We start from the raw sequence: 48654 nt of genomic DNA on the forward strand, positions 1-48654 counted from the left end.
CGGAGGGTGCTGCGGGTGGCTGCTTGCCGACCCGTTCGAAGACCTCCTGGTACTCCTCAAGATCGGCGGAGAGGTTGCTCAGCGTGTTGGCGGCGCGGCCGAAGGCCAGCCACGTCTCCGCCGGGAACGTTCCGTCCGCGGCGTGATCCTGGGACGCTTGGCTGCCAGCGCTGACAAGGCCAAGGAAGTTCGCGATAACGCCGTGCTCCGTGGACACGACCCGCGCCAGGATCTGCGCGGTCCGCCGTGCGTCGGCCCATTGGAGGCGGTCGGCGAGCTCGTCGAGGTACTGGACGACGCCGTCGAGCAGAGCGTCGTCGGTGACGGACAGGTTCATGGCGTTCCAAGGGATCGGCCCGCGAGCTGGTCAGCGGGTTCGGCGGGAGGTGGGAGCAGCCGGACCGGTGGGTGGTGCCGGACGCGCAGGAAGGTGGCTGGCCCCGCCCGCCTTGACCACCGCCGTGCGCAGGTAGCGACGAAGGACGAAGACGGCAAGGCGAGGCCGGCGGACCGGATCGAGCGGAGGGACGGACGGGCGTGGGGTACGGGCCTGCGTCACCGGTTGCGGGCGGCCGCTCGGCCACCGGGCTGGGATGCCGGAAGGGCGATATCAGCCGTGGGGCGGGGGGTCGTTCGCAGTGCGGTACCGATGCCGAGGCGGGCGAGGCGGGCGCCGGCGGCCTGGACCGCGTGGCCCTGGGCGCGGGTGTCGTCGCCGGCCAGTACGTATGCGTTCGAGGCGGTCTCCCACACGAAGCCCTCGGCGAGCAGTACCTCGGACGCGGGCCGGGCGGTGGTCGTCGCCGCGAGGGAGCCGTCCTCCCGCCAGGTCATCACGACCGTCGTGTCGGGGCGGGCTGCGGGCTGCGGGGGGTTCATGGCGGCGTGGCGTACCTGGGCGAGTGCGATTTCGTAGCGGGGCAGGAGGTCGGCGGTGACGGCGTGGGAGGCCCGCTCGGGGTCGGCCGGCACGGCGATTCCGTCGGGCTCGCGAACTCCTTCGAATGCTGCGGCGGCGATCGATCCGGTCGGGGCGATGGCCGCTACCAGGAACTCGTCGTCGTGCAGCGGGCGGATCGTGACGTACAGGCGGGTGCCGTCCTGCCGGATCAGGTGGGCGTCCTCGCGCAGGACGAACTCGGCGATGGCGCCGCTGACCAGGTTGAGGTCCCAGACGTCTTCGGCGTGCTGGAGCTGCTCCTCGTAGTGCTGGTGCGGGTGGTACTCGACCGTCCAGGTGCCGGGCAGGTTCTCGGCGAGGACGGTGGCGAACGATTCCAGGTCGCGGTCGTCGCCGGGGAGGGTGCGGGGGAGGGACATGGGCTCCTCGATGAGGGGGCAGGGGGGAAGGTCATCGGGTCCGTCCGAAGGCGGTAGACGTTGGTGGGGCCGGCGGGGGGTGAGGCCCGCGACGGTCCGGCGGCGCGCTGCGGTCCGCGAGGGTGGCGCGTACGCTCCGCAACTCCGTGGCAAGGAGGCGAAGTTCGTGGTCTGCCTCGCTGCGCAGGCGGGTGCCCCAGCGTGTATCTTCCGGTCTGCTGAACCGGTCGTAGGCGTCGGCGAGCGCGTGCAGGACCAGACCGAGCGAGGCGACGATGCCGTCGTGCGTCGCGGTGAGTTCCGCGAGCTCGAAGGTGAGGTCGTCCGCGGAGGCGGCCTCGCGGATCCGGCCGGCGAGGTTCTCGATCTCCCGGCCCGTCGTCACGTAGCGTGCCTCGGTGCCCTCCCAGGCGAACTCCGGAGAGGCGAGGACCCGGTACCCGGCGGCCTGGAGGCGTGCCACGGCCCTACGGGCGACGGCCTGCTCTTCCTCCGGCGTGACCGTGGGGGACATCCGGTGCCAGGTGACCCCGTGCGTCTCCCTCAGGAAGAAGGAGCGCTCCAGGATGCCGTGGGCCAGACCGTCCCCGCCGCTTGCGGTGATCACGTCGGTCGCCAGATCGCGCACGATGACCACCGTCTGCTCGGCCCTTGTGTCTTCCGCGGTCACCGCTGCGCCGCTGGGGACGGTGCAGCGGTGTGCGGGGGCGTGAGCGCCGGGCCTGGGGCAGGCGGGGTGGGCGTGAGGCGGGCGGCGATCTGGCCGAGTTGATCCTGCACCCCGTGGAGGCGGCGGGCCGCCCAGAACAGGTCACGGCCGGCGGCGGCGGTCTCGTGGCCGGGCAGGGCGGCGGCCTGGCGGCCGACCTGCTCGACGAGCTGCCGCACCGCCGCGATCGGCCCGGCCTGCTCGGCGGCGAGCTGGGTCAGGATGCCCGCGAGCGGACTTGTCGCAGCCGGAGTGCGGGCCGGTGCGGCGGCGGTCGGCCGGGCTGCTGCGGGCGCCGGCCCCTGGACTGACGGGGGTCCGGTGTGAAGAAGCAGGTCGGCTTCGATTCGTCGGGCCTCCACCTCCAGGGCTTCGGCCAGGCGGCGGGGTGTGGTGGCCCAGGTGCCGTCGAGGCGGATGAGGTTGCCGATCAGGTCCATGCGGTTGGCCTTGTCCCGTACGGCGACCCAGCGGCAGGCCCGGTCGTCGCCGGGCGGAGCCAGGCCGGCCGTGCGCGCCAGCCGGTGGCCGATCTCGGACCACTCGGCCGGAGAGAGCTCCCGGTCCAGCGGATGCAGGCGCACGTACAGGTGGAGGATCGCGCGTCGGGAGCCGTCCGGGGCGGCGGCGAAGGGGTGCTCGACCAGCGGATCGGCGAGGTGCTGGGCCCACTCCGGGGTCGTCCAGTACCGGCTTTCGTCGGTGTACCGGTCGAGCTGGTCCCAGTAGGCCACCACGGTGCCGCCGGGCTCGGTCGTGAGCCCTTCGTTTGCGCTGAGGGGGCGACCGAGCGCGTCGGCCAGGGCATCGGCGGCTTCGAAACCGTTCCGGTGCAGGTGAATGATCATGTTCTCGCTCGCTGTCGGACAGACAGGTAGGGGAAGGCGGAGGGGACGCGGTCCTGCTGGCTATCGCCCTGCGTGGCCGGCGTCGGCGACGTGGACCAGCTGGTTCAGCGCGGTCACGGAGTACCAGCGGCAGTCGACCGGCTCTTCGCCGGTTCCGACGCGCGGCACCAGGTACTTGTGCAGGGCCTGCTGGTGCACGAGACATTCGGGGCACCGGGTGGACAGGTGCACCATGTAGCGGGGGTGGGCGGTGACGTAGGAGCGGTGGCCGCCGTTCGGGTCGAGCAGCCGCCACCCGTTCTCGTCGGTTGGCGTGTGCCACGAGTCGGTGACGACCTTCATCGCGTTGCCCCACAGTCGGCCGTCGGCGGCTCCCTTGAAGATCACCACGTGCTCGCCGGGGCGGAAGTGGGCGTGGGTGATGTCCCGCTTCGGGGTGAGCGGGTCGTGCGGCAGGTACACGGGGCGGGTCTCAGGCACGGACGGTCCTTCCACGAGGTCGCGGGGCGGCGGTGGAAGACAAAGGGTCCGGAGAATCCCCGGTTTCGGAAACCGGGGATCCGCCGCTATATTGCGCGCTGCGCGGCTACCGGAAAGGGTTCTCCGTGGGCCGATCCCGGTCGCTCGCCGCGTCGAGCAGTTCCGGCAGATCCGCACCGTCGGCGTCCCGCTGATCGACCCACCAACCGGCTCGGGTCAGCAGCCGGATCTGCTCCTCCAACTGTGCCCAGTCGGCTTCGTCCCAGGTCCCCTCGGTGACGAGCGCCTCGTAGGCGCTGGTCACGAGCTGGTGCCGGCAGCGCTCGCCCCAGCCGAGGATCTTCCCGGGCCCCTCCAGCTCGGGCATGTCGAACTGGGTGGCCCACGCCGCCGCGGCGGCCTGTTCCTCGGCGCGCTTGGCTGCCAGCCACTCCGCGGTGCTCGCGGCATCGGCCCGGTGCTCGGCGCGCCAGCATTCGGTGCACTTCCGTTCCGCGAGCCATCGGGCATATCCGGCTCGCTGGTCGGCCGACCGGGTCGACATGTCGTGGGGGACGGTGTGTCCACAGCTGTGGACGACGGTCCAGACGGTCTTGATTGCCATGGTTGTTCCTGCTTTCTGTCTTCTGTGTCGTCTCAGCGCGTCCTGCGGATGGCGTCTGTGGCCGCCGTGGCGATGGCGGCGGGAGCGCTGGAGGGCCGGGGCAGGTGCAGCAAGGTGGTCCCCGGCAAGTGGAGGGACCTTGCGGTGAGGGTGAGCTGGAGTACGGCGCAGCCGGCGGTCGTGAGCTGCTTGATGCGGGTGACGGCTTGAGCGGTTTCGTCGCTGCCGTACTGGGCGTCGGTGACGATCACGAGGAGGCGGCCGGCGCCGGGACGGCTGAGTTCGAGGCCGTGGTCGAGCGCGTCGATGGCGTCGCCGAGGTTGTGGCTGCCGCCGTTGGCCTCGAACGTCGTCACGCGCTCCGGTGCCCGGTGAGTGGGTCGGGTCAGCGCGGTCAGGTGCTGGTCGTAGGCGATGGTGGCGGTACGGGAGTCGGGGTCGGTGAGGGCTGCTGCGCGTGCCACGATCCAGGCGGCGGACGCGACGGGTGCGCAGGCGGCACGCATGGAGCCGGAGACGTCGACGGCGATACCCACGCGCAGCGGTGGGGTGGGGGAGTTTCGGCGGCGGGTGTGGGTGAACGGTTCCGCCGTGGGTGTCGCCCCGGCCGCGCGCTGGGCGTCGCGGGCGAGGGCCGCGCGCATGTTGAGGCGGCCGGGCGGGGTGGGGCTGGTGGTCCGCTCCTCGGTCCGCTCGCGGTAGGCGGCGGCACGCAGGGCGCGACTCAGACGGGCGGCGGCGCTCTGCTCGGCGGCGGTGGGCCTGCGGGTGCCGGTGACCGGGTTGCTGCGGGGCGCCGGTGTGCCGTCGGGGGCGACGGTGGTGCCACGGCCGTTGAAGACCGACTTGGCGGTGGCAGCGGCTTTGCGTCGCTGTCCGGCCCGCTGGGCGCGGTCCTGAGCCTGCGCCTTGGACTGTGCGGCCTTGGCGTTGGCCGCTGCGTCCTGTGCCGCGCGGTCGGCGTCGTCGGTGGCTGCCGCGCTGTCCATGACCACCCCCACGGCGCCGGACAGCAGATCGGGAAGGCCCTCCGGCACGGCCAGGGCGGGGGCCGCGATGTCCAGAACGTCGCACCATTCCTGAGCGTGCGCGAGCATGGTCGTGGCATCGTGGTCGGCGCACTGGTGGGCTGCGGTCCAGATACGGGTGAGCGTGGCCAGCAGGTCTGCGCCCAGCACCTTTTCGCACAGATCGGCGACGGCCCGGGTCTCACCGGCGTCCAGGATGCCGACGTCACGGCGGCCGAGGATCAGGGCCGCCACGGCGGCGGCGTGCTCGACGCCCTGAAGGGCGGGGCGGGCGATGTCGGGCATGACCAGGGTCCGGGCGCTGGTGCGCAGGTACGTGCGGTCCGTGGGCCGCCTGGTCAGGTGTGCGCCTTCGGCACGGCTCTCCTCCAGCAGGAGCGCGGCCTCGACGACACGGGGGTTCGCTCCGGCAGGCGCCGTCCAGACGGAGTGGGCCGCGTGCGCGGCCTCGTGGACGAACACTCCCCAGGCGGCGGGATACCGCTCCTCGTCGCCCACGATCCGCGGATGGATCTCGTGGGGCTTCAACGGGGCGAACAGGCCGGCGTCGAACTCGACCTCGCCCAGAGCGGGGAAGAACGCGGCCGGTGCGCCACTGCGCGTGCCGGGGCGGCAGGTGACGAGGAGGTCCTGGCGGCCGGAGAGGGCGACCAGCCGGTCGCCGAGTTCGGCTCCCACGCGCAGCCACGCGGCCGGGGAGGAGCGGGGTCGTGCGGGCGGGGCGCCGTCGTCGTCCCATCGCGCGAGGTCGGCGTCGTCGTCCGGCGTGGTTGTGGGGGACTGGACGTGGTGGTGGGCGCTCATCGCGAACGGCCCCGGTGTGCGGAGCCGGTGCTGCCCGGGGGCTGCCGGACGGCCGAGGCGGACAGCTGCTTGCCGAGGGTGAGGGGGCGGACCTCCTTGACGCCGACGGCCTTGATGACGGCGGCGGCGACGGCGTCGCGATCCTCCAGAGGAGCGATGCCGACCAGGTTCGCGAGCGCGGCATTGGTACCGAGGACGGCCTCGGTCTTCTGGTAGCTGAGCAGTTCCCGCAGTTGGGGGGCCCAGCCCAGCTCGCCGAGTTCGACCTGGCGGGAGAGATGTCGGGCTACCCGGACCACCCGGGCGTCGATCCTCAGCGCCAGGGCGAGGTCATAGTCCGTACCGATCTGGATCTGCACGCTGAACCGGGACGACAGCGCCTCCGTCAGCACCGCGCCGTGGACGCCGGGATTGTGGCCGGCCACCACGTAGAAGCCCGGCTCGGCCTTGATGGTCTCGCCCTTGTGGGCCTTGACCTGGATCTGCCTGCGCCCGTCCATCGCGGGATACAGCGCCGCCAGGACCTTCGGCGAGATCAGGGTGGCATCGTCGATCAGCAGGGCGCGGCCCTCGGTCATCGCGGTGACCAGCGGACCGTACTGGAAGACGTAGGCTCCCGCGTCGTCCTGGGTGTACTCACCGATCAGGTCGCCGACCGTGGTATCGCCATCACCGGCGACGGTGAGCAGGTCCGGGAACGCCGCCTCCACCAACGACGTCTTGCCGGTACCCGGAGGGCCGTAGAGCAACACCGGCACGTCGGCGTCGCGCAGGCGATTCAGAGCTTCGACATCGGGCAGATCGGCCAGCTCCCGGGGGTGGTAGAGCTGGCCTCCCGCGCGGCGGATCGGGCCAGCCTGCCTGGGCGTGGCTGCTGCGGTAATGGTCGTGCGGGCCGTGGCCGTTTGGGCACGGGGAGAGTGGGTGCCCGGTGGGCTGATCACAGCGGTCTGCGCGGCTGCGGCGGTCTTCGCGTTCGCACGGAACTCCGGTTGTCCGGTTCCGCTTTGGTCGGCCTCGCCGCGTCGCACCAGGGTGAGCGCCGCGTTGCGGACGGCGCCGTGGGAGTGGCCCAGCTGCCTGGCCATGTCCCCGATGGTGAGCCTGTCCGCCGGCCGGTCCGCCAGCAGACGGGCCACCTTGGCCCGCAGCTCGCCGCCCTTGGTGCGTGTAGGCGTTACGGGTGTGGTCAAAACGAAATTCCTTCAACAGGTGCGGGTGGGGTTGGCGATGCGCTGGAGAGGCCGGCCGGTCTAGGAGCGGATCACGGACTGTGCCGAGAGCGGCGACGGGCCAACCAGGGCGCACCGTCGGCGCTCACCGGCCGACCGAGGACTCGGTCCGGGTGCTCAGGGTGTCCGGCGACGAGCAGTTCGCCGGCTGCCGAGCAGGCCCGTGCGTCCGCTCTGTACCGGGTTCTGTCGCTCGGCAGGCGCATCCTGGCGCCTCTTCGAAGCCGTCCTGCAGCAGGATCCGCCGGGCAGCGGCGTTGTAGCCGGTGGTGGTGATCTCGCCGGTGGTGGTGTGCCGGATCGGCATGAACGGCTCTGCTGGTGCTTCGGGCAAGGCGGGTCTCCTATCGGTGGTGGCGGGAAAACGGTGGGGTGTCAGGCGGGGCGGGCCGAAGCCCTCCGCGAGCGGTGCGCGGGTACCCGGCGGTGCCGACCACGGGGTGCGCGGGAGCCGGGCACGTAGATCCAGCTCCACGCCGCGGCGAGCACGGCGACGGTGAGCGCCGCTCCGGCGGTGGGGAGACCGGCTCCGAGCTGGGGGTGAGCAGCGAGCTGGCCGGCGAAGGCCGTTCCCGCGGCCTGGCCGACGCCGATGGCGGCGATCAGCCACGCGTACGCCTCGGTGACGGTGCCGACCGGGGCGAGCGCGTCCACGGTGAGGAAGGCGCTGGTCACCAGCGCGGGGAGCGCGAGACCCGGCAGGGCGGACACGGCGACGGCCGCTGCCGAACCCGGGCTCAGAAGCAGGGGAAGCCAGCACGCGCCGAAGGCGACGGCAGCGACGACGAGTTGGCCGGTGAGGCTGCCCGGCCACGCCCGTCGGCTGTAGAGCGCGCCGCCGAGGAGGCTGCCGACGGACAGCGCCGCCGGCAGGAGCCCCAGCAGCAGAGCGCTCTCGCTCCGCTCGGCGAGCGCGACGGCCCAGACGGTGTGGGCACCGAGCGCGACGCCGGTCCCGGTCATGGCGACGAGCAGAGCGACCAGCCCGAGCGAATGCAGGGGGCCGAGGAGGCCGGACGACACAGCCGTACTGGGGCGCCAGTTCCGGGACGGGGCGGCGGTCAGGACGACCGTCGCCCCGACCAGGCCGAGCGCGGCTGTCGTGGCCATGGCGGTGGCCGGTCCCGCGAACGTGGTGATGGCGGCGACGAGCGGTGGCCCCACGATGAAGATCAGCCCCTGAGACCCGGTGTCCAGGGCGAGCGCAGCACGCCGCTGCTGAGGATCGGGCAGCACGCTCGGCCACAGGGCTCGCAGGTTGGCCTCGGCCGGCGGGGTGGAGAGGCCGGCGAGGACGACCAGGGTGATGAACAGCGGCGTCTGCGTGGTCGAGTTGATGCGGAGCATGGCCAGCATCGCCAGGCTGGTGACGCCGGTAGCCGTCCAGGTCACGGCCGTCTGCCCGTACCGGTCCACGACCCGGCCGAGTGCCGGCTGCCCGAGCGCGGAGGCCAACCCGTACGCCGCGCACATCAGGGCGGCCATGGACGCGGCCCCGCCCTGGTCGGCGACCAGAAGGAGGAGGACGACCGGCACCATGCCCGTCGGGAGCCGCGCGACCATGGTGCCGGCCAGAAGCCGGGCCACGTACGGCTCCCTCAGAACCGGTCCCGACGTCCGTGCGGTCGTCATCTGCTCATCCCCGGCCGGCGCCCTTGATGTGGCGGCCCGGGCGGGAGGGGGGCAGGTGCCGGCGGTGTGACCGAGGAGGCAGTGAAGTCCGGATCGAGGGACTGCACCAGGTCGACGAGCAGTGTGCCCTGCTGTAGCCAGCGCTCCAGGAGCTGAACAGCTCCTTCCTCGTCCTGCGCGCTGCCTTCGGTCAGGGCTGCATCGGCCCCGCGGAGGAGATCGTCCAGAGCCTTCGGCAGCGGAACGTACACGCCTCGGCGTAGATGATGGTCGAGGCCGTACCAGTGTTGGCAGAGGTCCTCGTTCAACGCCCAGACGCGGGGCAGGGCCCCGTTCACCCGGGCCGACCGGATCTGATCAAGGACGCGTCCTAGGAGCCGGAAGTGTGCCTGCGCCAGGGCATGTTCGTAGGAAGGCAGGAGTATCTCCGTGACCTTCTTCAGGACACCGGCGACATCGGGTGCGGTGACGCTGACCGGTGCCGCCGTCCCCAGCGAGGAGAACTGCGCATCCGGAGCGAGGGCGCCGACGACGATCTGACCGTCCCACGGACGCCGCAGCACCGCCAGTTCGAGGCCGCTTTCTGAGCGGAGGAAGGCCACTGCCGATACCTGCTCCGCGTACGACTGCATGACGTAGGACAGCGATCCCCCCAAGGAGTCCCAGAGGAAGTTCAGGCGGCTACGTGAATCCGAGGGCAAGAGCGCGCAGTTGCCGGCCTCCACCGTCCAGGAGTCATCCAGGCGGGCAGCGATGCTTCGCCCGATGTCGCCGATGAAGGTCTGGTGGGTGGTGCTCACCGTGATCCCGAGCCGGTGTGCGTTGGCGTAGAGCGTGTCGAGAGCCTTCTGCAGACGGTCGAGGTCGGACATCGGCAGGACGTGGATTCCTTCGTCGGCCGACTCGAATCGTGCGAGGTCAAGGGCAATGACGGCCCAGTCGACGCCTCGCCCGCCAGGCAGGGCGACGATGCCGTCATCGGGGCTTGAATACAGAGTGATGTGGGCGGTAGGGGACACGGTGTTCTCCGGAAGGCGGGGCTTCAGCGGCGCCGGGGCGGAGCCGCGCGCAGGGCGGGAGCGCGGGGATGAGGCGGGGCGGGGGAAGGGGGGGAGCTGAGACTGGAGTCGAGGACGACGGGGTACCGCGCGGTGCGGAGCATGTCGGCGGCCCACTGGGCGCGGTCGTTCTCCCAGGTCTCGCCCATGTCGAACGGGAGGCGGATCCAAGGGCCTCTCAGCGTCGGCTGGGCCAGGAAGCCAGCCTTCAGAAGCAGCTCCAGGGCGAACGGATCGACAGGGCCAGTGACTTCCACCTCGCCGCCGCGCTCACGGACGATGCGAATCGACGGGTCGTCCACGGGTTACCGCCCCCGCGAGACAGCAGCACGAGCCGGTCCGGCGACGGGAACGGGTGGCGTTGCCGAGGGCGTGGTCGTGAGGGGGCGCTGAGGGGAACGGCTGGCTGCCGCCGCTGCGATGCGGGCTCGGCGCTCGGCCAGCCCGGTGCCTCGCGCCGGAAGGGGCGGGGCGGACTGGGCGGGATCGAGGCTGTAGTCCGCCTGGACGGCGAAACCGGCTCGGCGGAGATCGTGTACGGCCTGCCGGCCTCGGCGCCACGGATCGTGGTCCTGCCGGGTGAGCCGGTACAGATCCGCGGTGCCGGGCACGAGTTCGAACTGCTCACGGGTCAGGAACCACGCGGCCAGGTGCGGTGTGACCTCTGTTGTCGGTCGGGCTACGACACCGAGGCCAGGGTCGAGGCCGAAGTGGAAATGGGGGACACGGGGCATGGAAGTCCTCGAAGGGAGAGGGAGAGAGAGGGACCCGGGTCAACGGCTGCGGCCCGAAGTGCTCGGGGCGGTGAGGGCCTGCGGCGAAGGGGGAAGCGCCCTGCGGGAGTCGGTCGCGGGCGGGGGCGGCAGGGCGGCCCGGGCGTGCTTCAGGAGTACGGGGGCGTCGGCGATCCATCGGCGCACGTCGTCGGCCGACGCAGAGGGCAGCGGGGCCGGTGCCCTGAATACAGAGGGCCGGTCGCCTCGCCCCGGACGGAGCAGAGCGTGCAGCCGGTCCAGCGCCTCGGCATCCGCCCGGTCCGGGGTGGTGGCCCACCAGATTCGGTCGAGGAGATGCGCCGCGTGGGGGCGAAGCTGGCGGAGCACGGCCTTCGAGCTCTCGGCGTGTCCGTCACCGGCGGAGCGCCGGAGGTCTTCCAGACGTCCGTGCCCGCTCTCGACCGCTGCCAACAAGCGCTTGTGCACCGCGTGCTCATAGCGGGGAAGGAAGCTGGTCGTCACCTGGGCGGCGGCGAGCCTCGGATATTTGGGCAACCCGATGGCCGGCGGAGCGAACGGATTGTCGTAGTTGTCGTCGAAGGTGCTGCTCGCGCACGCGCCGAGCAGGTAGCGATCTGGGGTGCCGGGCTGTTCGATCAGGAGCAGTTCCGCGCCCGCGGAGCTGGTGAGGACAGCGCCGTACGGGACGCGGCAGTGCTCCATTGCCTCGGTGAGCTGACCGCTGTCCCACAGCAGAGGGAGCCAGTCCTCCTGCCACACCGGGTGGGCGTAGACCTCGACCGTCGTCGTCCAGGTGCCGGGCAGACAGCGTGCCAGTTTCTGGGCATAGTCCCCCAGGTACGGGCGGGAGCTTGTGGTCAGGGCGACCCGATAGAGCTTTGCGGCCTGGGCGAGCGAGGGCATCATGTCCCGCATCGTGCTGAGGTCGCGCAGGACGTGGACGCCGGCCTTCTGCTTCTCGAAGGCGCGTGTCGACCGGAGGGCGGTGTGTCCGTAGGAGTACTTCTCGCCCACGGGGATGGCGACGAGGCCCTCGGTGGCGCTGACGCTGAGGATGATCTCGGCGTCCGGCCGTGCCTGTGGCAGCGCGGTGTCGGTCATGCTCACGCTGCCAGGGCGGCGACGAAGGCGTTGCGCAGGGCGTGGCCGTAGGCATGAGCGTGACGCCGGGCGGCGAGCTCCAGCTCGTCGTACCGCTCGCCTTGCGTCATCTGCCCTTCGTGCTTGCGGTACTTGTAGACGGGCAGGGGCAGCAGGACGCCGGGTGCCAGGGCGGTGACACCGACGGCGGCCATGTAGTCCTCGCCCTGGACGAGGCCGCCCATGCCGCCGGCCGCGCGTACGAGACGCGTGCGGGCCAGGATCGTGGTGGGCCCGATCGGGATGGTGTCCTGCGGGAGCGGCCAGTAAGTGACCACGTCGCCGGCGGGGTGGAAGCCGGGCGGCGTGGGGCACTCCCACAGACAGGTCGTGCCGTCCGGCAGCCAGTCTTCGCTGTACCCGGCGACCCACCCGAGGCGGTCGGTGAATGCCTCCAGCCGGACGCCGAGGCTCCAGTCGGGGAAGACGTCATCGTCGTCGGCCCAGTTCACGAACTCGGTGTCCACGAGGTTCAGACCGAGGTTGCGGGCGCAGGCGGCGCCGACCGGACGGGGCAGGGCCAGAACCCGGACGCGCGGGTCGGCGGCGATCGAAACAGGGACGTTCTCGGGCGGGGCGCCGTCGAGGACGAGGACGGCCTTCCACGGCACGGTCTGCCGGGTGAGGCTCGCGTGCATCTCCTCCAGGTAGGGCAGGCGGTCGGAGCGAAGCTGCGTGGCGATGACGACGGTGATCTGCGGGGCGGACAGGAAGGGGCTCCTGGAGTTGGGGGTTCAGCGGGTGACGCGGGACTTGGCCGTGACCGGCAGGGTGCTGACGGGCGGGACGACCTTCAGCGTGGGACGGGACGGCCGGACGGGCACGGGCCGATCGCGGCCCCAGAGGGACGGGGTGCCCTGGAAGCGCGTGAGAGGGGAGGTGTCCCAGCTCACGACGGGGCCTCCGCGGTCGTCCCAGGTCAGGGCTATGACCTCGATGCCGTGATCGTGCAGGACGTATCCCCATTCGAGACCGTCGGCGTTGGCCTGCGTGACGGTGATGGGCTCGACCGGGGCGCCCGAGGGGGTGACGACGTCGTCGAGGGGGCGACTGGGGAAGCGTTCCGCATGGGGGTCAAGGGCGTTGAGTACGTGCTCGGGGGCGCCTTCGAGGAGGTCCATGCCGAGGCCGGACCAGTCGTGCGGGGCGTCGACGATGTGACGGCGAAGTGCTTCGAGGTCGCCGGCGAAGCGATACTGCAGAGCACCGAGCAGCAGCGGGAGCTGGTTCTCGGGATAGCCGTCGAAGTGGCAGTAACGGCCGGCGTACCGGCTTCCCGTCGAGGGGTCGGTGGGGCGTGCGATGAAGGATCTGGTGGACAAATCACGTTCCAGGAGTGTTTTAGCGGCTCGGAGTGGGGCCGGAGGACGGCGGGCTGGGTGGCGGCGGCGGGAGGTCCGGCGACGGCTTCGGCGCCGGTCGAGCGGGAGCCGGGTCGTACGTTTCACGCAGGGCTATTTCGACGCCCTCGGCCGCATCGTTCATACAGGCGAGGAGCCCGGCGGCGGCGGTCCACAGGAACCGTCGAGGCTCGGTGAGAGCCGGGCTGTGGTAGCGGTCCCCGGCCTCCGTCAGGAACGTGTTCAGATCACTGATGATCTGGTCAGCGGCGTTGAGTGCCGCCAGGACGACCACGCTGATTTCGGCGGTCGTCGTGGTCTGGGCGAGCGTCGCCTCGAAGGGGCGCAGGTCCAAGGCGCGCGAGGGGGGAGAAGGGAGGCCGTGACGCTGCAGGAGCGCTGCGGCGTCGCGGCGGGCCCAACGGTGGAGGTCGGCCGTGGTGGCGATGCCAGCATGAGCGGAGTGGATCTGGTCAGAGGTGTGGCCGACGTTGTCGTACAACTCGAAATCAGGGTGCAGGAGAAGCTCCATTCGTCAGCGAGACGGGGCGCGTGGACCTCGTGTGGTCGGCAGGGTGGAAGGCGTACTGCTCGCGGCAGGCGGGCGATTGCCTGGTAGCGCAGCGGCTTCGGGCCGTGGGAGCACGCGCCGCACCTGCGCGGGTGGTGCGCCGGGGGAAGTGGAAGGCCGTGCGCCGGCGATGAGGGAGGGGTGTGCGTCGAGTTCGTCGAGCCAGCTGAGGAGCTTCGGCAGATTCCGGTCGGGCCCGTACGTGAGGTAGGTGCCGTCGGCGCTGTCGCAGCCGAACCACTCGGCGATCTGCAGGCGGGTGCGTGAGTTGACGCGGCCCATGTGCACGCCTTTGCCGCGGGATTTGGCCTCGCGGGCCAGGCGCTCGGCGACGGGGCCCAGTTTCCAGTCGGTCGATCCGGCGAGGAAGAGGACATCGAAGTCGTTCCACGGCAGCAGCCCGGGGGCATCGCATCCGTCCTGGGCGGCGTAGGCCGCAGGGACGCCCAGGGCGCGGATGCGGGCCAGCAGCGGCAGGGACTCGGCGAGGGTGGCGACGGCGTCGAAGGGGCAGTCCGGAGCGAGCGCCCACAGGCAGCGGTCGGGCCCGTACCGTTCGACGGTCCGCTGCAGCCAGGCGAACCACGAAGGGGTGCCGGGCCAGTACCGGCCCTTCCCGTCGCTCCCGAACTTCGAGTTGTCGCAGGCGTAGAGAGCCCCCTCCGGGATTCGGCTGCCCTGCGCGGGGGTGGTCATGCAGCCGAGGAGTCCGGAACTCATCGCAGCGCGTATGTCAGGGCTGGAGGGAGTGCCGAGATAGCGCAGCGTGCACCTCCCCTCCGGGCAGAGCGTCGGTGGTTCGGGCCCTTCGCCGGCAGGAGGATGCGATGGGTGGGGATGGCGGGACCTTTCAGTGCATGCGAGCGTCGGTGTCGAAGAGGTCCAACTCGGCTTTGTGGAGCTGGTGCTGGACGACGAAGCTGCGGCCGGCGACCTTCCAGAGGCCGCGACCCCGGCTGAGGTGGGACAGGGCTCCGGCTTCTACGGAGGTCAGGCCGAGGAGGCTGGAGGCGGCGGCGAGCTGATCGGTCTCCTGCCGGTAGATCACGCGGGTGCTGCAGTCGGCGAGCAGGCCCTCGGCCAGGGCGCGGCTCTGGCTGCCGGCGTCGCCGGCGGAGAGCAGGTCGGACAGGCGGTGGATCACCATCAAGTTCGCGATGCCCAGGCCACGGGAGAGCTTCCACTGGCCCTGCATGCGCATGAGGAGAGCAGGGTGGCGCAGAACGCGCCACGCCTCGTCGTAGACCACCCACCGTCGGCCGCCGGCAGGGTCGGTGAGGGCGGCTTCCATCCACGCGGAGGCGCAGGTCATCGCGAGAACGAGCCCGGTGTCGTCGCTGCCGCCGAGGCGGGAGAGGTCGACGGTGAGCATCGGCCGGTAGGGGTCGAAGACCGTGGTCGACGGGGCGTCGAACATGCCGGCCAGGTCGCCGAAGACCAGGCGGCGCATGGCGTGGGCGAGGTCGCGGGCGGCGTCTCCGAGGCGTCCGGCGAGCAGGCCGCCGGCCAGTTCGAGGCCGGGACCATCGGCCAGGGCGTGGGCGATGTCGCCGAGGAGGGGCTCGCGGCCGGTGGCGGCGGCCCGGGTGACGGTGGTGTCGAGCGCGAGGTCGAGGGCGGTGTGCTCCATGGGCAGCAGGTCACGGCCCAGGACGGTGCGGGCCAGGGAGGCGAGCAGGAGCAGACGGCGGGTGCGGACTTCTCCTGCCCATTCCGCCTCCGGCACCGAGAAGGGCCGGGGCGCGGCGTCGAGGGGGTTGAGGCGGCCGGGCAGCCCGGGGCCGAGCGCGATGGACTCGCCGCCCAGGGCTCTGGCCACGCTCGTCCACTCGCCCTTGGGGTCGCACGGGACGTACACCCGGTAGCCGAAGGCGACGGAGCGCAGGGCCAGGCTCTTGGCGAGGGCGGACTTGCCCTGGCCGATCACTCCGGCAAGCAGCACGTTGGGGTTGGTGAAGCCCTCGACGCGCCCGTACAGGGAGAACGGGTCGAAGGTGAACGACCCTTCGGCGTGCAGGTCCTTGCCGATGTAGATGCCGTCGGCGCCCAGGCCGCCTTCGGCGAGGAAGGGGTAGGCGGCGCTGGCGACGGCGGTGGTCATGCGGTGGGCCGGGAGCTTGAGGCGCCTGCCGCGGGCGGAGGCGGGACCGGGACGTCCGGTGGGCGGGTAGAGCGGCGCGGGGAAGGCCGCTTCGTCGGACTGCTGGTCGGGTCCGGTGCCGGCGGCGGTGCGGGCCCGGGCTTCGGCGCGGGCGGTCTGCTTGCGCAGAGCCCGGCGCTGGGCCCGGTCGATGCCGTGCGGGGTGAACAGGGGGGTGGCGCTGGCGCGGCGGTGGGACACGGATCGCTTCCGGTGGGGAGGAGTTCAGGACGCGAGGTCGGCGGCGGTGGTCTTGCGCCGGATCGCGTGGACGGCGGCGAGGTGCCGCTGGCAGATGGTAAGGAACGGCGGCCCCTCGGGAAGACGGTCGGGCTGGCACTTCTCGTCGTCCGTGGCTGCGGGGACGAGGTGGAAGGCCGCGTGGACGGAGTCGGCGGCCTGCCACAGGCGGGCGTGGGCCGTGGCCAGGTGGCGGCCGGCTGCCGGACGTTCCGGCCGGGTCTGGTCGGCGGCCTGGTCCATGAGGCGGTGCAGGGCGGTGAGGTGAGCGTGAAGCGCGTCGAGGTGAACCCGGTTGCTGGCCGTAGGTTCGTCGATGGCGCTCTGGGCGCGGGTGTGGTGGCGCAGGCCGGCGGTGGCGGCCCGTAGGTAGGGGTACGCGTCACCATCGAAGGCGTCGCGGCGGGCATCAGGGGACATGGGCTTCTCGCGGGGGAGGAGGACGCCGTCGGGCGGCGGGCGGGCTACAGGGTGCTGCGGGCGAGCGGGAGGGCCGCGGTGGTGAAGGCGTCGGCCTGCTGGTAGATCAGGCGCCGCAGGTCGACCTGGGCGTCGGCGGCGGCCGTCTCGATCTGGGTGCAGGCGGCGTCGAGGTCCTGGTCGGTGTCGGCGGAGACGGTGAGGAGCCCGGTGAGGGCGACGTCGGCGTGGCCGGAGATGAGCTGCTTCTCGCGGGTCTTCACGTCGGCGTACTCGACGCTGTCGGCCTCGGAGTCGACCTGTCCGCGGCGCTGGCGCTCGGAGGCGTCCGCGATGATCGCGGCCTTGCGCCGCTGGACGTCCCGCAGGGCGGAGTCGATGCCCTGGGGCGCGTAGATAAGAGAGAGGGTGCGCCTGACGCCGGCGCTGAACATGAGGCTGTGCAGGAAGCCTGCGTTCGTTTCGGTCCTCGGCCAGTTCTCGATCCAGAAGGTGGCGTGCCGGGCGCTGTCGGTGACCAGACGGTCGGTCTCCTCGACCTGGGCGACCGGTCCCGCGGCGGCGGGGTCGGCCTCGGCCTGGCCGGTCTCGGACCACCGCTGCAGGTTCGCAGTGGCCGCCGGGTCGTACGCGGTGCGCAGCACGGCGGCGATCTCCCGGGCCCCCAGCCACCCCGAGACGGTCAGGCCCGCGTTGCGGGCGGCCTGCGCGACCGAGGACGTGGTCTGCTCCATGACGGTGAAGGCACCGGCGAGACCGCCGCCGGCCTGGCTGATCAGGCGCTTGGCGGCCTTCAGGTCCAGGGCGATGGCCAGGTACGCCTCGTGGGGGGCGGCGGCCGGTCCGGCGGAGGCGAGCAGTTCGGTGTAGATCTGGCCGGCGACCGGGGTCTGGGGGTTGCCGTGCTCGGCCCAGTGGCGGGCGAGGCTGTCGCCGGAGTTCGGCACGGTCCGCTCCAGGACCTGCACGGTTGCGACGCGTCCGGTGCGGGCGATGCCGGCGAGCGCCCGGCCCCACGCGGCGACATTGGAGTTCTGGGTGGCCGGGTCGAGCAGGGCGAAGGCGCGGGAGCTGACGCGGGCGACGGCGGTCAGGGTCTGGCCGTGGGGGTCGTGGACGGCGGCGGCTCCCGACTCGGCGGTGGCGACGCGCAGTGCGGCGGCGGTGCCGGGAAGGTGCAGCAGTCCTTCGACCTGGGGCCGGGAGACGGGGCGGGTACGCCACAGGGTCTGGCCGGTGCGCCGTCGGTGGGCGAAGCGGGCGACCAGCGGCGCCCAGTCGATCAGGGAGCGGCCGTCTCGCCGTACCCCGACCAGCACGGCGGTGGTGAGCCACAGCGGCGTCAGAAGGATGGCGCCGAACAGGCCCGCGGTCACCACGGTGGCCAGCAGCACGGCGAGGGTGGAGGAGACCAGGACCAGCTGGGGGAGGGTCAGGCCGAGCAGGATGCCGCGGCGTGACCGGGTAGGGAATTTGACGGTGAGAACGGAGGACACGATCGCTTCCGGGAGGGAGGAGCCGGGGCGGGGAGAGGCAGGACGGGTCCCTGCTCCCGGCGGCGGGTGTACGGGAGGGGCGGCTACAGGCCGGTCGGCGGGCCGGTGGGGGCGGAGTCGCTGCTCGCGGCTCCGTGAGCGGGCGGCACCGCAGCCGAGCTGTTGCCGAGCCCACCGCTCTGCTGCCCCGCGGGGGCCGCCTCGCCGCCGGCCCAGTTCCCGCTCCAGCTCGGAGGGGCGCCCTCCTGCCCGTCGGTCGCGCCGCCGCCCCGGGACTGAGGCGAGATCGTCTGCTGGAGGAGGTCCTGCAGACGGCTCTCGGAGTCGCCCTTGGAGCCTTCACTCTGCATGCCGGTGCTGGTCGCGGGGTTGGCGGCGATGTCACCGGGGAAGCCACCGCCGCCGGCCTGGGCGCCTCCTGCGGCGCCGGCTCCGGCGGCGGCGCCGCCCGTGCCGGCGGTCGCCGCTGCCGCTGCCGCCTTACGGCCGGCGTTCTCGGCGTGCTGGCGGGCCACCGAAGCTCCCGCGCCACCGGCGCGGTGGATGGATTCGCCGTCTGTGCCCTCGGACGCCCAGTGGACGAACTTGAAGACCATGTACGGGCACAGCAGCACGAGCAGCATGATCACCATGCCTGCCGCGACGTCCGCCAGGGCGGCGAGGCCGTCCTTGCTGTCGGCTTCGCCGAGCGCGGAGATGCCGAGGACGAAGATGATCGTCATCAACAGTTTGGAGACGACGAGGGTGGCGGTGGCCTCGATCCAGCCGCGGCGCCACCGGCGGGCGACCTCCCAGCCGCCGCCCGCTCCCGCGAAGACCGCGAGGGTGACCATGATCAGGATGCCGACCTTCCGGACCATCATCACGCACCAGAACAGGAACGCTCCCATGGCCGAGGCGAGCGCGGCGATGACCGCGACCAGCCAGCCCAGTCCCGCGACGGCACCGATCTGCGAGACCTTGACGATCCGGCGTACGGCGGAGGCGATGTCCGTGCCGGCCGCCGCGAACAAGCCGGCGGACAGCGCGTCGACGACTTCGATGGCCACGGTGGTGAAGGTGATCGCGCAGCAGGCGAACAGAACGCCGCTTGCTGTTCCGGTGAGCGCCTGGACGAGGGCTTGGCCGTCTCGCGTGATCGCAGCTTTTACGAGCTGGGCGCAGAACGTGGCGACGAGCAGGACGAGGCCGATGGGCAGGATCGTCGAGTAGTGGTCGCGGAACCAGCTCGCGCCGAGGTCGATGGCGGTGGTGCGGTCGATGGCCTTGGCAGCCAGGTCGGCCGCCGCGGCGGCGAGGTCACCAGCGCTCTGCACCATCCAGTTCCCGATCGCGCCGACGGGGTCGGAGGCAAACTCGATCGCGTCGCCGATGTCGCAGATCGAGCCGGCGACGGGCAGGTCACAGAAGCCCACGTCGGGCGTCCTTTCGGGTCAGGAGAAGCGGGAAGAGGGCTATGGGGCAACGCGCGGGGCGACGGCGACCAGGCGGCAGTCCGCGCCGGGCCGGCACTGGACGGCCAGGGTGATCTGGCGGTCCTCGGCGCCCGACCCGCCTCCGGTCCAGGCCAGCTGGGTCTTGCCGCGCACGGTGACGGCGTAGATGTACGCCTCGGTGATCGCGGCGGGATCGTCGGCGATGGCCTGCTTGAAGGCACTGGGGAAGTGCGCCTCGGAGACGGTGGCGGTGGCGTGCTGGCCGTTGTCCTTCAGCCGCGACCACAGGACCGGGTCGGGGATCTGGGCCTGCACGGAGTCCCAGTCCGCGTACGCGGATTCGGACGTCATCCAGGACTTCATCCCGGCGAGCTGCTCAGCGTGGCTGGTGGTTCGGGCATCGAAGGACCACAGCATCGTCGCCGCCGCCCGGGCGAAGGCGAGCGGGTCGGAGACCGGCAGCGGCCCGGCTACCGGCGCCGCCGATTCGCCGGCCGGGGAAGGAGCCACATCGGTGGCGCCGGCGGTGGGTGAGGCGGTGGCGTGCGGCGCGGCGTCGACCGTCTTGCTGCTGCCGGTCCACCAGGCGACCGCACCGGCCACGAGCAGCAGCGTGATCAGTGCGCCGGCGGCGAGGACGACTCGGCGCGATGGCCGCCAGTCGGCCCTGGGGGAGAGGGAACGTTTCCCCATCACTGGACCTGGGATCCGAGGGCGGAGAAGAACGCCACGATTCCGTTGGCGGCGCCGAGCCCGAGGGCGGCGCCGGCGGCAACCACGGCGCCCTTCTTGCCGTTGGCCTCGGCCTGGTGGCCGCCGGTGTGGTGGCCCCAGGCCCATACGCCGAGGCTGACGGCGAGAGCGCCGACCACGGCCACGATGCCGAACAGATTGATGCTGTTCACGACGGTGCGCAGGACTTCGAGGCCAGGCAGGCCGCCGCCCTTCGGGGAAACGCCGGGATCGAAGGCGAGCAGGAGATGGTCGTACGGGAGGGCGGTGAGGGTGGCGGGGGAGATGGTGGTGCGCTCCTTGTGCGGGCAGGGCTCAGCGGCCCGTGCCGGGGAACGGGAGAAGAGGGGAAGGGGAGGGGAGAAGCGCTCGGCGGCGCGAAGTTGGCCCGGCCCGCCCGGCGCCTCGGAAGGGCGGGCCGGGCGGGGCCGGTGTCAGAGGACCCGGCGCGCGCTGTGGGCGGCGTAGTCGGCGAGCGTGCTGAACCGGATGTTGCGGCCGGTGCGCGGCGCCTCGATGACGAGCCCGTGGCCCGCGTACAGGCCGACGTGCTCAGGGGCGGCCGTGGTCCCCCGGCTGAACACGAGATCTCCCGGGCGGAGTTGGGTGAGGGGGACGGGTCGGCCTTCGTGTGCCTGGGTCTGGGAGACCCGGGTGAGAGTGATGCCGGCTTCCTTGTACGACTGCTGGGTCAGGGAGCTGCAGTCGCAGCGCTTGAGCGGGTCCTGGCCGTGCGGGTCCTTGCAGGACCCGCCCCACTGATAGGGCGTACCGAGCTGGTGCATGGCCCAGTCGAGGGCGGTCTTCGCGCGAGGGTCGGCGTCCGCGGGGATCGTGTATCCCTTCGGGACCGTGCCCTCGGGGATCGGGCCGGTGGCGGGACCGCCGCTCTGCGGCTCGCACGAGTCGGCCGGCTGTTGGGCCGGTGCTTCGTCTGCGGAACCGTCGGGCGCGTGGAGTGCGGTCACCAGGGCCTGCTGCAGGGCGCGGGCGAGGGGTTCCCACTGGGCGTAGGCGTCCGGGAAACCGGAGCGCTGTACTGCCTGCGCGGCCTGGGTGACCGTCATCTGCTGCCAGCCGGAGACCTTCAGCAGGCCCTCGTAGAACTTCCTGCTGGCGTAGGCGGGGTCGCGGATCTGAGCGGGAGTTCCCCAGCCCTGGCTCGGGCGCTGCTGGAACAGGCCGAGCGAATCGCGGTCGCCGTAGGCGAGATTGCGCAGGCGGGACTCCTGGATCGCGGTGGCCAGCGCGACGACCTGGCCGCGTTCGGGGACGCCGAGATCGATGCCGGTGGCGACGATGGTGTGGGCGTGCGGGATCTGCTCGTCGGGCAGTTCGAGGCCCTCGATACGCGAACCCTTGGCGCCGGAACCACCGAGGACGGCGGCGACCTGCTGCTGCACAGCGGCGGCGTCGACCGGGGCGGTAGTGCAGGACGGCACTGTCACGGCCGAGGACCCGCCGGCGGCGGCGACCACGGCCGTTCCGGCGAGGAGAAGAGGCGGGAGGCAGAGCGCGCCGATCGCGGCGGCGATGCCCTTCACTCGCGAGCGGCCTCCGGGCGGCGGGCAGCGAAGCGGTGGCCTGGGGACGGGGAGGGACGGGACTGGGACATGGCGAGTCCTTCGAGGTGGGCTCCGGCCGCACGGTGTCGAGAGGAAGGGCCGTGCGGCCGGAGCGGTGTTGCGAGGGGGCTGGGCGGGGTGCGTGTTGGCTCACGCACCCCGTCAGGCAAGGGGGTTACGGGCGGAACATCAGAGGGACCTCCGTGAAGCGGGGAAGACGAGGAACGTGTGGGCGGCGTCAGCAGGGGCGGTACATCAGTGGCCTCCGTGTCGGGGTCGGTGGTGCTGGGAGGGAAGGGGTTCGGGGCGGCGCGGAGCGCGTGCGGGGTCACGGACGGAACACAAGGACCTCCTGGGCAGGAGTGGGAGGGGTGCCATCGGCGGTGTCCGCCGGGCAATGACAAGACAGTAAACCCGGATCCCCGGTCACCGAAATCGCCGGCCGGAATCGGAACGCTTTTCTTGGCGTTTCGGCGGTGATGCTTCTCAACCGGGGATCGTGCCTTACTGTTTCGGCCTCCCCCCTTTGCGCCCGACGGAGCTTGGCCTCCGTTGCATTGGCGCGCTCTCAGGGGCTCCTCCTGTTTCCTCCTCCGAATTGGGGCATCCTCATGTCTTTTTCCCTGCACCACGGTGACGCGCTGAGCGTCCTGGCGAACCTGCCCGACAGCTGTGCCGACTCCGTCATCACCGACCCCCCGTACAACTCGGGTGGCCGGACCGCGCAGGAACGCACCAGCCGCTCAGCCCGGCAGAAGTACGTCTCCGCCGACGCCAAGCACGCCCTGCCGGACTTCACGGGCGAGAACATGGACCAGAGGAGCTACACGCTCTGGCTGACGCAGATCATGACCGAGGCGCACCGGGCCACGAAGACCGGCGGAACCGCGCTCCTGTTCACCGACTGGCGCCAGCTCCCGGCGACCACCGACGCCCTCCAGGCCGCCGGCTGGCTGTGGCTGGGCATCCTGACCTGGCACAAGCCGCAGGCCAGGCCCCAGAAGGGCAAGTTCCGGCAGGACTGCGAGTTCATCGTCTGGGGAGCGAAGGGCCGGGTCAACGCCTCCGCGAACCCGGTCTACCTGCCCGGCCTGTACAGCGCCTCGCAGCCCTCGGGCAAGGACCGCAAGCACATCACCCAGAAGCCCGTCTCGGTGATGCGCGAGCTCGTCAAGATCTGCCCGCCGGGCGGCACCGTCCTGGACTTCTGCGCCGGATCCGGCTCCACCGGCGTGGCCGCCCTGCTCGAAGGGCGGCAGTTCATCGGCATCGAGAAGACCGAGGAGTACGCGGCCGTCGCCACCGAGCGCCTGTCGCAGACCCTGCGGGAGACCGCGTCCCAGGAGGACTTCGTCCTCGGGGCCTGAGCGGAAGGGCGCAATATAGCGGCCGATCCCCGGTTTCCGAAACCGGGGATTCTCCGGACCATCGGATCCACTGAGTACCGGCTCCGGCTGCAAGGAGATCCTTTTCGTGTCCGAATTCACCGAGACCCCCGACGGCGGGGAATTGGAGCCCGTCCGTGTTCCGGAGCCGGACCTCGAATCGATCGAGGTGTCCGTCCGGAAACTCCTCGACCGCTCGGCCGAGCAGGCGCGGGTCATCGACCGGCTCGCAGCCACCCCGCCGACCGACCCGCGGTCCGCCGGCATGCCGTTCGCCGGCTTCCCCGGCATGCCGGCCTTCACCCCGCCACCGGAGCCCAAGCCCATCCTGGAGCTGGAAGGCAACGAGTTCGAGGACGAACTGGCCTCCCTGACGGACTGGGTCGACGACGTCCTGATGGACGTCTACGGCGCCGAGATCACCACCGCCGCGCCCTGGTGTCCCGAGTGGCAGGAGCATCTCGACGTCGTGGCGTGGCTGCACGCCCTGTGGATGGCCTACCAGCAGCACAAGGAGCCGGACGCCGGCGCATCCGGGATGTTCATCTGGCACCGCGACTTCCTCACCCACGCCATGGCCCACGTCCGCTCGCCCGGCGGCCCGCTCAGCGCCTGCCAGACGGACCCGGAACGCCCCGAGCACCGTCTCCTTCGCGGTCCCGGACCGTCGACCAGGACCCTCGCCCGCGACGCCCGATCGCGGCAGGAGAACGGTGACGCGCCCTCGACCGAAGCCGGTTCCGCGTCATGACGACCGAACCCCGCCCGGCCGCCTACGGGCTGTCGTTCAACCCGGGGGCCCTCAGGGACCTTCATGTCCTGCCGCAAGACATCCGGGACCGGGCACTCGACCTGATCGACGGCGTGGTCCGGGCCCGGATCACCGGCCCTGAACTCGCCTACGAGCTGCGCGAGTACCGCAAGCTCTACCTCGGCGCCGGCTCCGAGTGGCGGATCGTCTACCGCCTGCAGAACGCCCCGCCCGACTCCCAGCACACGGTCGAGGCGCACATCGTCGCCGTCCGGCCCCGCGCCCGGCACGAGGTGTACGACGTCGTCCGCGCCCGCGTGAACCGGCCGCGCCCACCAGCCGGGCCTCGTGTCCACGCGGCCCGCACCATCCCGCCCCAGCTGCAGAGCAACGCTCCTCAGCCCGCGACCAGGTCCGCCGCGACTACTTCGCCGGCGCCGCCGTGGCGGCCGGCGGACCTTTTCACCTCGCCCACGACCCCCACCGATCCCAAAGGACCTCAGCGTTGACCACCCGCAGCCCGATCCTCCGCTTCCTCGACGCGTTCCTGGACGACGAACTCGCCCGCGTTCCCGCACCCGCGCCGAACCCGCACCACCAGGCCCTCCTGGACGCGAAGACCCGCCAGGACCACCTCGAAGACGAGCTGCGCGACATCATCGACGGCCCGAAGACGGTCCCCGACCCTCAGGGCGGCGGGGAGTTTGCGGCCACCGTGGCCGTCCTCACGGACCTGATTGCCGCGAGGCGGGAGGTGAACCGGCTGCTGGGCGACCACTCTTGCTCGGTCCCGGCTGCGCCGGCCGAGGCCGAACGGGACCAGGCTGCTCCTCCGATGGACCCGTGCTGCTTCCCCCGTCGCCCTCTCGGCGGAGAGTGCATCGCGGCTGCCTGCCTGGCCGTCTTCTCCGCGTACGGCTCCCCGGACGCCCTGGCCTCCGCCGACCTCGTCGACGGCCTCCGAACCCTGCCGGGCGTGGCCGAGGGACGCTGGCCGTACGCGTCCCTCACACAGACCAGGCTGGCCGCGCTGCTGCGCCCGTACGAGGTCTCCAGCCGCGACATCACCCTCCCCGACGGCCGACGCCGCAAGTCGTACCGGCGCACGGCCCTCCTCGCTGCCCTCTGCCCGGACTGCGCGGGCTTCTGGGAGGCCCGGTGACCGCTGCGCCCCAGGCGGCGCCGACAGCTCTGGACGGACCGATCGAGCAAGCCGTAGGAGACCTGGCCAGCCTGCATCACGATCACCACGCCGGGCTGCTCTCGGAGGACCGCGCCGCCCTGGCGACCGCGCACCGCGACCTCGGGACTGCCGAGACCGCGGTCGCCTACCACCGCAACGTGCTGATGCAGCTCTCCTCCGGCACGCACCTCGTCGACGCCGCCCTGCTCGACCGGATGAGCCGGACCCTGCGGGATCTCGCCCAGGCCGTTGCCGACCGGGACGAGAAGCAACTGCGCGCCGCCGCTGCCCTGGAGACGGTTCGGGCCTCCGCTCCGCCTACGCCCCCGATCAGCGCCGAACTCGCCGCGCACGACCTGGCCGCCCTGCTCTCGCTCGCCGCCGGCGGAACCATCCGCGAGCACCTGCACACCCACCGGGTCTCCGTACGGACGACCCAGGGTCGCCTCGTGGACTACATGGCCTTCCAGCGCCTCGAACACCACGGCCTTGTCGCGAGGGACACGTCCCGCGACCTGGTCGTCGGCCAGCCCGTCACCCTCACCGACGCCGGCCGCTCCACCCTCATCGGCTCCCGCCACCGCGCACAGCCGAAGCCTGCCGCGCCCGCCCGCCCTGCCGGCGCCTGGCCCGCCCCGGCACACAGCCGCTGAATCACCGTCCGCCGGCCAACGGCGGACGGCCCCGAGGCCCCAGCCTCGCCACAGGCGGACAGCCTGCCCCCGCCCTCCCCATCCCCAGATCCCCCAAGGAGATCCCTCCGTGCGTTTCACCCGCGCCGCCCTCACCGCCGTCGCCCTCGCCGCCGTCGCCGTCCCGGCCGCAGCCTCCGTCGCCACCGCCGCGACCACCGCAGCACCTGCGACCGCCCCCCTCGTACGCGCCTGCGACCTCCCTGGCCCGTGGACCATCGGCACCAGCGCCGTCAAGATCCGCAAGAGCCCCACGACCAGCTCCACCGCCGTGGGCGTCCTCTACAAGGGCCACGGCTTCACCGTCCACTCCTCCCGGAGCGGCTGGCACTACATCACCGACCTCACCACCGGCGTGAAGGGCTGGGTCTCCGGCACCTACGTCTACCGCGACGTCCGCATGTGCCTCGACTAATCCTCAGCCGCGTGCCGCCGGATCTCCCGGCCGCCCGCGTCCGGCATCCGCGTGATCCGTCGCGCCGTGTCGTGTCCCCGCTCCCGCAGTGGGGACACGACGGCGCGGCCCCCCTCCCTGCGATCGAAAGCCCCATCCGTACGTGACCGACGACAACCCCGACTACGACCTCGACGGCTTCGAGCCCGCTGCCCCCTGCCACGAGGACCTCCTCGATGCCGTGGAGAGCTCGTCGTACAAGGTCCTCGGTGAGCACCGCACGTGGACCGATGCCTACTTCGTTCTGTACGACGAGGGCGCTACCTGGGGTATCCCCGGGGCACCTCAGCTCAGAGCGGTACACGTCGCCCGGGACCTGAAAGCCCGTACCTTCACGATCGACAGCACAGAGTTCCCGCTGATCGCGATGGCCGAATCGTGGCTGATCGCGCGAGGCTGCCCGGCTGCCGTGGTCGGCCCCGACCGCTACCGGCCGGCCGACCCCGTCACGCACGCCCTGGAAACCCGCATCCGCCGCGACGGCGACCACTTCGCCCTGCTCGCCAGCTACACCGACGACGAGCGCGACGCACCCGAGACCGCGGTGATGCTGCGCTCTCTCGACCCGGAGGCCGGACCGGAGTTCAGGATCCTGCGGGAGTGCGTCGACATGAGCGCCGGCACACACACCCTGCGCGAGGGCGGCTTCGCCACCTACGACCAGGCCATCCAGTGGTGGGAAGCCTGGAGCGACGGAGACGCCCCACCGCTCAAGCCGCCCGCCCCCACCGTCCTGCGCACCGCGCCGACGGTCGCGCCCGGCCCCCCGGCACCGACAGCGGCCAGGCCACCAGGACGCTGACCCGGCCGGTCCTACGCCACCGAGGCCGCCGCTCTCGGACAGATTCGGCCAGCATCAAAAGTGCGCAATATAGCGGCGGATCCCCGGTTTCCGAAACCGGGGATTCTCCGGACCCTTGCCTACTACAGCGGCCCTCTCGCAGGGCTGCATTTCCCTGTTCCCCCTGGTCCGGAGCCTCCGCCGTGTGCTACTCACCCGCTTCCATCGAAGCCACCGTCCTGCCGAGCCGCCCCCTCGCGTTCCGGTCTCATCCGCCGCGGGCGGCCGGCCGGACGGCCCCGTCCGGCGGAGGACGTCACATCGCAGCCGCAAGTGCCCCCGGCCCGGCCGCCGCCGGACACAACCGCCGCGACGACCGCGCCCGCCCCTGACCTTCCCCGCCCTTCATCCTCTTCTGGAGCACCACCCGTGTCCGAGACCCCCGACTTCCTCGACGGCGAGATCGTCGCCGTGCTGGCCGGTCGCATCGAAGCCCGATTCGGGACGCCGCTCGACGAACTGATCCGGTCCGCGGACCAGCCGTCCGCCACGGCCGGCCTCACCAGCGTCGTCCACGCCTACGGTCTGCTCGCCCAGGCGCAGTCGGCGCTGGAGGAGGCCGAGGACATACTCGTCGCCGCCCTGGAGACGGGCACGGACGAGGTCCTGGACGACCCGGCGATGAACCTGGCCCACCAGGTGAACCGGGCGGTCGAAGCGCGGGACCTGTACGCCCAGTGGGTCCGCGCGCTGGTGGAGGTCCCGGCCGGACCACAGCGCGCGCGAACCAGTCCGGCGCCCCGGCTGACCACCACGCTCCCTGTCGCCGCCCCGGCCCGGCCCGCACAGATCGGAATCGCACGATGAGCGTCGCCAACAAGAAGAGCAGCCGTGACGAGGCACTGGAGCACGCGTTCGGTGCGCCGCTCGCCGACCTGTACGTACAGGCCGCTCGGCCGGGAGCCTCACCAGCTCTCACCCGGGCCCTGGAGGCGCGCGCCATGCTTGCCCTGGCCGAGGAACAGGTCGTCCGCGTCCGCGACCGTGTGCACGAGAACATGGCCCCCACCGGCGACTTGGACCGGCTGTCCGCGGAAATCCTCCAGACCGACGTGTACTGGCTCGACGCCGCGCTCGACGGCCGGCGCGGATACATCCGAACGTTGGATGCCCTCCTGACCACGATGCCGCCGCCCACCACACGCTCCACTCCCCTGACCAGCAGTCTGCCTCCCGCGCAGCCCGCCTCCTCGGCACAGGTCCGGCCGACAGCGCGGGGACGCTGAGTGCCCGATCCGTACGCCGCCTCCCGGGCGGCGGGGGACCGGATCGAATCCCTCTACGGCCGGCCGGTCACCGAACTCGCCGCCGGGGCCGAACCGGGCACCATGCGCTACGCCCTGCTCAACGCCTTCGACGCCCTGCGGCACGCCGACCACGGCGTCGTCTTCTACGCCGAGCAGCTGCATCGCCTGACCGCCGCGGGGCGCACCTTCGAGGCCGCGGACGCCGGGCACATCCTCGACGCCGCCCGCCGCCTGGCCCACGCCGTCACCGCCCGAGACGCACACAACAAGGTCCTCGGCGACGTCCTGCAGAGCCTCCACCGCGTATCCGAACCCGCGCAGGCCACCCCACCGGCCCTCCCCGAGACCGCCGTCGACCTGCCGCCGGCCCTGATCCCCCCTGCCGCCCGCGTGCGGTGACCCGCTTCCCACCCCTGTTCCTCTTCTTCCGCTGGAGTCCGTTGTGGCCGCTGCCCGAGCCCTTTCCCCCGACCTGCGTCGCGTCGCCGAGACGCTGGAGATGATTGCGCCGCGCTGGAGCGTCTGGATGCTCATGACCCTCGCCTCCGAGCCGAAGGGCCTGCGCTACACCGAGATCCAGTCCCGCCTCCCCTGGCTCATTGCCAGTCAGATCACCCCGCGCGTTCGCGCCCTGTGCGAGACCGGGCTGCTGGAGCGCACCGAGGTGACCCACCGGCACGTCACCTACAGCCTCACCGACCGCGGCCGTGCGCTTCTTCCGACGCTTCACGCCCTGGCGGAGTACGGCGATCAGCACCTCGACAAGCAGCTCGTCGACACGACGATCGTCATGGAGGGCAAGCCGCAGGTGATGCAGCTGCCCGAGCGGATCCCGGCCGCCCAGAACGCCGAGGACGCCCTTGCCCTGATCTCCTACCGGCACGCCACCCCCCTTCTGTGGGCTCTCAAGGAACGCGGGCCGTCCAGCATCGTGTCCCTGCGCAAGACGCTGCTCCCCGGCTACAGCCCCAGTGCCGTGTACCCGCCCGTGCACCGGCTCATAGACGACCGCTTGGTCTCTGCCCGCCAGCCCGTCTGGCCCACCGGCGCCGAGGACGAGGGAATGGAGCTGCGCCTCACCGACGCCGCCCACGCCCTGGCCCCCGTCTACCGGGCGGCATCCGCCTGGGCGAGCGGCCGGCCCCACAGGGACGCCGACAGTCACCCGCTGTGGGGCGCCTCCCGCCTTCCGGCCGCCGCGCGCACGGGGCAGTGGGCCGCCCACCAGGCCCGTCAGAGCACACGCCCTGCCCTGCCCGTCGCCCAGCCGCCTGCTCCTGCCCCGGCGAAGACCTGGCGTCCGGCCGACCTGTTCTCCTCCCCGACGACCGGCCCCTGCCGGTGACCCGGACACCTCGGCCGGCGCCCCGGCTCGGCGAAGCAACCGTCCGCTCTCTGCTCGGCGGGATGCCCGCCCGGGATCCCGTCGGCAGTCATGCGGCAGCCCTCCTCGGCCGCCTCATCCGCGAAGAGGCCGACGTGCTCAACGGCATCGCCGAGCAACTCCAGCGGCAGACCGAGTACGCCATCGACCAACTCAGCCGCGTCGCCGACGGCCGCGACCAGTACCGCCACCGTTCCACCGACGGTGTCCTGCAGCTCACCGGCCCGCAGGTCGACATGCTCCTCGCCCGCCGCGGCGACGCCGTACGCCACCTGACCGGCCTGTGCACCGCCTTCAAGGCCCTCTCCCAGGCCACCGCCGCGCCCGCACCGGCCGTGAGCCGCGCCCCGGCTCGCCGCCCCAACGGCCGCTGAACCTACGTACCTTCCACTGGAAACGTTCGATGCCCCGCACGCACTCCACATCCCGGCCACCCGCCGGCCGTCACGCCCGTATTCCGGCCTTCGGCCCCGTGCGCGGTGTCTACGTCCCCCGTACCGCGGACGCCGGCGCGTTCGCGATGAGCACCTACGGCATCCCCCTGCTCGTCCTTGCCGTCACCGACTCCGCCGCCCTCACCGGCCTGGCGTTCGTCCTCGAATGGCTCCCCAGGCTCTCGGCCTTCGCGCTCGCGGGTGCCGCAGTCGACAGGGTCGGCAGCACGCGGGTGCTGCGCACCGCCTCGGTGCTGCGGGCCGTGGTCGTCCTGGCCGTCGCCGGCACCCTGCCTGCGATGGGCGATGGCCTGGGCGCCGTCGTCACCGTCATGGTGCTCGCCGCCGCGACGGGCGTCCTCAGCGAGTTCGCGTACATCGCGGCCGAGACCGCCGGCGGCGCCGCGAGCCGGGACGCGGGCGACCACGCCCACCGGGTCCAGGCCGTCCTGCTCGGCATCGATCAGTGCGCCACGCTCGCCGGTCCGGCCCTGGCCGGCGTCCTGCTGCAGTACGTCGGCGCGACCGGCATGCTCCTCACGATCGCCGCCTGCTCCCTGCTCGGCGCCGCGCTCGCCCCGCGCCAGCGCCCCATCTGGCCGCAGAAGGCACCCGCCCCGGTCGTCCAGGGCATCAAGACCGGCTGGAAGACGCTCCGGTCGCTGCCCGCCCTGGGGTGGCTGTGCGTCGGCCTGCTCCTCTCCAACTGCGCGATCGGCCTGGTCCAGGCCGCCGGCCCCGTCCTGGTCATCCAGCAGCTCGGCGGCACCAGCAGCCAGGTCGGACTGGTCTGGTCCGCCGCCGCCGTCGCCTCCCTGGCCATGGTCGCCCTCGCCCGCCTCGCCATCGACCGCCTCGGCTTGTGGCCGGTCGGCGCCGCAGCCGCCGCCCTCGCCTCCGCCACCTGCCTCGCCCTCGCCGCCGCCCACACCTACACCGTCTTCCTGGTCCTCGTGGCCCTCCTCATGGCCGGCGAGGCAGGCATGACCGTCGTCCTGCGCACCCTGCGCGCCCGCCTGGTCCCCGCCGAGGTCTTCGGCGCCACCCTCTCCCTGATCATCCTGCTGCTCCTGGCGCCCTTCCCGATAGCCGGAGCCCTGGTCGCCCTCACCCCGCCCGACCTGCTGGGCCACGCCATCACCGTCTGCGCCGTCCTGCAGGCCCTCGGACTCGGCGTGTCCTTCGCCAAGCTCCGCAGCCACCCCGCCGCCCGGCGTCCCGCGACCGCGTGACACCTACCCGTACAAGGAACCGCCCCGCCATGACCCAGCCGACCGACGACACCCGGCACGAGCAGCGTCTGCGCCTGCACGAGGTCGCCTCCCTCGACGACCACGCCTTCGACCTCTATATAGAGGAGCGGTTCGACCAGCTGGTCACGGCCGCGATCGCCGACGCCGACGGATGGCTCCGCCCCGAACAGCACGAGGCCCTCCACACCAGCGGACGCCTCCTCCAGCTGCACGACGCCCTCACCTTCGCCGAGGGCGACCTCCAGGTCGCCGCCGAGCGGATGACCTACCACGGCGACGCCCGCGCAGCCCGGACCACCCGCCTCCTGCGACGCGTCCGCACCGTCCTGCACGAGGTCACCCGGAAGACCACCGCCGTACGGCGCGAGGAGGGACGACAGCGGGAAGCCAAAGCCGCGCCGCCCTCCACCGACATGATCGCCATGGCCCGAAACTGGCTCGTGGACGCCCTTCCCGACCACTTCAACCGGCTGCTCACCAGGACGTTCGCCGAGGCCGGATTCCCCCTCCGCCCTGCCGCTGCCGACGTCTTCGGCACGGTCGAGGAAGGATGGGACGACGGTCTCCTCACCGAGCCGCGTACCCCGCAGGTGGACGAGCTGCTCGCCAAGGGCGCGGTCGCCTTCTGCGGGCTGGTCGCCGACGACGTCCGGGCCCAGAACGCCCGCACCACGGCCCTGCGCCACCCGCTCCTCCAACGGCGCTGGGCCCAGGCCCTGGACGAACTCGCCGAGCTGACCATCCCCGTGGCCCGCGCTTCCAGCTCCTCGGCCCTCGGCTCACTGCCCGCAGATGTCTACGATCTGCCGGAGACCGACGCGTACAAGGTCTTCAACGGGCGCCGCTTCCTCACCGCCGTCTGGCAGCGCCAGGCCGAGCACAAGCACCTCCTCCGCCAGTACGCCGTCACCGTCACCGAACGCCGCCGCTCGTCCCCGGAACACCAGCTGCGCCGCCGGGCCGTCGAGGCGGCCATCGACCGCCTCGTCAACCAGCAGCCGGCCGCCGTCTCCCGCATCGTCACCGGCCTGCTCCCGCACATCACCGGCGACGGCCTGATCGAACTTCCTCCCGGCGAACGCGTCAGCCTCAAACGCCGGCTCGTCACCGAGGCCCGCGCCGCCGCCGTGCCGACGCGGACACCGGACACGGCGCCGCCCCCGCCCGCCCCGCGTCCAGCCCCAGCCACGTCCGCCATGCGCTGACCCAGCCCCTCCTCGCACACCCCGGAGCCACCCCTGCCCGCGCCCCAGCCCGTGGACGGCGACGTCTACGTCACCCCCCGATACCTGGCCGGATCCTCCGGCCACGGCGACGCCGGCTTCGCGCCCGTCACCCACTGGCCCCACCACCACCTCGACGATGGCCCCCACCAGCTCGTCGTCACCAGCCCGGACCACCGCATCCGGACCGGCTGGGCCGGAGACGACTACGACCTGTGGACCATCAGCGCCGCACCCGACGCGATGTCCTCACCGCAGTGGACGGCCATCGCCAACCAGAACACGCCCGCCGAACTCGTCGGCGCCCTGACCACCGCGCTCGCGCACGACTGGGCGGAGGACAGCGACCGCTTCCTCCACGCCGCCGGACCCCGGTCCCACGCCGTCGCACCGCTCATTGCCGCCGGCTGGACACTCAGCGGCCCGGACCGCGGATGGCTGCACGTCACCGCTCCCGACGGGCAGGCCGGGGCGAGCATCGACATCGTCAACCGGCACCCCGACGAGGCGATCACGCTGTGGGCCGGACCCGCTGGGTGGGGAACTCGCGCCGGGATCGCCTTCAGCTCCCGGACACCACCCCACCTGATCGCCGCCACCGCGAAAGCGTTCACCGACCCCGCTCCTCTACCTCGCTGGCAGGACACCCTCCACCCGCGCCTGGCGGCCCACGCCACACTCACCCCGGTCGTGCCGCCCCGGGCACCCGCCCCGACGCCGCGCGACATCCGACCCCGGATCGCCGCCCGCCCGCCGGTCCCCACCGGCAGCGTCCCGCGATGGAGCACCACCACCCCCTCGGCGCTACTGCCCGCCCGCCCCGCTATCCGTCGCTGACCACCAGGAGCCCCGCGCTTGCCCCTGTTCGCCGAGCAGTTCTTCGACGACCACCTCACCCTCCCGTATCCGGAGGCGGCCGTCGTCGGGGACACCTACTACGCCAGACCCGCCCCCGACCTTCCTCTCCGACTGCGGATCAGCTTCACCGACACCCGCATGCACCAGCGCTACGACGGCCTGCGCCTCGAAGTCGTGCACCTGGAACGCGGGTTGATCGATGCCCAGTGGCTCAGCTTCGCCGACCACCATGCCTTCGCCGCCCGCGACAAGCGACTGGGCACCAGGCCCGGGGAAGGAAGCCACGCCACGTTCACCGACTGGGGCCACGCCGACGTGCCGCCCTGGCAGGGCATCGGTGCCGCCGGCCTCCGCAAGGCGATCGACCGCTACGTCCAGCTCTGGTTCCCCGGCGCTCCGCCGGTTCGTACGGGATCGAAACCCTCTGCGGCCCTGCCCGGCCGGACCACCGTCCCGGCTGCTCGCAGCCGGTAACTCCGCCTCGCCGCTGCCCTCACCACCGACACCTACTCCGACAGGACTTCACCATCCCCATGCGTCTTCGCTCCGCCCGATCTGTACACCTGGCCGTCGCGGTCGCCGCCTGCACGGCAGGCACCGTCCTGGCCACCCCGGCCCTGGCGGCGCCTTCGGTCGGCGAGATCCTCGGCCCGGGCTACACGATCCCCGACTCCGAGGGCAACGCCGACGCCTCCCACATCGGTGCCTACGGGCCGCCCGGACCGGCAGTCCACGGCGACGCCGAGACCTACTGCGCCGACCCCGAGCGCAAGGGTCCGGCCGACGCCGGCGGCTACGGCGCCCCGCAGCCGGTGACGTCCTGGACGTCGTCGGTGACCGGCAAGACCGTGCCGAAGGAGCGTCTCGCCCAGGCGGCGTACGTGATCGGCAAGTACGGGCAGACCCGCGACAACGCCCGAGCGGCAGCCGTTGACGCGGTCGTGTACGAGTACCTGGCCGGCGGCACGTACGCCCTCGACGGCGCCCGCGGCAAGCAGCGCCTCGCCTACCCGGTCGTCTCGCCGACCGCCCGCACCCTCGCCCAGGGCTACATCGCCGAGGCCAAGCGGCTCGCCGGCCCCTACACCCTGACGATCACCCCGTCGGTGAAGACCACCACCGCCGGGACGAAGGTCACCGTCGCCGTGAAGGTCGCCACGAGCGCGGGCGCCCCCGTGCCGAAGGTGACCGTCGCGCTGGCCGAGTCCGGCTCCGGCACCGCCTCCGGGAAGGTCACCACGAGCGCGAGCGGCACCGCCCGGTGGGAGTTCACCGCGCAGACGGCTGGCACCGCGAGCGTCACCGCGAAGGCCGACGGCCTGCCCGCCACCGACCTGCAGGTCCTCACCCCGAAGAACCCCGCCGCCCAGCGCATGCTCCTCGCCGGCGGCACCACCAGCGTCAAGGACTCGACCGCCGTCACCGTGGACGAGCCGACCGGCGGCGTCACCATCCGCAAGAAGGACCCTCAGGGCAGCCGCCTGGTCGGCGCCGCCTTCGAACTCCTGGACAAGGACGGGAAGAAGGTCGCCGCGGGCAAGACCGACGAGCACGGCGTCCTCGCCTTCGACCAGCTCCGGGCCGGCACCTACCGCCTGCGCGAAACGTCCTCCGGCAGCCCTATCCACGACCTCGTTGCCGATCAGACCATCACGATCACCGCCGGACGCACGGCTCAGGCCAACCCGATCGACCTCATCGACCCGTTCAAGAAGGCCGATCTGTCGGTGAAGAAGATCGACAAGAACACTGGCAAGCTGCTCGCGGGCGCGGTCATCGCCATCCGGGCCGACGAGACGGACAAGACCGGCAAGCACATCCCCGGCAAGGTCGTCACCACGCTGACCACCGGCACGAACGGCACCGCCGAGGCCGACCTCGATGTCACCCTCAAGACCGGCACCCGCTACTGGGCCGCCGAGACCAAGGCCCCCAACGGCTACCAGCTCGACACCACCCCCGTCCCCTTCACCGCGAAGCCCGACGCCGACGTCACGGTCACCCTCGCCGACCAGCCCGTCCCGACCACCCCGCCGCCGAGCCCGAGCACCACGCCCCCGGCTCCGCCGACCACTCCGCCGGCCCCGCCCACGACGCCCCCGGTCGCGCCGACCACGCCCCCGGCTCCGCCGTCCGGCTCCCTCGCCCACACCGGCGCGGACACCACACCGTGGCTGATCGCCGGCGCGACCGCTCTGCTCGCCAGCGGCTCGGGCCTCTACCTGTTCAGCCGCCGTCGGCGCACGAGCGACACGGCCAGCTGACCAGGAGCCTCGGGTCCCTCTCCACCGGCCCCGAACCCGACAACCCGCAGCGTGTAGATGGACAGGCAGCACGCCCTTGTCCTAGCCGCCACCCGACGGCACGCGGCCACTTCTCCTTCGGACGAGCCCGCCTCCCGCACGCCCCGCCCCGGCACCCGTCCCAACGCCGGCTACCCGCTCTCGCTGACTTCCGCCCTCAAGGCGTTCCGCCCACCACCTGACCGAGGAGAACTCCTTCTTCATGCGTGCCCCCCGCCGCACCGCGGCCACCGTCGCCGTGACCACCCTGGCAACCAGCTCTCTGATCTCGGTCCCGACCGCCTTCGCCAGCGCCCCCGAGATCCCGCCGGGCGCCGTCGAGATCACCAAGAGGGACCCGGACGGCACCCTGCTAGCCGGCGCCGCGTTCGCCCTGCTCGACACTCTCAACGGCACCAAGGCCCTGACCGGCAAGACGAACGCCGACGGAAAGCTGCTCTTCGAGGACGTCCACCCCGGCACCTACCGCCTCAAGGAGACCGCGACCGGCAGCCCCCTCCACGACCTGGCCCCCGACCAGGACGTCATCGTCGCCCCCGAGCACACCGCGAAGCTCACGATCATCGACACCTTCAAGCCCGCCGAGCTGCTCGTGAAGAAGACCGACAGGAAGACCGGCAAGCCCCTGGCTGGCGCCGTCATCAACATCACCCCCGCCACCGGCACCGGCAAGACGATCACGCTGACCACCGGCAAGGACGGCACCGCCACCACCTCGCTCCCCGTTTCCTCCCGCAAGGGCACCGCCTACACCGGCACCGAGACCAAGGCCCCCACCGGCTACGAACTCGACACCACCCCCATCAAGATCACCGCCAAGCCCGCCGCGAAGACCACCGCCACCTTCACCAACACCAAGAAGAACAAGCCCACCCCGCCGCCCACCACGCCCCCCACGACTCCGCCCCCGCCGACCACACCGCCCACCACGACCCCGCCGACCACCCCGCCGGTCACCCCGAGCACCCCGCCCACCACACCGGCGACGACCCCGCCGACCACCCCGACCCCGACCCGGTCCACCTCCACCGCACCGGTGCCCCCGACCGACACCCCGAGCACCCCGCCCTCCAAGGGCTCCCTCGCGAACACCGGCGCCGACTCCAACGCGTGGCTCCTCGCGGCCGGCGGCCTGCTGATCGCGGCCGGCGGCGGGGCGCTGATCGCGGCACGACGGAAGAAGACGCAGGACGAGGCGGAGACTCCGACCACCGGCTGATCAGAGGGACCTGCCAGGAGCCGAGGCGCGAGCACTCGGCACAGGCAAGCCCCTTTCAGCCCGAAGGCCCCGGGAACCACCATGGTTCCCGGGGCCTTCGCTATGTCTGCGGAGACCGATACCGCTCCGCTACAGCGTCAGACGCGCATGACGGCCACCGAGGCGAGGGCGCCGGCCGCCCATGCGAGGAGCAGGCCCTGCTCCCTGCTGAGCCCGTTCGCGTCGGCCCACCGCTTCGCGAGGGAACGCACGATCATTCCGGTCACCGCCGCTGCCGTATTCCTGGACATGGACAAGTCCTTTCGAGAGGGGAGAGCAGCGCCCGAGTTGGCGCCGCGCAACCACAGAAGCAGCGCAAACCTGCTGGTGGCAACGGGGGTCGGCCCGTTTGCAAGTTAGACCGGCCTGGAGTGGGAGTACTCGGCTCGCGCGGCGTGCCGCAGCGCCCCTACGCTGCCCGGCATGGCAGTCGAACCCCGTCTCCTACAGCGTGCCGACCTTCTGCGCGCCGCCACATCCGCCGGCTTCAGCACCATGACCGCGAGGAAGCTGGAGAGTTTCATCAGCAACGGCCTGATGCCCCATCCCACCCGAGCTGGCAACGACGGACGCCGCCCGGTCTGGATCTACCCGCCTGACAGCGACCGTCAGCTGGTCCAGCTCCTGCGCTGGCGCGAGCGCACACGGGACGTGAACCTGCTGCGCGTCGCGCTGTGGGTAGAGGGCTTCCCTTTCGACCTCGACGCCGTCCGTACCTCCGCGACCATCGTGGTAGACGACCTGTCACATGAGCTGGAGCAGCTCCTTCACGCCGAGGCATCCCGCCAGGGCCTCGACCCGGTCGACGACCAGGACACGGTCGTGGGCGCCCTCGCCGCGACCATGGCCGCGATGCGAGGCAAGAACGCGCTGCCCCGCCCGATCCGTGTCCCGGCCGGCGACCGGGCAACGGCTGTCGCGCACATGCTCCAGATCTTCGCCCTGGGCACGCGGCCCGAGGTGACGGAAGACGAGGCGGGAACGATCGAGAAGGTCCTTGGCGTCTCGCCGGGCAGACGGCAGCGGGTGGAAGGCGCCGAGCCGTGGCTGACCGGTCCGGCGAGCCTGCTCGTCGGCGCTGCCGACTTCGTGTCCCTGCCGCGGATGAGCGAAGCGCTCGCCGAAGCCACCGACCCAGAATGGGAAGAAGCCCGCTCGGTGGCCACGGCCCTCTTCCTCCAGCTCCCGGTTGTCGCCCGGGCTGTCGCCACCCACACCGGCAAGGAGAACCCCGCAGGGCTCGGGGTGCTCGCCGGATTCGACAGCGAACCCCTCTTCGCCGTCCTCCTGCTCGCCTTCGCCCTGGGAGCACGCCAGGCCGATTGGTCCGGCAACGTCGAGGAACTGACCGACTCGCTTGCGCCATGGCCCGACCTCATCGGCGAGATGAAGCCGGTGCTCGACATGCAGCAGCACGAACTCGACCACAACCTCGCCGGCCAGGGACCCGAGACACGTGCCCGCACCGAAAGGATCATCCAGGCCCTTATGGACGGCGCGCTGGATCCAGGTCCCAGACCTGACTGCTAGCTAGGCGTGGATCGAGGGCAAGTCGTAGCGGCTGACGGCCAGGTACGTTTCCGGGGTCGCCGCTTCGAGGAGCCCTTCGGCACTCGCCAGGTCGAGCTCTGGTTCCTCGGGACGGCGCAGCAGGTCGCTCCAGTTGCTCGTCTCTCCACGCTCATAGGCTTCCCGGAGCAGGGAACGCAGCCGGGGGCGGGCTTCCTCCTGCCGCTCGTGGAAAATCCGCCGCTGCTTGAGCCGCTGCTCTTCCTGAGCCTCTTCGCTGCCCCGCTCGTCGACGGCCAGCTGGTCCTCGGCGCGCAGCCCCGGCGTGCGCCGGGCGATGGCGAGATCTTCCTCGTGGAGGCGCGCGCAGACGGCGAACAGCTTCCGGGACATGCCGAGATGTACCTCGGTGCCGGGGATGCGGCAGGTGAGGAAGTCGTCGATCCCCCAGGAGCGGATCTGGGAACGCGTGAGGTCCGGATTGAGATGAAGTGCCGCTCCGCGGAGGTCGGCTCGCATGGCGCGGGTGCGGTCGTCGTCTTCCAGCGGTGTGGTCAGTCCGTGGCGTCGATGGCGCGAAGCGCGGTCGGCCGGCACCGGGACGGTGCGCAACTGCGAGGGGGGAGCGGAGCGCAGTGCCTGGTAGACGAGCATCTGGGCGCGGGCCGCGCCGATGAGCGCGTCGTCGTTGTCGCCGAGGTGGTCTTCGAGGTTGCCCTTGCCCGCGGCTGCCTTGCGGTCGGGGTCGGATCCGGCCGGGGGGAGGGGCGGCTGGCCGGGGTGCAGGGCATGATCGATGGTCAGGAACAGGTCGTCCCCGGGCCGCACGGCGGCTCCGACCAGGACGCTGCGGTGCGCGTACGAGCCGAGGACCTTGCTCCCGGACTCCAGCTGCGCCCACCCTTTGCGGAGGGTGCCGACGTCGCAGATACCGCCCTTGGCCTCGATCAGCCAGTACACCTTCTCCGCCTCGTGCCGTCCCCACAGGTCCGGCAGCTTCCTCTTGGGGTCCTTGAAGGTGTCGCTCAGGGCGGGGATGGGGCCGCCGAGTTCGAGGTGCTCGGTCTGCCCCAGCCCCAGCAGCGAGCGGCAGGCCCACTCGGTCATCGTCATGCCCAGCCGGTAGGCGGCAGCGCTCTTCGCCGTGCGCTCGGTGCCGTACGCGTAGACCGGATTCAGCGTCAGGCGCCGGCCCCTAGCGCCCGGCACGGGGGGCTGGTGCTTGAAGGGGTGCCCACCGAGGTAGGCATACAGCGGGGCGACGCGGGCGACGAGCTCCCCGTGTGCGTACCGCGGCTGGTTCTGCAGGTGCGGGGTGATGTCGCGGCCGACCTCGGTGGCCGCCTTGATGATCTCCCGCCACGTGGTGGTCGGGGCGTACCAGCCGTCCGCCTTCGGGAACCCGTCCGTCGCGCTCCACTCCTTGTGCTTGGCCGTCCGCCACTGCTTCCAGGGCTTGTCCGCAGGACCGTTACGGAACAGGACCGGTATGTCGAAGCTGTCGGCGTAGGTGAGCGGCGGCTCGTCGGGGACGTGCGCGGGGATCATCGGCGTCATGGAGACAACCCTGGCACGAGCCTGGACGCTCCCAGAACCGGGCCGCGGGCCTCCGGCCGTCGCCCGACGGCTGCCCGCCTCCGTCTCCGGGCTGCTGCGTGTGGCTAGGCTTCAAGAGTGACCGAACTGTTCACCCTGCCCGGAGACCCCTCCGAGCTGCGCCTGCGTATTTCCTACATCGATGACCTCGCCGACACCCCACAGGCCGACACCTTGGAGCGGTGGGACGTGGCCGTCCTCCACGGAGACAGGACGGTGGGTTCGATCACCTTCTATCGGGTGCATCTCGACCGGGGCATGAATGCGGTCCGGGTCATGGAGGAGGAATCCGAAGAACTCGGCGAGATCGCTCAGGCCGTGCTGGATCCGAGCACGGGGAGCTTCAGCGAGGACGCCAGCAGCTCGCTTCCATACGTGGGGTCCTCCCTGCTCGTCATGGACAAGGTGACCCTGGACGAGCCGTGGCGTGGGCACGGCCTCGGCGCCATCCTCGCCACTGAGGCGATCCACCGGCTCATGGCCGGCTGCCGTGCCATCGCATGCTCGCCGGGCGTCACCGACCTAAGCAGCGACCGCCTGAGGAACCAGACGGAGTTCGACCGGGTGACCACCAAGATCGCCAGAGGATGGGAACTCATCGGGTTCCGGCGCTACCAGGGGAACGTCTACCTCCTCTCCCCGGCCTCGCTGGAGCTGGAGGAGCAGCGCGGGGCCATGAGAGGGCGACTCGCAGACCTGGGCATCGTCTGGCGCCGTATCCAAGGCAGCCACACATCACCCTGACCTGGGGCTGGGTCCGAGCTGCCGACGGGGGCAGCTCTCCTGCCGGACCTGAAGACCGAACTGCTTTCCCCTGGGGCGGTACCGCACGCCGCGGTGGAGTGCACCGCAGGGCTCGGCGCCGCAGAGTGTCAGGAACGGCCGCCCAAGGTGTTCTGGTCGCCCTAGGGTGTGGGCATGATTCCTGATTTTGTGTCAGATCTGCGGCGGGCGGTCGGTCCCGATTGCTTGCTGTGGCTGCCCGGGGTGGTCGCTGTCGTCCGCGACGAGCACCGGCAGGTGCTGCTGCAGCGCCGGTCCGCCGCCTGCCTGTGGACCCCGCTCAGCGGGATCGTGGAGCCGGGCGAGGCCCCGGCCGCCGCAGTGGCGCGGGAGGTCGAGGAGGAGACCGGAGTCCGGGTCGTGGTGGAGCGCCTGGCGGCAGTGACGCACTCCCCGCCGGTGCAGCACGCCAACGGGGACCGGGCTCAGTACTTGGAGATCGTTTTCGCCTGCCGACCCGCGGCCCCGGGCTCCTCGCCCCGGGTGTGCGACGACGAGTCGGTGGAGGTCGGCTGGCACTCGCTGGACGCGCTGCCGCCCATGAGTGACCGGATGCGGGAGATCATCGCGACGGTCGAGAAGGACGAGGCTGCGGCGGCGTTCGTCCCGGCGCCGTGACCGCGCGCCGCCCCCGCGTGTAGCGGCCAGGGGGCCGTGCTGCTCAGGCGGGCACGGCTCCCGTACGGACGGCGAAGTCCCGAAGTCCCTGCACCCGGGCCGGTCCGTACAGGAGACTCGCTGTCAGCGCTCGCAGTGCGGGACGGCGGTCTTCCTGATCCGCCGCTGCCCACGCTCTCGGCGCTGGGCGCCGAGCTGGAAGTCGTGCAGGAGTAGGAGCCCTGAAACGCCGACAGTGCGACCCTTCTGTGCGGTCGCGCTGCCGGCGATCGTTCGTTACTGGCAGGTGTAGGGTCTCGCCGCTCGTGGCACGCCGAGGCGTGCTGGCCAGGCGGTTTCAGCAGTCTCACGCGGATGACACAGCTACTCAGTCTCAAGGACGTGGCATTTCCTCGCGGGAGAGGGGGCGAGTGCTGGGAGGTGCTGGCGGCCTGATCAGTCTGATGCTGGAGGATGGGTGTCCTGACCGCCCGGGTCTCGTTGCACCCGACATGAAGAAGATCATCACCCTCTCCGCCCTTGCAGTCGCCACGGTCGGCATGGCCGCGCCCGCCCATGCCGACAACGACTCCAACTTCCAAGGCGGCATCGACGCCGCCAACAACTGGAACTTCACCGCCGCCGCCGTCTGCCTTCAGGAGGTAGCCGTCGTGCCCGTCCTGGGCGAGTGGGCCGGCAACCACAAAAACAACTGCTCCGACGGCAACGTCGTCGACCACACCGGCCGATAGCCCCCACACCCACGGCGTGGTCGCTCGTTGCACACCGATCCGTGGCACTTCCTCAGGGCAGCGCTGGAAGGTGTCGGTGGCCGCCGAGGCCGCGATGACGGGCGTACTCGGCCGGCACCCACGACACCGACGGCTTTGCCCTTCGCCAGCACGCGGATGCCTCTCGTGAGAGACCTCGTCAGTGTCGGTCCCACCGGCCGCCGTGGCGGTGAGCCAGCCGGCGGCTTCCGCGTCGGTCATCAGCGGCACCTGTGCCAGCTGGGCGTCGCCGTCCGACGACGTGGACGTGGCCCGGGGGCGGGTTGCTGGTGGGGCGGGGCCGACTATCGGGGCGAGCCGCCGCCAGGTACCGGCGCTGACTCGGGCGAGGATGACGGTGGCGAACTGCTTGCGGGCGCCGGGGATGAGGCGACCGGCGACGGTGGTGCTCCTTCGTAAACGACGTGGATGCGGGCCGGTCAGTAGGCCCGCCTCGCACGGCCCGTACGCGCTGATCAGACAACTTCGGTCTGCGCGGCCGGTGGGGAGAAGGAGCGGAGGCCATCCTGCTGGACGACCTCGAGTTCGCGTGGGGGTCGCGCATCTGCCTCAGCCGGTGAGCGGCGGGGCCGGGCGGGGTCATCCTGCCCGGCCCCGCCGCTGTGTGGTCAGCCGAAGGCGGACTCCCCGCTGCCCCGGGGCCAGCGGCACCGCGTCCCAGGGCCGGCAATTCAGTTACACGGGGGATCGCGGAGCCGCCGCGCATCGCTCGTACGCGGCCCGCAACACCTCCGAGCGAGGAGGCGACGTCAGAAGACGGTCACTTTCTCCGCCTGGGGGCCCTTGGTGCCTTGGGTGAGTTCGAACTCGACCCGCTGGTTCTCCTCCAGGCTGCCGCCTCCTGGGATGGCCGATGCCGGGAGGAAAACGTCCGGTCCTCCGTCGTCCACAGAGATGAAGCCGTAGCCCTTCTCTGCGTTGAACCACTTCACAATCCCTGTAGCCATTCCCGCAACCTTCCGTAGGGGGCCGAGGCGGTCACCCCGGCACGGATTGGATCATCTCCGTGCGCAAGACGCCCACACGTACGCGTGGGCCGGAGTTCACCCTTTCGGGTGATGTGGGCGGTGCTTGCCCGGCCCGGGGGCCTGGCTGTACTCGAACGAGTGGCAATCATGACCTGCTCGTCTCGGTCGTGTGGCCAAATGGCCACACAGTGGCCACCCGGCCTGAGATCTGGCCACGGCGGCTGAGACCCTACAGCAGGGGCGCACCGTCAGTTCGCCTCTGGCAGACAGGAAAGATCGCGAAAGGACTGGTACACGCTTCAAGGGCATGTCAACCTAGACGACCCTTTCCGGGAAACCCGGAAAATAGCAGGTCAGAGAGGTGATGCCGTGACAGTGGAGCTGAGTTCCGCCGGATTCCGGACCACGACCCAGCGCCTGAGGCTGCACGACTGGCTCCTGGGGCCGGGACAGGCGACCGAGGTCATTGACACCTTCCCCGCCGCGAACGGCGACTTCCACTTCATCGTCGACGACCGGGCCGACACCCATATCGCCTCCGCCGACGGCCGCTTCTACCTCGGCCACTTTCCCGCCGGCCGCCCCGGCGCCGAGCATGAGGGCTGGGTACTCGCGGTCACCGGCACCGCTCGGACTCCCGGCTACAGGATCGTCTTTGATCCCCACACGCCGGCCCACCTGGTCGCGAGGACCGTCTCCGAGGTTCTGGCTACGGCCAAGCGTCTCTGACGGTGGCACTGCCCCGGCGTTCCTGTTGTTCCCGCGCCTCTGCTTTCCCCGCCTTGCAAGGAGTGCACATGCCCGCATCTGCATCAGACATGACCGTCCGCCACCTGATCGACCGCCTTGCCGCCCTGGATCCCGACACCTCCGTCCGCCTCGCCATCAATCCCTTCTTCCCCATGGCCCACCGTCTCGCTGACGTCCTCGTCGGGGAGGATCTGGACGGACAGCCGGTGGTGTACCTCGCCGAAGACGCCGAGGCCGTGCAGTACGGCTACCTGCCCCGGCCGGTCGCCGAGGCGCTGACCTGGATGCCGCCGGTCGACCCGCCGACGAGTTCGCGCCGCAGACTGCGCGCCGTCTCCCCCTGATCGCCCGTACGACAAGGAGCACTTCTGCGCCCGTCCACGCCTTCCGATCCGTCCGATGTTCCGGCCCTTCCCGCCTGGTGGGTCACCCCGCGCCACCTTGCCGGTGACGATGGAGCACTCGCAGACCACGTCGCCTCCCACCTCTCCGCCGCCGGCTGGACTTCCCTGACACTCGCTCGCGGCCGTCGTGAACCTGTTGCTCCGGACGATCCGGACGCGGTCCAGCAGGTGGTTCGCAGCACCGTGCTGTACGTCGCTCCCGACGGACTCCGCTGGGCCCAGTGGGTGCTTGCCGACGAACCGATCATCCTCGGAGACCTGCCGGTCGCGTGGACCGTCTCCGCCCGCCCGACCGCGGACGGGCTGGCTGAGTGGACTGCCTACTTCACCACCGGCGTCCCGCCCGAAGCCGTCGCCGACTTCCTGCTCGCCCTGGAGGCCCGTCCGGATCCGGCGCACGGATATGCAGGCCCGCACGTGGTCTTCGAGTCGCTCGCGGAGCGCGGCTGGGTCCGCGACATCGACAACCCGACTGCCTTCTCCGATCCGCAGCTGGCCGCGGGCATGGCACTGAGCCTCCTCCCGGAGTACCTCCAGGACGGAGACCCCCTCTGCCTCGACCCCACCGCCGAGCAAACCGGCTGGCTAGCCTGGTGTGAGCCCCGGATCGGGCGGGGGTATCTCTGGGCCACGGGGTTCTCCGCGAGCACTCCGCATGACCTCGTCGCCGCCTTCGCCGCCTCCCTCGCCTCTCCCGACCCCGTACTCCGGCACACCCTGCCCGGCGACAGCGAGGGGCAACTCTCCCTGCGCCCCACCGTCTGATCCCCGGCGGCCAGCCGCCAGTACGGCCTTGTACCTCTTCGGGTCCAACAGCCGTCCCTCAGTACGTACAGCAGCACAAACAGGGCCCGGTGCCAGGTCATTCGACCTGGCACCGGGCCCTTTGGCGAGCGTCTTTGGATCGGTGACTCTTTCGGGAGGCCGGGGCGGCTGAGCAGGGCGCAGAACCGAGTCACCGGTTCAGAGGCCGAAGTCGTCCAGGCCCTCGTCCAGGGAGCCGTACGTCGAGCTGGTCGGGCCGGCGTTCCGGTTGAACCATTCGAGACTCAGGCGCGGCTCCTGCGTCACATGCTTGGCAGGGCACCGGAGCCAGATCTGGCCCTCGACCGCGAGGATGGCCCAGTCGCGGTACGCCGCGCACTGCGGGCAGGAGCGGACTTCGCCCTCCAGGACCAGCGGCCGACGCCACACCAGGAAGCGCTTCGTGCTCAGATCGAGCCGGAGGTCCGCCGGGAGGAAGTCCTCGCCCGCCGGCGCGGCCGGGGCCTCCTCGACGGGTGCGGCCTCCTGCGGCCATGCCGGCGCTGGGTAGTTCAGCCACGGCGCGCCCGCCGGCCCCAGCTCGCCCTCGCTCTTCCGCGCCTTCCTGCGCCCGAACATACGGCCTCCCCTCGCATTCGGCTGCCTCGCCCCGGCAGCGGACGACGAGAGTGCCCCACGGACGGGACGTCGGGCAACTCTCGAATCCGTGAACGGCGGAGCCGGCTACCGGCGCCGTCGGCGGTCCCGGTCGCGAGGCGGAGTCGAGGCTGCGCCAGGCATCCGCTGAGGAACGGGAGCGCTCGCGGCGTCAGCCGGAAGGTCTGCGGCCCGGCGCAGTCGCCAGACCAGGACGTCGCTGATCGACTCGGCGGTGCCCAGTTCGCGGTGTCCGGCTGCTTCGGAGAGCAGAGGGACGGGGGCGTGGCCGGCGGCCTCGGCTTCGGCGAGCGTGGCGGCGAGGGCCGGCCAGCCGGGCTCGGCCAGGACCTGCTCGGCCAGCTCGGGGATCGCCGCGTGCACCGCCTCGGCCTGGCGCCGCAGCAGAGGGCGGGCGAGGCGACGGCCACGCTGGTGGAGGACGGCGATCGGGTACTCGGCGGCGGCCCGGTAGGCGGTTCGCAGGTGCTCGGCTGCTCGATGGGCTGCTTCGGCCTGCTGGGCGTGGCCCTTCCTGGCGTGCCAGTGCGCGGCAGCGGTGATGAGGAAGAACAGCATGTCGATCGCCATGGCCGTGGTCGCGCCGTCCTCGCCGCGGCCGAGGGCCGACCCGCCATGGACGAGGTCACGGGCGGCCTGCCGCAGGGCCCGGTCGTGACCGCGTACTGCGCGGACGTGGGACCGGGAGGCTCGCTCGAACGCCCAGGCGGCTTCTCGCAGTTCTTGCCGGGTGTGGGCGGCGGAGGTTTTGGCGAGTGCGTCGAGGACTTCGCCGGCGGCGGCGATGTACGCGGCGGCGAGGCCGTCCTCGCCGTGCTCGACGACCAGGACAGCCTGCCAGGCGGCAGCCGCCGTGCGCCGCCGCGCGGCGGCCGGCGCACCGGCCGCCCCCGGAGCCTTGAGCCCGGTCCTGTCCTGGAGGTCACCGCCGGCCCAGCGTTCGCGGATGCGGGGCAGAGAGAGGTCGGGGGCGAGACGCGCGCCGGGATAGAACACCGGCTCGCCGTCCTTGTTCCGGTCCTCGGGCAGGGCGACCTTGTAGCCGAGCAGGTCCCCGGAGGGCGCGGCACGCTTCTTCACCAGGAGGCCCGCGGCGGACAGACGGCTGAAGAACTCCTCCTCACCCTGAGCGCCGGCCGCAGCCCGCCGTACGGCTTCGCGGAGTTCCTCGCGGGCGGTGCGCTCGCGTCCCTGCCGTTCGGCCTTGTGCCGTTCCGCACTCGTGGGCCGCTGGGCGGCGGTGCCGTCGCCGGGCGCGACCCGGTGCAGGCCGAGCTCCTTCTCGAGAAGCCGGGCCTCGGCCTGGGCGCGCTTGCCGGAGCGGAAGTCGTCGGGCCGAGAGCCGTCCTCGCACACGAGCGTGGCGACGATGTGGATGTGGTCGTCCGCGTGCCGTACGGCGGCCCAGCGGCAGCCGGGCTGCCCTTCGCCCGGGTCGATCCCTGTGGCGGCGACGATCCGGCGGGCCACCTCGGCCCACTCCTCGTCGGACAGCATCCGGTCGCCGGGCGCGGTGCGGACGGAAGTGTGCCAGACGTGCTTGGCGGGACGGGCATGCTCCGGCAGTGCCTGAACGGGCTGATCCAGCAGCTGCTGGAGGGCCTTCAGCGTGGCGCTCGGGTCGCGGCCCGGGTCGGGGGCCATGCCGTCGAACGAGGCGACGAGGTGCGGGTCGACGTGCTCCTCGCGCTTGCCGGGGCCGTAGAGGTAGGCGAGCAGGCCGATGGTCCGGTCACCGGGCGGGTTGATGCTGGGGATCATGCCGCCTGCTGTCGTTCGAGAACGGAGGTCGCGGCGGCGTGCACGGCGTCGGCGGCCCGCCGCACGGCCGCGAGGCTTGCCTCCAGCTGGGGGACGGCGGCATCGGCACCGGCGTTGAGCGCCTTCGTCACCTGGTTGAGGTTGCTGCCGGCCCAGCCGAGCTTGCGCCGGCTGTCGAACAGCGCGGTCAGCATGTCGCGCTCGGTGGCGATCTCGGCGCTGGTGCGGTCGAGGTCGCGGGCTGCGGCCAGGGCGGAGCGGGCGAGGAAGCCGGCGACGGTCAGATGGCACTGGGCGGCGGCAGCGACGACGAGCGCGTACTCGTCGTCGTTGAAACGCGTCGAGGGCTGGTGGCGGCGCTTCTTCGCGGGCGGCTGACGCGGACGCTGACGGACACGGCGCTCGCGACGGCGAGGCTTCGGCTTCTCCTCGTTCCCCGGCTCCGATCCGCCCCCGGTTGAAGCCTCCCGGACCTGCGCCCCCTGGTGCAGGTCCCCTCCCGCCCCTTCGGGGGCGGGTACGGCGGAAGCTTTGCTTCCGCCCCAACTTGCTCCGTCGGAGACCGAGTTGTCGTCAGCCGGACCGTGGAGGGGAAGTGAGGACACGGCCGTCGGGAGCGGACGGCCAGCACCGGAATCGGCGCAGGAAGAGGTGGCGGGCACGGAGTTCCTTCGGAGCGGGAGAGCTTGGGCGAACGGGTCGGTGGCCCGGCAAGGCCGGGCCACCGTCGGGAAAGTCTGGGTTCAGCAGCAGAGCCTGCACCGGGAGTAGTGGCGAGCGAGCATCCGCCCCATGTTCAGCTTCACGCCCTTGGCGATTCGGCTGCTCGCCTTCGCCGGGTTGCTCCCCTCGTGCTGGGCAGCGTGGCTGTTCAGGATGGCGAGGTCATTCTCGAAACCGGCCTTTATCCGGTTGAAGCGGTCGCAGGTCTTCATCGAGTAGCTCCTTTGGAGGAAGTAGAGGCCGGGGCGGCGGCCCGTACGAGGGCCAGGACCGGGGTCAGGTGTTCGTTGCTGAGCGGGATCTCGTGACTGCGCATGATCTTCCGGAGCTGGGCTCGGGTGATCTGAGCGTTGCCGTCCTCTCTCAGCACGTCGGGCACGTGGGGGAGGACCAGCTCGACCACCTGCTCGTGCGACAGGCGCTTGGGCCCGGATCGGGACTGCCGACTCGCCTGTACCCGAGCGTGTACCGTCCCCGGGCGAGCCGGACCGTTTCGCGTCCGCCGGCGGCTAGGTCTCGGGGTCGGTCCGGGTTCGGCTTCCGGTCCGGGGT

Annotated in this window: 56 protein-coding genes (1 of these 56 cut by a window edge); 25 read left to right on the forward strand and 31 right to left on the reverse strand. The window is 71.8% G+C overall.

The annotated features are described in order from the left end of the window. From ACIP5O_RS10890 to ACIP5O_RS11005, 24 genes are all read right to left on the reverse strand, one after another. On the reverse strand, positions 1 to 337 hold the 5' portion of the coding sequence (locus ACIP5O_RS10890; RefSeq protein ID WP_401291220.1) for a hypothetical protein. It extends 47 nt beyond the left edge of the window; the window shows 337 of its 384 coding nt (coding positions 1-337); the start codon lies at positions 335 to 337; the stop codon falls past the left edge of the window. Between the two features lie 218 nt (positions 338 to 555). Next, entirely contained in the window at positions 556 to 1320 is a 765-nt protein-coding gene (locus tag ACIP5O_RS10895) for a hypothetical protein (RefSeq protein WP_401291223.1), read from the reverse strand. A gap of 31 nt (positions 1321 to 1351) precedes the next feature. Beyond that, complete coding sequence (locus ACIP5O_RS10900; RefSeq protein WP_401291225.1) at positions 1352 to 1948, reverse strand: hypothetical protein; 597 nt, start codon at positions 1946 to 1948, stop codon at positions 1352 to 1354. Positions 1949 to 1986: 38 nt separating this feature from the next. After that, positions 1987 to 2877, reverse strand: coding sequence for a relaxase/mobilization nuclease (locus ACIP5O_RS10905; RefSeq protein ID WP_401291228.1), 891 nt, complete (start codon positions 2875 to 2877; stop codon positions 1987 to 1989). A 60-nt stretch (positions 2878 to 2937) separates the two neighbouring features. Then, positions 2938 to 3357 (reverse strand): hypothetical protein, encoded by a 420-nt coding sequence (locus tag ACIP5O_RS10910; protein ID WP_401291230.1) that lies wholly within the window; start codon positions 3355 to 3357, stop codon positions 2938 to 2940. Between the two features lie 106 nt (positions 3358 to 3463). After that, positions 3464 to 3961 carry a hypothetical protein gene (locus tag ACIP5O_RS10915; RefSeq protein ID WP_401291232.1) on the reverse strand — a complete coding sequence of 166 codons (498 nt, stop codon included), beginning with the start codon at positions 3959 to 3961 and terminating at the stop codon, positions 3464 to 3466. 32 nt (positions 3962 to 3993) lie between these two features. After that, entirely contained in the window at positions 3994 to 5793 is a 1800-nt protein-coding gene (locus tag ACIP5O_RS10920) for a hypothetical protein (RefSeq protein WP_401291234.1), read from the reverse strand. Beyond that, a complete protein-coding gene (locus ACIP5O_RS10925; RefSeq protein WP_401291929.1) occupies positions 5790 to 6932 on the reverse strand; it encodes an AAA family ATPase in 1143 nt (380 codons plus the stop codon). The genes ACIP5O_RS10920 and ACIP5O_RS10925 overlap by 4 nt, the downstream gene beginning before the upstream one ends. A 178-nt stretch (positions 6933 to 7110) precedes the next feature. Next, positions 7111 to 7332 carry a hypothetical protein gene (locus ACIP5O_RS10930; protein WP_401291931.1) on the reverse strand — a complete coding sequence of 74 codons (222 nt, stop codon included), beginning with the start codon at positions 7330 to 7332 and terminating at the stop codon, positions 7111 to 7113. Positions 7333 to 7400: 68 nt separating this feature from the next. Beyond that, positions 7401 to 8612 carry an MFS transporter gene (locus ACIP5O_RS10935; RefSeq protein ID WP_401291237.1) on the reverse strand — a complete coding sequence of 404 codons (1212 nt, stop codon included), beginning with the start codon at positions 8610 to 8612 and terminating at the stop codon, positions 7401 to 7403. A 41-nt stretch (positions 8613 to 8653) separates the two neighbouring features. After that, positions 8654 to 9676, reverse strand: a complete 1023-nt coding sequence (locus ACIP5O_RS10940) for a hypothetical protein (RefSeq protein ID WP_401291239.1) — start codon at positions 9674 to 9676, stop codon at positions 8654 to 8656. Between the two features lie 23 nt (positions 9677 to 9699). Next, on the reverse strand, positions 9700 to 9864 hold the full coding sequence (locus tag ACIP5O_RS10945; RefSeq protein ID WP_401291242.1) for a hypothetical protein: 165 nt from the start codon (positions 9862 to 9864) through the stop codon (positions 9700 to 9702). A gap of 624 nt (positions 9865 to 10488) precedes the next feature. Beyond that, positions 10489 to 11559, reverse strand: a complete 1071-nt coding sequence (locus ACIP5O_RS10950; RefSeq protein WP_401291244.1) for a hypothetical protein — start codon at positions 11557 to 11559, stop codon at positions 10489 to 10491. Further along, a complete protein-coding gene (locus ACIP5O_RS10955) occupies positions 11556 to 12287 on the reverse strand; it encodes a glycosyltransferase family 2 protein (protein ID WP_401291934.1) in 732 nt (243 codons plus the stop codon). Before ACIP5O_RS10955 ends, ACIP5O_RS10950 begins: the two co-directional genes overlap by 4 nt. A gap of 39 nt (positions 12288 to 12326) precedes the next feature. Next, entirely contained in the window at positions 12327 to 12914 is a 588-nt protein-coding gene (locus tag ACIP5O_RS10960; protein WP_401291246.1) for a hypothetical protein, read from the reverse strand. Positions 12915 to 12933: 19 nt separating this feature from the next. Then, positions 12934 to 13464 carry a hypothetical protein gene (locus tag ACIP5O_RS10965; protein ID WP_401291248.1) on the reverse strand — a complete coding sequence of 177 codons (531 nt, stop codon included), beginning with the start codon at positions 13462 to 13464 and terminating at the stop codon, positions 12934 to 12936. A gap of 3 nt (positions 13465 to 13467) precedes the next feature. Then, positions 13468 to 14223: a hypothetical protein gene (locus ACIP5O_RS10970; RefSeq protein WP_401291250.1), complete on the reverse strand. Its 756-nt coding sequence runs from the start codon at positions 14221 to 14223 to the stop codon at positions 13468 to 13470. Positions 14224 to 14353: 130 nt separating this feature from the next. Beyond that, entirely contained in the window at positions 14354 to 15844 is a 1491-nt protein-coding gene (locus ACIP5O_RS10975) for an ATP-binding protein (protein WP_401291252.1), read from the reverse strand. 24 nt (positions 15845 to 15868) lie between these two features. Beyond that, positions 15869 to 16303, reverse strand: coding sequence for a DUF6238 family protein (locus ACIP5O_RS10980; protein WP_401291255.1), 435 nt, complete (start codon positions 16301 to 16303; stop codon positions 15869 to 15871). A gap of 44 nt (positions 16304 to 16347) precedes the next feature. Further along, on the reverse strand, positions 16348 to 17799 hold the full coding sequence (locus ACIP5O_RS10985; protein WP_401291258.1) for an SCO6880 family protein: 1452 nt from the start codon (positions 17797 to 17799) through the stop codon (positions 16348 to 16350). A gap of 83 nt (positions 17800 to 17882) precedes the next feature. Further along, the gene (locus ACIP5O_RS10990) at positions 17883 to 19214 is read right to left on the reverse strand and encodes an ATP-binding protein (RefSeq protein ID WP_401291261.1); all 1332 of its coding nucleotides are present in this window, start codon (positions 19212 to 19214) and stop codon (positions 17883 to 17885) included. 39 nt (positions 19215 to 19253) lie between these two features. Next, entirely contained in the window at positions 19254 to 19928 is a 675-nt protein-coding gene (locus ACIP5O_RS10995) for a hypothetical protein (RefSeq protein ID WP_401291263.1), read from the reverse strand. Continuing rightward, on the reverse strand, positions 19928 to 20212 hold the full coding sequence (locus tag ACIP5O_RS11000; RefSeq protein ID WP_031008868.1) for a DUF6112 family protein: 285 nt from the start codon (positions 20210 to 20212) through the stop codon (positions 19928 to 19930). Before ACIP5O_RS11000 ends, ACIP5O_RS10995 begins: the two co-directional genes overlap by 1 nt. A 189-nt stretch (positions 20213 to 20401) precedes the next feature. Then, positions 20402 to 21511 (reverse strand): C40 family peptidase, encoded by a 1110-nt coding sequence (locus ACIP5O_RS11005; protein WP_401291266.1) that lies wholly within the window; start codon positions 21509 to 21511, stop codon positions 20402 to 20404. Positions 21512 to 22143: 632 nt separating this feature from the next. On the opposite strand from ACIP5O_RS11005, the gene ACIP5O_RS11010 reads away from it, so the two are divergent. From ACIP5O_RS11010 to ACIP5O_RS11095, 18 genes are all read left to right on the forward strand, one after another. Further along, complete coding sequence (locus ACIP5O_RS11010) at positions 22144 to 22899, forward strand: DNA-methyltransferase (RefSeq protein WP_401291268.1); 756 nt, start codon at positions 22144 to 22146, stop codon at positions 22897 to 22899. 106 nt (positions 22900 to 23005) lie between these two features. Then, positions 23006 to 23668 carry a DUF4913 domain-containing protein gene (locus ACIP5O_RS11015; RefSeq protein ID WP_401291270.1) on the forward strand — a complete coding sequence of 221 codons (663 nt, stop codon included), beginning with the start codon at positions 23006 to 23008 and terminating at the stop codon, positions 23666 to 23668. Beyond that, a complete protein-coding gene (locus ACIP5O_RS11020; RefSeq protein WP_401291273.1) occupies positions 23665 to 24177 on the forward strand; it encodes a hypothetical protein in 513 nt (170 codons plus the stop codon). The genes ACIP5O_RS11015 and ACIP5O_RS11020 overlap by 4 nt, the downstream gene beginning before the upstream one ends. Continuing rightward, positions 24174 to 24830: a DUF3631 domain-containing protein gene (locus ACIP5O_RS11025; protein WP_401291275.1), complete on the forward strand. Its 657-nt coding sequence runs from the start codon at positions 24174 to 24176 to the stop codon at positions 24828 to 24830. Before ACIP5O_RS11020 ends, ACIP5O_RS11025 begins: the two co-directional genes overlap by 4 nt. Beyond that, the gene (locus tag ACIP5O_RS11030; RefSeq protein ID WP_401291278.1) at positions 24827 to 25504 is read left to right on the forward strand and encodes a hypothetical protein; all 678 of its coding nucleotides are present in this window, start codon (positions 24827 to 24829) and stop codon (positions 25502 to 25504) included. The genes ACIP5O_RS11025 and ACIP5O_RS11030 overlap by 4 nt, the downstream gene beginning before the upstream one ends. A 109-nt stretch (positions 25505 to 25613) precedes the next feature. After that, positions 25614 to 25958, forward strand: a complete 345-nt coding sequence (locus tag ACIP5O_RS11035; RefSeq protein WP_401291281.1) for an SH3 domain-containing protein — start codon at positions 25614 to 25616, stop codon at positions 25956 to 25958. 142 nt (positions 25959 to 26100) lie between these two features. After that, complete coding sequence (locus tag ACIP5O_RS11040) at positions 26101 to 26799, forward strand: hypothetical protein (RefSeq protein WP_401291284.1); 699 nt, start codon at positions 26101 to 26103, stop codon at positions 26797 to 26799. Positions 26800 to 27207: 408 nt separating this feature from the next. Continuing rightward, positions 27208 to 27645 carry a hypothetical protein gene (locus ACIP5O_RS11045; protein WP_401291286.1) on the forward strand — a complete coding sequence of 146 codons (438 nt, stop codon included), beginning with the start codon at positions 27208 to 27210 and terminating at the stop codon, positions 27643 to 27645. Further along, positions 27642 to 28064: a hypothetical protein gene (locus ACIP5O_RS11050; RefSeq protein WP_401291288.1), complete on the forward strand. Its 423-nt coding sequence runs from the start codon at positions 27642 to 27644 to the stop codon at positions 28062 to 28064. The genes ACIP5O_RS11045 and ACIP5O_RS11050 overlap by 4 nt, the downstream gene beginning before the upstream one ends. Continuing rightward, positions 28065 to 28484, forward strand: a complete 420-nt coding sequence (locus ACIP5O_RS11055) for a hypothetical protein (protein ID WP_401291291.1) — start codon at positions 28065 to 28067, stop codon at positions 28482 to 28484. Between the two features lie 43 nt (positions 28485 to 28527). Further along, positions 28528 to 29430 carry a winged helix-turn-helix transcriptional regulator gene (locus tag ACIP5O_RS11060; RefSeq protein ID WP_401291293.1) on the forward strand — a complete coding sequence of 301 codons (903 nt, stop codon included), beginning with the start codon at positions 28528 to 28530 and terminating at the stop codon, positions 29428 to 29430. A gap of 62 nt (positions 29431 to 29492) precedes the next feature. Further along, positions 29493 to 29843, forward strand: coding sequence for a hypothetical protein (locus tag ACIP5O_RS11065; RefSeq protein ID WP_401291296.1), 351 nt, complete (start codon positions 29493 to 29495; stop codon positions 29841 to 29843). 29 nt (positions 29844 to 29872) lie between these two features. Continuing rightward, a complete protein-coding gene (locus ACIP5O_RS11070; protein ID WP_401291299.1) occupies positions 29873 to 31135 on the forward strand; it encodes an MFS transporter in 1263 nt (420 codons plus the stop codon). 29 nt (positions 31136 to 31164) lie between these two features. Continuing rightward, positions 31165 to 32361 (forward strand): hypothetical protein, encoded by a 1197-nt coding sequence (locus tag ACIP5O_RS11075; RefSeq protein ID WP_401291301.1) that lies wholly within the window; start codon positions 31165 to 31167, stop codon positions 32359 to 32361. A 51-nt stretch (positions 32362 to 32412) separates the two neighbouring features. Continuing rightward, a complete protein-coding gene (locus ACIP5O_RS11080; protein ID WP_401291303.1) occupies positions 32413 to 33216 on the forward strand; it encodes a DUF317 domain-containing protein in 804 nt (267 codons plus the stop codon). A gap of 18 nt (positions 33217 to 33234) precedes the next feature. Then, complete coding sequence (locus ACIP5O_RS11085) at positions 33235 to 33711, forward strand: hypothetical protein (protein ID WP_401291305.1); 477 nt, start codon at positions 33235 to 33237, stop codon at positions 33709 to 33711. A 59-nt stretch (positions 33712 to 33770) separates the two neighbouring features. Next, on the forward strand, positions 33771 to 35501 hold the full coding sequence (locus ACIP5O_RS11090) for a SpaA isopeptide-forming pilin-related protein (RefSeq protein WP_401291307.1): 1731 nt from the start codon (positions 33771 to 33773) through the stop codon (positions 35499 to 35501). Positions 35502 to 35742: 241 nt separating this feature from the next. Then, complete coding sequence (locus ACIP5O_RS11095; RefSeq protein ID WP_401291308.1) at positions 35743 to 36759, forward strand: SpaA isopeptide-forming pilin-related protein; 1017 nt, start codon at positions 35743 to 35745, stop codon at positions 36757 to 36759. A 137-nt stretch (positions 36760 to 36896) separates the two neighbouring features. Here the strand turns inward: ACIP5O_RS11095 and ACIP5O_RS11100 are convergent, their stop codons facing one another. Continuing rightward, positions 36897 to 37049: a hypothetical protein gene (locus ACIP5O_RS11100; RefSeq protein ID WP_346171698.1), complete on the reverse strand. Its 153-nt coding sequence runs from the start codon at positions 37047 to 37049 to the stop codon at positions 36897 to 36899. A gap of 172 nt (positions 37050 to 37221) precedes the next feature. Between ACIP5O_RS11100 and ACIP5O_RS11105 the strand changes: the two genes are divergently transcribed. Further along, on the forward strand, positions 37222 to 38328 hold the full coding sequence (locus tag ACIP5O_RS11105) for a hypothetical protein (protein WP_401291311.1): 1107 nt from the start codon (positions 37222 to 37224) through the stop codon (positions 38326 to 38328). On the opposite strand, the gene ACIP5O_RS11110 is transcribed toward ACIP5O_RS11105, so the two are convergent. After that, positions 38329 to 39864, reverse strand: coding sequence for a gamma-glutamyltransferase (locus ACIP5O_RS11110; protein ID WP_401291313.1), 1536 nt, complete (start codon positions 39862 to 39864; stop codon positions 38329 to 38331). Positions 39865 to 39981: 117 nt separating this feature from the next. Between ACIP5O_RS11110 and ACIP5O_RS11115 the strand changes: the two genes are divergently transcribed. The 3 genes from ACIP5O_RS11115 (at position 39982) to ACIP5O_RS11125 (ending at position 42035) form a co-directional block, all read left to right on the forward strand. Continuing rightward, positions 39982 to 40647 carry a hypothetical protein gene (locus ACIP5O_RS11115; RefSeq protein WP_399948464.1) on the forward strand — a complete coding sequence of 222 codons (666 nt, stop codon included), beginning with the start codon at positions 39982 to 39984 and terminating at the stop codon, positions 40645 to 40647. 243 nt (positions 40648 to 40890) lie between these two features. Further along, positions 40891 to 41304 (forward strand): NUDIX domain-containing protein, encoded by a 414-nt coding sequence (locus ACIP5O_RS11120; protein ID WP_401291316.1) that lies wholly within the window; start codon positions 40891 to 40893, stop codon positions 41302 to 41304. A 491-nt stretch (positions 41305 to 41795) separates the two neighbouring features. Continuing rightward, positions 41796 to 42035, forward strand: a complete 240-nt coding sequence (locus tag ACIP5O_RS11125; RefSeq protein WP_401291319.1) for a hypothetical protein — start codon at positions 41796 to 41798, stop codon at positions 42033 to 42035. 788 nt (positions 42036 to 42823) lie between these two features. Here ACIP5O_RS11125 and ACIP5O_RS11130 read toward each other — a convergent pair. Then, the gene (locus ACIP5O_RS11130; RefSeq protein ID WP_401291322.1) at positions 42824 to 43021 is read right to left on the reverse strand and encodes a cold-shock protein; all 198 of its coding nucleotides are present in this window, start codon (positions 43019 to 43021) and stop codon (positions 42824 to 42826) included. Between the two features lie 390 nt (positions 43022 to 43411). Here ACIP5O_RS11130 and ACIP5O_RS11135 point away from each other — a divergent pair, with 390 nt between their 5' ends. From ACIP5O_RS11135 to ACIP5O_RS11145, 3 genes are all read left to right on the forward strand, one after another. Beyond that, positions 43412 to 43771, forward strand: a complete 360-nt coding sequence (locus ACIP5O_RS11135) for a DUF317 domain-containing protein (RefSeq protein WP_399948470.1) — start codon at positions 43412 to 43414, stop codon at positions 43769 to 43771. A 68-nt stretch (positions 43772 to 43839) separates the two neighbouring features. Further along, a complete protein-coding gene (locus ACIP5O_RS11140) occupies positions 43840 to 44136 on the forward strand; it encodes a hypothetical protein (RefSeq protein ID WP_037879676.1) in 297 nt (98 codons plus the stop codon). Positions 44137 to 44364: 228 nt separating this feature from the next. Beyond that, a complete protein-coding gene (locus ACIP5O_RS11145) occupies positions 44365 to 44961 on the forward strand; it encodes a DUF317 domain-containing protein (protein WP_324616090.1) in 597 nt (198 codons plus the stop codon). A 198-nt stretch (positions 44962 to 45159) separates the two neighbouring features. Here the strand turns inward: ACIP5O_RS11145 and ACIP5O_RS11150 are convergent, their stop codons facing one another. The 4 genes from ACIP5O_RS11150 to ACIP5O_RS11165 form a co-directional block, all read right to left on the reverse strand. Next, positions 45160 to 45579, reverse strand: coding sequence for a hypothetical protein (locus tag ACIP5O_RS11150; RefSeq protein ID WP_401291326.1), 420 nt, complete (start codon positions 45577 to 45579; stop codon positions 45160 to 45162). 105 nt (positions 45580 to 45684) lie between these two features. Continuing rightward, positions 45685 to 47379, reverse strand: coding sequence for a mobilization protein (locus ACIP5O_RS11155; RefSeq protein WP_401291329.1), 1695 nt, complete (start codon positions 47377 to 47379; stop codon positions 45685 to 45687). Further along, positions 47376 to 47984, reverse strand: a complete 609-nt coding sequence (locus tag ACIP5O_RS11160; RefSeq protein ID WP_401291332.1) for a plasmid mobilization protein — start codon at positions 47982 to 47984, stop codon at positions 47376 to 47378. The genes ACIP5O_RS11155 and ACIP5O_RS11160 overlap by 4 nt, the downstream gene beginning before the upstream one ends. A gap of 138 nt (positions 47985 to 48122) precedes the next feature. After that, positions 48123 to 48314, reverse strand: coding sequence for a hypothetical protein (locus ACIP5O_RS11165; RefSeq protein WP_043224566.1), 192 nt, complete (start codon positions 48312 to 48314; stop codon positions 48123 to 48125). Positions 48315 to 48654: the final 340 nt, after the last annotated feature.

It is taken from the genome of Streptomyces sp. NPDC088915 (assembly GCF_044749825.1).
Lineage (GTDB): Bacteria > Actinomycetota > Actinomycetes > Streptomycetales > Streptomycetaceae > Streptomyces.

What these genes read in the sequence shown, in the direction of transcription:
- ACIP5O_RS10895 (WP_401291223.1), bottom strand. Translation starts at nt 1,320, where the DNA reads ATGTCCCTCCCCCGCACCCTCCCCGGCGACGACCGCGACCTGGAATCG.
- ACIP5O_RS10905 (WP_401291228.1), bottom strand. Translation starts at nt 2,877, where the DNA reads ATGATCATTCACCTGCACCGGAACGGTTTCGAAGCCGCCGATGCCCTG.
- ACIP5O_RS10915 (WP_401291232.1), bottom strand. Translation starts at nt 3,961, where the DNA reads ATGGCAATCAAGACCGTCTGGACCGTCGTCCACAGCTGTGGACACACC.
- ACIP5O_RS10920 (WP_401291234.1), bottom strand. Translation starts at nt 5,793, where the DNA reads ATGAGCGCCCACCACCACGTCCAGTCCCCCACAACCACGCCGGACGAC.
- ACIP5O_RS10930 (WP_401291931.1), bottom strand. Translation starts at nt 7,332, where the DNA reads ATGCCGATCCGGCACACCACCACCGGCGAGATCACCACCACCGGCTAC.
- ACIP5O_RS10945 (WP_401291242.1), bottom strand. Translation starts at nt 9,864, where the DNA reads ATGGGCGAGACCTGGGAGAACGACCGCGCCCAGTGGGCCGCCGACATG.
- ACIP5O_RS10965 (WP_401291248.1), bottom strand. Translation starts at nt 13,464, where the DNA reads ATGGAGCTTCTCCTGCACCCTGATTTCGAGTTGTACGACAACGTCGGC.
- ACIP5O_RS10970 (WP_401291250.1), bottom strand. Translation starts at nt 14,223, where the DNA reads ATGAGTTCCGGACTCCTCGGCTGCATGACCACCCCCGCGCAGGGCAGC.
- ACIP5O_RS10980 (WP_401291255.1), bottom strand. Translation starts at nt 16,303, where the DNA reads ATGTCCCCTGATGCCCGCCGCGACGCCTTCGATGGTGACGCGTACCCC.
- ACIP5O_RS10995 (WP_401291263.1), bottom strand. Translation starts at nt 19,928, where the DNA reads ATGGGGAAACGTTCCCTCTCCCCCAGGGCCGACTGGCGGCCATCGCGC.
- ACIP5O_RS11010 (WP_401291268.1), top strand. Translation starts at nt 22,144, where the DNA reads ATGTCTTTTTCCCTGCACCACGGTGACGCGCTGAGCGTCCTGGCGAAC.
- ACIP5O_RS11020 (WP_401291273.1), top strand. Translation starts at nt 23,665, where the DNA reads ATGACGACCGAACCCCGCCCGGCCGCCTACGGGCTGTCGTTCAACCCG.
- ACIP5O_RS11050 (WP_401291288.1), top strand. Translation starts at nt 27,642, where the DNA reads ATGAGCGTCGCCAACAAGAAGAGCAGCCGTGACGAGGCACTGGAGCAC.
- ACIP5O_RS11065 (WP_401291296.1), top strand. Translation starts at nt 29,493, where the DNA reads ATGCCCGCCCGGGATCCCGTCGGCAGTCATGCGGCAGCCCTCCTCGGC.
- ACIP5O_RS11070 (WP_401291299.1), top strand. Translation starts at nt 29,873, where the DNA reads ATGCCCCGCACGCACTCCACATCCCGGCCACCCGCCGGCCGTCACGCC.
- ACIP5O_RS11075 (WP_401291301.1), top strand. Translation starts at nt 31,165, where the DNA reads ATGACCCAGCCGACCGACGACACCCGGCACGAGCAGCGTCTGCGCCTG.
- ACIP5O_RS11090 (WP_401291307.1), top strand. Translation starts at nt 33,771, where the DNA reads ATGCGTCTTCGCTCCGCCCGATCTGTACACCTGGCCGTCGCGGTCGCC.
- ACIP5O_RS11095 (WP_401291308.1), top strand. Translation starts at nt 35,743, where the DNA reads ATGCGTGCCCCCCGCCGCACCGCGGCCACCGTCGCCGTGACCACCCTG.
- ACIP5O_RS11100 (WP_346171698.1), bottom strand. Translation starts at nt 37,049, where the DNA reads ATGTCCAGGAATACGGCAGCGGCGGTGACCGGAATGATCGTGCGTTCC.
- ACIP5O_RS11105 (WP_401291311.1), top strand. Translation starts at nt 37,222, where the DNA reads ATGGCAGTCGAACCCCGTCTCCTACAGCGTGCCGACCTTCTGCGCGCC.
- ACIP5O_RS11110 (WP_401291313.1), bottom strand. Translation starts at nt 39,864, where the DNA reads ATGACGCCGATGATCCCCGCGCACGTCCCCGACGAGCCGCCGCTCACC.
- ACIP5O_RS11125 (WP_401291319.1), top strand. Translation starts at nt 41,796, where the DNA reads ATGAAGAAGATCATCACCCTCTCCGCCCTTGCAGTCGCCACGGTCGGC.
- ACIP5O_RS11130 (WP_401291322.1), bottom strand. Translation starts at nt 43,021, where the DNA reads ATGGCTACAGGGATTGTGAAGTGGTTCAACGCAGAGAAGGGCTACGGC.
- ACIP5O_RS11140 (WP_037879676.1), top strand. Translation starts at nt 43,840, where the DNA reads ATGCCCGCATCTGCATCAGACATGACCGTCCGCCACCTGATCGACCGC.
- ACIP5O_RS11150 (WP_401291326.1), bottom strand. Translation starts at nt 45,579, where the DNA reads ATGTTCGGGCGCAGGAAGGCGCGGAAGAGCGAGGGCGAGCTGGGGCCG.
- ACIP5O_RS11155 (WP_401291329.1), bottom strand. Translation starts at nt 47,379, where the DNA reads ATGATCCCCAGCATCAACCCGCCCGGTGACCGGACCATCGGCCTGCTC.
- ACIP5O_RS11165 (WP_043224566.1), bottom strand. Translation starts at nt 48,314, where the DNA reads ATGAAGACCTGCGACCGCTTCAACCGGATAAAGGCCGGTTTCGAGAAT.